The following is a 54,554-nucleotide window of genomic DNA, read 5'->3' on the forward strand; positions in this document are numbered from 1 at the left end:
CAGTGGCAGGGGAAGCCGAGGAGGTGGCGGCCGTCATGGACCCACTCGTGCACGGCCTCGCCGGAGAAGACCGCGGTGGCTCCCTGCTCCGCTCCGACGAAGTACAGCAGGACGAGCATGAGGATGCCGAAGAAGGCGGCCCAGGGTGCGATGGCCTTCGCCGAGATGGGGGTGATGACCGGTGCGACGGTGGTGGGGGCGGCAGAGTGTGCCATGGCAGAACCTCCTGTGGGAACACGCGTCCCTGTCGTGGTGCCTGAGACGAAGGTGCCGGGTCTGACTCCCCGCGGCGATGCGGGTACACAGTGGCGCGACCGTGCCGGATTCTCACCGGACTTCCGTCACACCCTCGTCATGGGTGCCGCGACCATACCGCCTACGGTCAGGCCTCCGCCATGGTGCGAACGCCCCGGCAACGGCGGGCGGGCCGGGCCGTGTTCCCATGGAGCGCCTGCGCAGAAGGCTCCGGTCCAGGAAGTGGAGGCAGAAGATGACGGTACGGGTGATGTTGATCTCACCGGCCATGAACCCGGCACTGCGGGAAGCCCGCTTCGAGGCCCACGCCCCCTTGGACGAGACCGGCGCGCGCAGCGCCGCGGCTGCCGCTGCCGCCGGTGAGGTACCTGCCGCCGATCACCGCGTGTACGGACCCTCCCTCCCCTGCCGGCAGACCGCCGAGGCACTGGGGCTCGCCGCCCCCGCCGGACCCACCGGGCCCGCCCTCCCCGAAACCGCCCTCCGTGACTGGGACATGGGGCGCTGGCGCGGCCGGCGGCTCTCCGACGTGAGCTCCACCGAGCCGGACTCGGTGTCGGCCTGGCTGACCGATCCCTCGGCCGCTCCGCACGGCGGCGAGTCACTGCTGGACCTGACCACCCGGGTGGGCACGCTGCTGGAGTCCCCGGCCTGGAGCAGCGGGCGGCTGCTGGCCGTCGTCGAGCCGGCGGTCGTGCGCGCCGCGATGGTCCACGCCCTGGGGCTGCCGACGGAGACCTTCTGGCGGCTGGACATCGCCCCGCTGACCCTGACCGAGCTCAGCGGCCGTGCGGGCCGCTGGAACCTGCGGTGCGGCCGGCCACTGGGCCAGGAAGCGCCCCCACGCCACCGAGCTCTCACGCCCGAGGAGCGCGGCCCGGCCGGCCCGGGAGCAGGCCCTCGCGGTGCCCTCACCCGTGGGGAAGCGCGATCGCGGTGACGGCGAAGCCGTCGTCGACCAGCCACCTGCCCTCGTACGACGGCGGCATCCCGGGCACCGTGCGTCTCAGCTCCGCCGTGAACGTGCCTTCGGTGGCCACCTCGGCGCTCCGGTGGAAGGTGATGTCTGCCTCGTCGAAGTCGAGTTCGATCCGGGTGAGCGGGAACCACGTCTTGAACACGCTCTCTTTGGCGCTGAAGAGGAGCCGGTCCCAGTGCGGCATCGCGCCACTCGCCTGGGGAGAACCCCCCGCCGCGACCTCCGGAGAGGCTCCTGGGGAGATCCGCCGCCGCTCCGAGGGCAGCGATACCGCCTCCCACACCTCGGGCGGCAACGGCTCGTTCGGCTCGGCGTCGATGCCGAGCGCACGGACCTCGGACACACGGGCCAGCACGGCCGCACGGTAGCCGTCGCAGTGCGTCATGCTGCCGACGATCCCGGCAGGCCACAGCGGCACACCGCGGTGGCCGCGCAGCACCGGCCGGGGCGGCAGCCCGAGGGTCGCCATGGCCCGCCTCGCGCAGGCGCGTACGGCCGCGAACTCGTGCCTGCGCCGGTCCACACTCCGGGCGACCAGTTGTGCCTCCTCCGGGTAGAGGGTTCCCGCCGGAGCCTCCGTCTCGTACGTGTCCGCGCATGCCACGTACGCCGGAAGCAGCCGCTCGATCACGACGCGGCTCCCGCGTTCCCCGAAGATCCCGGACCGGCCTCGGCCTGCTCCCCCTCGTACGGGAGGATCTGCCGCAGCAGCCCGCGCGGATGCCCGCGTTCGCGCCACTCCCTCGGGTATCCGATCGAGACCTCCTCGAACCGCACACCGTCGTACCAGGTCGTACGGGGGATGTGCAGGTGGCCGTAGACGACGGCCGCGACGTTGAAGCGGCGGTGCCAGTCGGCGGTGAGTTCCGTGCCGCACCACTGGGCGAACTCCGGGTACCACATGACCGACGTGGGTTCGCGCACCAGCGGCCAGTGGCCGGCGATCACGAGCGGAACCTCCGGGTCCTGCGCGGCCAGCCGCTCCTCGGTCAGCGCCACCCGCGCCCGGCACCAGTCGTCCCGGGTCGGGTACGGATCCGGGTGCAGGAGGTATTCGTCGGTGCAGACGACCCCGGCCTCGTGGGCCCGGGCCAGGGACTCCTCCTTGGTGGCCGTGCCCGGGGCCCTGAACGTGTAGTCGTACAGGCAGAACACCGGGGCCACGGCCACGGGTCCGTCCGGTCCCCGCCACAGCGGGTACGGGTCCTCGGGGCTGGTCACACCGAGCTCCGCGCACACCCGGACGAGGTGCTCGTAGCGCGCCCGGCCGCGCAGTTTCACGGGGTCCCTGTCCACGGTCCACAACTCGTGGTTGCCCGGGGTCCAGACCACACGGGCGAATCGCCCGGCCAGGGTTTCCAGGGCGCGCTCGACCTCTTCGGCCTGTTCCGCCACATCGCCCGCGACGATGAGCCAGTCCTCGTCGGACGACGGGTGCAACTGGTCGGCGACGGGGCGGTTGTCGGCGATCCCGACGTGAAGATCGCTCACTGCGAGGAGCCTGCCCTGTCCCCTCGGCGGTTGCGGGGTGGGGCCACTGGGTGAACTCATTGTTCGAATTTATCGTCTCGCCGGTCCTGTTGGGGCGAGGTGCGTGTCGTGGCCCGGCCGGCCGTACGCGTCCGGGCGCTCCTTCCCCGGCTCCTCCCGGCTCCTGTGGCCCGCCTTCCGCTCGGCAAGGCGTTCGGAGCCTTCGCGACCGGAGCCCGCACCCCTGGAGGACCGGCGCGCTGAGCCACGTGGGGCACCCACGGTCCGTGGGTGCCCCACGCCGTCGGAGGAGCTTGCGACGGCCGAACCTCAGCTCAGCGGTTCGATCCGGATGTCGCGGAACCGCACCTTGTTCCCGTGGTCCTGGAGACGGATCGCTCCGGCCGACGGGCCCTCCGGCAGACCCGCGCCGGTCGGTCCGTCGATCGCGATGTCGTCGTGGACCTTCTGTCCGTTCCACACCACCGTCACCCGTGCGTCGGCGGTCTTGCGGCCGCTGTCGTCGAAACGCGCCGCGCGGAACGTGATGTCGTACGTCTGCCACGTCTCCGGAGCCGTGGCCGCGTTGATGTCCGGCGCCTTCTTCTGGTAGATCGCCCCGGCCTCGTTCGTGTCGAGGGTGGTGTCGCCGTACGAATCGAGGATCTGGAGCTCGTAGCGGTCCTGGAGGTAGACGCCGCTGTTGCCGCGGTCCTGGCCGGTCACCTCGTCCGGCAGCAGCGGCACCCGGAACTCCATGTGCAGCTTGAAGTCCTGATAGGCGTCCTTGGTGCGGATGTCGCCGCAGCACACCTCCATCGAGCGCTCGGCGGCCAGCGGCCATTCGACGCGTCCGCCGTCCGTGTGCTGCCACTGCTCCTGGGAGGCGGTGGTGCCGTCGAAGAGGGGGACGGGGTCCCCGTGCGGAAGCACGGTGATCAGGTCGAGGTTGACATGTCCGGTGTCACCGGGGTCGAAACGGTACGAGAGGGTGCTGGGCCCCGCCGGCAGGCGGATCCGCTCGGTCTGCGTCGACCAGGCGTCCCAGGTGCCGGTCGAGGCGAGCGTCGTCTGTCTCAGCTTCTTTCCGTTGACGTACAGGGAGAGGGACTTGGTGCCTTGGAAGGGGTTGGGGCCGTTGGAGTAGCGCAGGTTCACGTCGTGGTCACCGGCCTCGGGGACGGTCACATCGAAGGTCGTGGCCGCTTTGCCCTCCGTGTCGTAGCGGTCGACGAAGCCGCTGCCCGAGTACCCGGTGTGGTCGGTGTCGACGCCGGCCGTTCCGGTGAGCCGCGCCTCCTCCGCCTCGTACAGCGTGGCGGGCGGAGGCTGCTTGCCCGGCACGGCGTTGAGCGTGTACCAGGCCTCCGTGCTCCACAGCGCCTCGCCGGACGCGGAGGCGAAGGGGCGCGGCGAGCGGAGGTGTACGACCCGGCCGGGCTCGAGCCCGTCGAGCCGCAGCCGCACGGTGCGGCTGTCGTCGGCGATGGTCGCCGAACGCACGGCGAGCCGCTCCTCGGCGACCTTCGGCCCGCCGTAGTCGGACGTCGGGGTGTAGCGCCACTGCTCTGCCTGGTAGCGGGACGTCAGCTCCTGTGCGGTGGCCTGGGACAACGGTTGGGTGTATTCGAGGTCGAAGCCCCCGGGAACGGCGCGCATCTCCTTGATGTCGAAGGTGTTGCCGCCGTTCGGTGTGAGCTTCTGCAGGCCGAACTTCAGCTTCCCCTCCTGGCCCCAGTTGCCGTCGGCACCGAGACCGCCGGTGTATATCGCACCGTCGGGCCCCATGGTGATGCGGTTGACGCCTGCTTCGAGCCCCTGCGTGTAACGGAAGACGGCCCCCTGGTACTGCCCCTTCACCTTTTCCAGGTAGGCGCGTTGGAGTCCGCCGTAGGTGACGTCGCCGACCAGCATCTGGCCGGCGAACCGGCCTTCCGTCAGGTGGAGCGGAGTGCTGGGTGAGTTGGCGATCTCGTTCTGGGGCAGCCAGAGCACCGGCTCGGTGACGGGACGGTCGTCGAACGGACCGGACGGCTCGGTGTAGTGGTTGAAGAAGCGGTCCTGCTTGATCTGGACGAGCTTCGACGCGGGCAGCCACCCACCCTGGTTGTCCGTGGTGAAGATGCTGCCGCCGGGGCCCCAGCCGATCCCGTTCGGGGTCCGCAGGCCGCCCGCGACCGGTTGGATCCTGCCCGTCTTCTTGCTGACCTTGTATGTCGTGCCGCGGCCGGGAGCGGGCTGCGGAGTGGTCGTCGCACCTCCGTAGTTGATGGCGACGGACAGGTTCACGTAGAAGTGGCCGTCACGGTAGAGCAGTCCGAAGGCGAACTCGTGGAAGTTCCCGCCGTACGGCCAGGTGGCGACCGTGCGGTACTCGTCGGTGACGAAATCCTGGTCGCTGTCGACGAGTTGCGTCAGCTCGTGCTTCTGCGAGACATACAGCGAACCGTCCACATAGGTGATGCCCATCGGCTCGCGCAGGCCCTGGGCGATCTTCTTCACCGTCACCTTGTCGCGGCTGGTGTCACCCGTGACGTGGTCGAGGAGGTACACCTCGCCGGTCCGGCTCTCGGAGCCACCCCAGGTGGACAGCGCCAGACGTCCGTCGGGCAGCCAGTCCATTCCGGTGACCTGAGGTTCGAAACCGTCCGGGCGCAGGTCGGTGAGATCGAGGTCGGGGCGCACTCCGGCGAGCGGCAGGCCGTCGCCGGGGCTGTCCGCTCCGGATGCGCACTCCTTGCGGCCGGGTGCGGTGACCCGGACGACGCCGGCGTCGGTGCTCAGGGACTCGCGCGGTATGACAGCGAAGTCATCCGTGCCCGGCGGCTTCCACGCGAGCGTCAGCTGCTGGTCGCCGCCTCGCTCGAAGTAGTCGACGCGGAACGGATGTAAACCTGAGGTGAGTTGGGCGGATCCGTCCTTGGGCTCGGCGCCGTGCAGACCGTCGTGGTCGATGACCTCCCGCTCGTCGATGACGAGCCGCGAGCCGTCGTCACTGGTGAGGCGGAAGGCGTACGTCCCGTCGGCGGGAACCGACAGGTATCCGGAGACCTCGGCCACGAAGTTGTCGGCGTGGCCCCCGAATTCGTCGACCGTGGACCAGTCCACGCCGGCCATCAGCTTGTCGTGGTTGGGTGTCTGGCCCGGCTTGAGCGTACAGAGCCTGCTGAGTGGCACCTGGGTGTCGAAGACGCGCAGGGTGACGCCCGGTTCCTGGGGCGGGATGTCGTCGGGGGCGGCGGCCGCCGGGGGTCCGGCCCAGACGCCTCCCGCGAGGAAGCCTCCGACGAGCAGGGTGCCGAGCTGTCTTCGGGCACGTGGGAACAGCCGTGGATGCATCGGTCCTCCAGGATGGGGGGTCGCACTCCGGTCGGGCTGTACGGATTCGCTGAGGAGCACTACGCCTACGGTTGCGCCCGCCAGGCTAGGAGACTTCTGCCGAGGAAGTCCATACTTTGTCATCTGTGAGTTCAAAGTTCGGCACATGCCTCTGCGGCCCGATCGACAGCTGCGAAGCCGCCGATCGGCACCACGGCGAACTCACGGACGAAGCAGGGCTGTCCCCGGTGCGGCCACCGCAACGACGGGAGGCTTCATGACGGAGTGCCGGCACCACTCGGCGACGCAGCGGCTTCCGGCTCCTGCCGCGGAACGCTGAGCTGCTCGCGCAGATAGTTCCAGACCACCGCGATCAGCGCGGCAACGGGTACGGCGAGCAGGCTGCCCACGATGCCGGCCAGGCTGCCGCCCAGCGTCACCGCCAGCAGGACCACCGCAGCGTGCAGACCGAGTCCACGACTCTGGATCATGGGCTGGAACACGTTCCCCTCGAGCTGCTGCACCACGATGATGATCGCCAACACGATGAGCGCGTCCGTCAGCCCGTTGGACACCAGGGCGATGAGAACGGCGACGAAGCCGGCGAACAGGGCACCCACGATCGGTACGAACGCTGACACGAAGGTCAGCACCGCCAGCGGCAGCACCAACGGCACTCCCACGATCCACAGGCCCAGCCCGATGAGGACGGCGTCGAGCAGGCCGACGTACGCCTGGGAACGCACGAACCCGCCCAGTGTCTCCCAGCCACGCGACGCCACGGTGGGAACATCGGTGGCGAGCCGGCCGGGCAGCTGACGCGCCAGCCACGGAAGGAACCGGGGCCCGTCCTTGAGCATGAAGAACATCAGGAAGACCGCGAGGACGGCGGTGACCACGCCGTTGACGACCGTGCTCACCCCGGTGACGACCGTGGTGACCATGCTGCCGACACTGTCCTGGATGCGGGTGGTAGCGGAATCGAACGCACCGGTGATCTGATCGTCACCGATGTTGAGCGGCGGCCCGGAGGCCCACTCGCGCAGCTGCTGGATGCCCTCGACCACACCGTCGGCCAGCTCACCGGACTGGGAGGCCACCGGCACCGCGATCAACGCGACGACCCCCGCGGCGACCAGGAGGAACAGCACCGTCACCACGGAGGCCGCGAGGGCCGGAGGCCACCCGCGTCGGCGCAGGTAGCGCACTACGGGCCACGTCAGAGTGGTGAGCAGCAAGCCGACTATGAGCGGCCATATGACCGACCACATGCGACCCAGCACCCACAGCGCCGCCGCGGCCATGACCAGGATGAGAAGCAACTCGCCTGAGACACGTGCCGAAACGCGGAGGGCGGCGCGGGTCTTGGTGGAGCTCAACGTGACAGACATGGGGGTCACCCTATGGGCCGCCGGCCCCTCTCCTGATCACGCCCGCCGGGCCCCGGCCGGCAGAGGGCGTCGGCCGACCCGCCGCCCGCCACCACGCTCCCGCCGCCGGGCCCGGGAGCGGAAGCCGAGCCGGCCACCGGGAGACCTCAGCCTCTGCAGGACTCCAGCAGCCGCCGTAAATGCTGGACGCTACGAGGCCGGGCGCGCTGGATCAACCGAATCGGAACGGGCTGCCCGTCTCGGTCCGGGCCAGGATCCGGACCGACACCCGGAGCCGCGCCGCCGACCAGCCCCACCGGGACCCCGAGCCCACTTGTGCTCCTCTCGTCCCACGGGTAGCGGCGGCCGCTGTGCTGTGGGTCACGTTCGCGCGCGGCGGGGTGTGCCCCTGCTGTGAAGGTCGGGCATTCTCTCTCGGCGGCCGTGCGAAGGGGTACGGCCCGGTGACCGGCTGGGGGAGAGATGTCGCGACACGCGGACAGGGAGCAGGAGCGGGGAACGGACCGCGGGAGGGGCGTGATCGAGGGGGCGTTCGCGCTCCTGGATGCGTTGCGCAGGTGCGGCGGGGAGGCAGGGCTCACCGAGATCGCCGCGGCCTGCGCCCTGCCCAAGGGGAGCGCGCACCGGCTGCTGGAGCAATTGCTGCTGGTGGGCGCGGTGGAGCGGCGTGGCAGCCGCTACCGCGTCGGCTCGCAGCTCTACCGTCTCGGGCAGGCGTGGGAGCCGCACCCGGGCTTACGGGTGGCGGCCCGTCACCCGCTGCACCGGCTGCGGGCGGCCACCGGGGCGAGCGCCCTGCTGACCGTCCTGCATGACGGCCAGGCGCTCACCGTGGCATCCGTGCCGGGCGAGGTGGAGCCGCTGGTGCCGGTGCGGAACGGGATGAGCTTCCTGCTGGACACGGCGGCCGGCCAGGTGCTGAGCGATCGGGGCCGGGCCGGCTCCGGGGGTCGGCTGCCGGGGGCGGTGCTGGAGTGCGCGGAGGTGATGGACGGGGTGTGCTGCGCGGCGCTGCCGGTGCGGGGACGCGACGACCGGACCGTCGCCGCGATCGCCGTCATGACGTTGTCCGCGCAGGGGCTGCAGCGGGCCGCCCAGGAGGCGGCGCGGGCGGCCGCGGCCGTCACCGCGGCCCTCGTCCGGGCCGGCGCCTCGCCCCGTCTGCCTCCCGTCCTGCACTACTGACGTATCGTCAGATATGGCGTTCTTGACGTGACCGGCCCTTCTCCGCGCGCCGGTTCCGCTCAGCGGAACGCGCGTAGAACGGCGGACAGCGGTCCGGCAGTCTGTTCTTCGAGCCGGTCGGGGGACCGGCGAAAACCTGAGACTACGGGGGACAAGATGACCGTCCGACGACTGACCACCTTCGCCCTGGCGGGCGCGCTGGGCCTCACCTCGTTGGTGGGCGCAGCCGGCGCCGCGCAGGCCGATCCGGTCGACTACGTGCAGATCCAGCTCGTCGACCTGTACTGCGGCGACGAGAGCGAGGGCGACCACGACGAGGCCTACCTGAACATCGCGGCGAACGGCGGCAAGGCCGTGAAGCTCTGGCCCGCCAACGCGTCGTACCAGACCATGGGCACCGGCTACCGCCGCGCCCTGGACGAGAGCAACGGCAACGCGCTGCTGGTCCTCGGCAAGACCGAGTCCCGCACGCTCTCGCTGTGGGACTACGACAGCACCAGCAGCGACGACCGGCTCGGCTCGGTGACCGTCACGGGCAACGAGGTCGGCGCGCAGACGCAGTACCGGGTGCTGGAAGGCTCCGGTGGCGTTTACACCATCGCCTACCGGGTCGTCGACATCTGATCCGCCGTTCCGGCCGGGCCCGACCGGTCCGGCCGGACCGCGGCAGGAGCACGGACGCAGTACCGCCCGGCGGGGACGCGGGTGAGCTGGGCGTACGTCCCCTCCTGGACGAGGCGTCTGTCCTTGACGGCGGCTCCTACCCCCGGAACGACTCCAGCAGCCGCAGCCAGACCTCGCTGATCGTCGGGTAGGCCGGAACCGCGTGCCACAGCCTCTCGATCGGCACCTCACCCGCGACCGCGACCGTCGCGGAGTGCAGCAGTTCACCGATGCCCGGCCCGACGAAGGTGGCACCGAGCACGACCTCGCGGTCCAGGTCGACGACCATCCGGGCCCGCCCCCTGTACCCCTGCGCGTACAGGCCCGAACCGGCAACGGATGCCAGGTCGTGGTCGACCGCCCGTACGCGGTGGCCGGCGGCCTCCGCCTCCGCGAGCGTGAGGCCGACCGAGGCGGCCTCCGGGTCCGTGAAGACGACCTGGGGCACGGCGGCGTGGTCGGCGGTGGCCGCGTGGGCGCCCCAGCGGTCCGTCTCCAGGAGGGGCGTGTCCTGGGCGCGGGCGGCGATCGCGGCCCCGGCGATACGGGCCTGGTACTTGCCCTGGTGGGTCAGGAGCGCACGGTGGTTGACGTCGCCGACCGCGTACAGCCAGTCGCTGTCCTCGACGCGGCAGCTGTCGTCCACGACGAGCCAGGAGCCGGGCTTCAGCCCCACCGTGCCGAGACCGAGGTCGTCGGTGCGCGGGGCCCGGCCGGTGGCGAAGAGGATCTCGTCGGCCTCCAGCCTCTGTCCGTCGTTCAGTTCGACGGTGACCGGTCCGTCGTTCCCCGCCCTGCGCATGGCGGTGGCCGACACCCGGGTGCGGATCGTCACCCCGGCCTCGGTCAGGGCCTCGGCGACCAGCTCGCCGGCGAACGGCTCCATCTTGGGCAGGAGCCCCTTGCCCCGGATCAGCATCGTCACCTCGGCGCCGAGACCCTGCCAGACGGTGGCCATCTCCACACCGACCACTCCCCCGCCCACCACGACGAGGCGGCCCGGCACCTCCTTGGCACTGGTCGCCTCGCGGCTGGTCCAGGGACGTACGCCCTCGATCCCGGGCAGGGCGGGGACGACGGCCCGGCTTCCGGTGCAGACGGCCACCGCGTGGCGGGCCGTGAGGTGCCGCTCCGACCCGTCGGGGCCGGTGACGGACACCTGTCGGACGCCGGTGAGCCGGCCCTTGCCGCGGTAGACGTCCGCGCCGATGCTGTCCAGCCAGCCGACCTGGCCGTCGTCCTTCCAATGGGAGGTCTGCTCGTCGCGGTGGGCGAGGACGGCGTCCGCGTCGAGCGGTCCCCGCACGGCTCCGCTCAGCCCCGGGACCCGTCGCGCGTCGGCACGCGCCACGACCGGACGGAGCAGCGCCTTGCTGGGCATGCACGCCCAGTACGAGCATTCGCCCCCGATGAGTTCGGACTCCACCACGGCGGTGCTCAGCCCGGCGGCCCTGGTCCGGTCGGCCACGTTCTCCCCCACGGGGCCCGCACCGATCACCACGACGTCGTAGTGCTCGCTCTTCACAGCATCAGCGTCAGTCATGGGAACAGTGTGGTGGTGGGTATGCGCAGCGGCCACACGGGCAGGCGGAATAGGACGGCCGGCGTCGCCGTTGTGCGGGGACAGGTCCGAACGGTCCCAGGGAGAGGTAACAGAGTATGAGCACCGTAGAGCTCACCAAGGAGAACTTCGACCAGGTCGTGAGCGAGAACGACTTCCTGCTGATCGACTTCTGGGCTTCCTGGTGCGGCCCGTGTCGGCAGTTCGCTCCGGTCTACGACTCGGCGTCCGACCGCCACCCCGACCTGGTCTTCGCCAAGGTCGACACGGAGGCGCAGCAGGAGCTGGCAGCGGCCTTCGAGATCCGGTCCATTCCGACGCTGATGATCGTCCGTGACAACGTGGCGGTCTTCTCGCAGCCCGGGGCGCTCCCCGAGGCGGCGCTCGAGGATGTCATCGGGCAGGCGCGGAGGCTGGACATGGACGAGGTGCGCAAGTCGGTCGAGGAACAGAAGCAGGCGCAGGCTCAGGGACAGCAGTAGTACCTGGGTGCGGCGGGCGCGGTGCGAGGGCCCGGCCGGCGCGTGGCCGGGCCGTTCGGCCCGCTCAGCGGGTTTCCCCGGTCGGCTCCCGCTCCCCGGTGCCGTTCTCGTCCTCCGCACCGCTCGGCACACCGGTGCCGTTCGGCGCCTGGGCACCGCTCGGCTCCGGCGTGCCGCCGATGTGCTCGGCGATCCTGACCGTGAGCCCGTAGTCCAGCTCCGCACCGTCCACCAGCAGGGCCTCCACGGTGTGCGTCGACGGGTCGATGTCCGCCACCATGCCGCCCCCCGTGTAGCGCGGGTAGCCCGACGTGCCCGTGTCCCCGGTGGCCGCCACGACCGCCGAGCGGATGGCAGTTCCGGGCGCGGGAGCGGCACCGGTGGCGGCGGTCTCCCCGAATTCCGGGAACACCAGGATCTCGTAGCTCTGCGGATGGCTCATGCCGACGACGCTAGACACGCGCCGTCGGCGGCGCATGTCGTGGCCCCCGGCCGGTCAGCCGGATTCGCGGGCCACGGCCCTGGCCCGCAGCAGGTAGTGGCGCTCCGGCGCGCCGCCCGGCTGCTGCACCAGCCGGTCGATCATCTCCGCCAGGGGCTGTGCGGTGGCCAGCTCCATCCTGACGCTGCTGAGCCGGGGCCGCAGCAGTCGTCCCAGCATCAGGTCGTCGGCGCCCATGACGGCCGCCTCGGCGGGCACCTCGACCCCGGCGTCCTGCATGGCTCTCATCAGCAGCATCGCGTATTCGTCGTTGTACGCGAACACGGCGTCCAGGCCCAGACTCCGCCACCGTGAGGCGAGGTCCTCGGCCGACGCCTCCTCGTACCGCAGCGGCAGCGGCTGGATCCGGGCGTCCACGCCCGACTCGTCGGCGGCGCGGCGGGCGCCGGCCAGACGTGGTTCGGAGAACAGGGCGAGGCCGGGTTCCTGGGGCATGACCACCCCGATCCGGCGGTGGCCGCCGGACAGCAGGTGGTGGACCGCGCAGCTGCCGACCTCGCGCTGGTCCATGACGAGGGCGTGCGCGCCCTCCACCGGCTGCGGCCCGAGTGTGATCACCGCCTTGGCGCCCGAGCGGGTGAGGACGCCTATGCCGACGGCCGTAAGGGCCATCCCGACGGGCGACACGACGGCGACCGGGCGGAGTTCGGCCCAGGATCTGGCGGCCTCGTCGGGATCGAGGCCGCCGCTGCCGTACTGGACGACCGTGTAGTCGAGACGGCGCAGATCCGACTGGAGGTCGATGAAGAAGCGCGCCTGGAGAGGTCCGGCCGGGACGTGTGCGGCGGGCAGCAGCACCGTTCTGGTGTGCCCGGCGCGCAGGCTGCGGGCCGCCGCGTGCGGGACGTAGCCGAGATCGGAGGCGGCTTCCCTGACCCGGCGGCGGGTGGGTTCACTGATCCGCACAGTCGTGTTGTTGTTCAGAACATAGGACACGGTGGCCCGGGAGACTCCGGCGAGTCGCGCCACATCGGCGCTGGTCGGTACGGACGTGTCGGCGGGCTGCTCGGGTAACTGGCTCATGGCGTCGGGCAGTCTTCCAGACCCTGCGGCGCCGCCCGTGGGCCGGGGCACCGGTCTCCGGAGCGGGGCGTGGGCTACCGGCGGGTACCGGCCAGACCTGCGGGTACTTCAAGTCGAGGGCCTTCGGCACGGCCCGGGTGAGGCCGTGCTTGCGGAGCACCGGCAGACGGCCGGCGACCCAGCGGTGTCCCGGTGGCGGAGCTCCGTGCCGTCGTCGTAGGTGAAGACGCGCGACCGCGGGGGCGGGACAGGCGTGCGGTGGCGGCGCAGGTGATCATGAGGTCGAGCCTGGGGCCCCGTTTCGCGGACCCGCTCCACGGATCGGGCCGTCCAGGTTCTACGGTGTTGCGATGACGTTGCAGCACACCGATCACAGCAGTAACAGCTCATCCGATTTCCCCGGCCGCTCGGGACCGGCCGCCACGACGGAGGCCGACCCCCGCGACGTGGGACCGGTCCGCACCTCGTACGCCCCCGACCGCGACGGTGATCCGGATCCCGGCGAGATCGTCTGGACCTGGGTGCCGTTCGAGGAGAACGACGGGCGTGGCAAGGACCGGCCGGTTCTCGTCGTGGCCCGTGAGGGTGCGGGCACGCTGCTCGCCGTCCAGCTGTCCAGCAAGCAGAAAGACCGGGAGCACGAGTGGGTGGGGCTGGGCGCCGGGCCGTGGGACAGCTCGGGCCGGTCGTCCTGGGTGGATCTGGACCGGGTCCTGCGGGTGCACGAGGACGGTATGCGGCGTGAGGCCTGTGCGCTGGACCGGGACAGGTTCGACCGCGTCGTGGTGCGGCTGCGGGAGCGCTACGGCTGGAGCTGACCGGCGAGGACCCTGGTGAAGGCGGCCCGCACGGCGGAGTCGGGGCTGCGGTCCAGGATGCCGAAGACGATCTGCTCGAAGTGGCCCGCGAACCGTCCGCCGTCGGCGAGCAGGGCGCGGAAGGCGCCTGCCACCTCGGCCGGGTCGTTCTGGAAGACGCCGCAGCCCCAGGCCCCGAGAACCAGCCTCCGGTAGCCGCAGACGGCCGCCACTTCGAGCACCCGTTCGGCTCGGCTCGCGAGCGCGGCGGGGATGAGGTGCGCCCGGTCCGGTTCCTGTCTGCGGATCACACCGGCGTTCGGGGCGGGCGAGGTGAGGAATCCGGCGGTGAACGGGGCGTCGAGGAGCCGCCCACGGTCATCGCGGAACACCGGCACGCCGGGTGAGTGGATGACCCGGTCGGTGTAGAAGGCGCTGCGTTCGGCGCGGTGGTGGGCGTAATACTCGGGGGCGCGCAGCAGCGTGGCGTACAGCGCGGAGCCGCGGCACAGGGCCTCTTCCTGGGCCTGCGCGCCGTTCAGGTAGCCACCGCCGGGATTGCGGGCGGAGGCGTAGTTCAGCACGGCCACCTCGGCGGCCGATGCGCCCGTCATCCGGCGTGCCGCCTCCAGGCTGCCCTCGCCCGTCACCTCGACGACCGGGGTGCGGTCCGTATCCGGTACGGCGACGGGCACCGGCTCGGGGCCGTACAGCCGGGTCCCGGACAGCGCGGCGGTCAAGGCGCGCTCGATCGTCACCTCGCGCCCGTCCGGCGTCCGGTAATGCCCGGCCTCGACGATGGCCTCGGTCTCTCGCGCGATGCCGCGCAGTCGTGCGCTCATGGGCGCTCCCCCGTGTGGTGCATACGGGGCATGCTGGACGTCCAGCGGCATGGATGCAACTTGTTTTCCGTCCCGCGGCGGCACCCTTGTGCGAACTCACGGTAAGGGTTTGGGTGGTGAGGAAGCACCCGAAGAGGAGGCCCAGCATGCCCCCGGACACTCCCGGCGCTCATGGCTCGACCGTTGACACGGAACCCCTCGGCGAGGACGAGGCGGAGGATCTGCTACGCGGCATATGCTTCAAGACGGGACCGCCCCGGACGGTGGGTGTGGAACTCGAATGGCTCATCCACGACCGTGAGCATCCCTGGATCGCCGTCTCCCCCGAGCGCCTCCGCGCCGCCGCCGACGCCCTGCGCGCGACCCCGCTCGACGCGTCCCTGACCTTCGAACCGGGCGGTCAGCTGGAGCTCAGCTCCCGGCCGGCCGATTCCCTGATGGCGTGCGTCGACGCCACAGCCGCCGATCTGGCCGCCGTACGCGACACCCTCGGACGGGCCGGACTCGTGCCGGCCGGCCTCGGTGTCGATCCGTGGCATCCTCCCCGCCGTCTGCTCCAGGAGCCCCGCTACGCGGCCATGGAGGCCGCGCTCGACCGTTCCGGGACCGCAGGCCGCGCCATGATGTGCACCTCCGCCTCCGTCCAGGTGTGCCTGGACGCCGGTGAGGAGGAACCGGGAACGCTGGGTTACGGGCGGCGCTGGCAGCTCGGCCATCTGCTGGGCGCGGTCCTCGTGGCGGCGTTCGCCAATTCGCCGTTCCGGCAGGGGCGGCGGACGGGCTGGCGCTCGACCCGGCAGGCCCTGTGGACCGATCTCGATCCGACGAGGTCGCTGGCCCCGCCGGGCCGTCTCGCGCCCCGGGACGCCTGGGCCTCGCACGTGCTCGACACATCCGTGATGTGCGTCCGGGACGACGACGGTCCCTGGGCCGTGCCGGAGGGGCTGTCGCTCAGGGACTGGATCCGCGGCGGCGGGCCGCGGCCGGCCGTGCGCGCGGATCTCGACTACCACATCACGACGCTGTTCCCGCCGGTGCGCCCGCGCGGGCATCTGGAGCTGCGCATGATCGACGCCCAGTCAGGCACCGACGGCTGGCTGGTGCCGCTGGCCGTGACCACCGCGATGTTCGACGACCCGGAGGCAGCGGAAACCGTGTACCGCACCGTGAAACCCCTGGCCGAGACGGCGGGCCTGCCGGCCGCGCCCCGCAACCCGCTCTGGACGGCTGCCGCCCGTGACGGGCTGAGCGACCCGGAGCTGGCGTCGGCCGCGGCCGCCTGCTTCGCGGCGGCGCTGGACGCGCTGCCCAGGATCGGCGCGAGCGACCACGTGCGGAACACCGTCGCGGCCTTCCACGACCGGTACGTGGCCAGGGGCCGGTGCCCGGCCGACGATCTGCCCGACCCGCGGGCCTGGCGGCCGGCCGCCGCACCGCGGCACGGAAGGAGCACGAGCCGATGACCGGCACACCCGTTCCCCCCGGAGCCGGGGATCCCGACCTCGACACGGAGGCGCTGCGCAAGCGCGCCCTGGCCGCGCTCCTCACCGCCCGCGAGCGCACCGCCCTGCTCACCGACAGTGTCGACGACCACGACCTCACCGCCCAGCATTCCCCCCTGATGTCGCCCCTGGTCTGGGATCTGGCGCACATCGGGAACCAGGAGGAGCTCTGGCTGCTGCGCGCCGTGGGCGGGCGGGCGGCGCTGCGTCCCGAGATCGACGAACTGTACGACGCCTTCGAGCATCCCCGTGCGAGCCGCCCCTCGCTGCCGCTGCTGGCGCCCGCCGAGGCGCGGACCTATGCCGCCGACGTACGCGGCCGGGCCCTGGACATCCTCGACGGCGCCCCGCTGCACGGCGCGGGGCGGCCGCTGGAACAGGCGGGCTTCGCCTTCGGCATGGTCGCCCAGCACGAACAGCAGCACGACGAGACGATGCTGATCACCCATCAGTTGCGCTCCGGACCGGCCGTACTCAGCGCGCCGGAACCCCCGGGTGCGACTGACGTCGCCGCGCTGCCGGCCGAAGTCCTGGTCCCGGCAGGCCCCTTCACCATGGGTACCTCCACCGAGCCCTGGGCGCTGGACAACGAGCGGCCCGCGCACCGGCGGGAGGTGGCGGCGTTCTACGTCGACACCGCTCCGGTCACCTGCGGCTCCTACCGACGGTTCATCGACGACGGCGGGTACACCGACGCCCGCTGGTGGGCGGCGGAGGGCTGGGCCATGGTCCGCGCGCACGGGCTGACCGCGCCCTTGTTCTGGCACAAGGACGCCGGCCAGTGGCTGCGGCGCCGTTTCGGCGTGACCGAGCCCGTGCCCGAGGACGAGCCGGTGCTCCACGTCAGCTGGTACGAGGCGGACGCGTACGCGCGCTGGGCGGGCCGGCGGCTGCCGAGCGAGCCCGAGTGGGAGAAGGCGGCCCGCCACGATCCCGCCTCCGGGCGGTCGCTGCGCTACCCCTGGGGCGACGAGGACCCGACGCCCGAGCGGGCCAATCTGGGCCAGCGCCATCTGCGCCCCGCCGCTGCGGGGGCGTACGCGGCGGGCCGGTCCCCGGCGGGCGCCGGTCAGCTGATCGGTGACGTGTGGGAGTGGACGTCGAGCGACTTCCTGCCCTATCCGGGCTTCGCCGCCTTCCCGTACCGCGAGTACTCCGAGGTGTTCTTCGGCCCGGAGCACAAGGTGCTGCGCGGCGGTTCGTTCGCCGTGGACCCGGTGGCCTGCCGGGGCACGTTCCGCAACTGGGACCTTCCCGTGCGGCGCCAGATCTTCTCCGGCTTCCGCACCGCGAGGAACGCCTGATGTGCCGTCACATCGCCTACCTGGGGCCTCCCGTGGCGCTGGGCGACCTACTCGTCTCGCCCCCGCACGCGCTCGTACGCCAGTCCTGGGAGCCGCGGCACCAGAGGAACGGCACGGTCAACGCGGACGGTTTCGGGGTCGGCTGGTACGCGGAGGGCGATCCCGCGCCGGGTCGCTACCGCCGCTCCGGGCCGGTGTGGGGCGACGAGACCTTCGCCGACCTGGCCCGTGTGGTGCGCAGCACGGCGCTGCTCGCCGCGGTCCGTGACGCGACGTGGGCGGGCGCGGACGGGGAGGCCGCCGCCGCGCCGTTCGCCGAGGGACCACTGCTGTTCAGCCACAACGGGGCCGTGCACGGCTGGCCCGGTTCCCTGGCGCCGCTGGCCGGCACCCTGCCGCCCGGGGCGCTGCTCTCCCTTGCGGCGCGGAGCGACTCGGCACTGATCTGGGCGTTCGTGCTGCACCGGATCACCATGGGCGACGACATATCCCGGGCGGTCGCCGACACCGTGCTCGACATCGCGGCGGCCGCCCCCGGTTCACGGCTCAATCTGCTGCTCACCGACGGCTCGGCGGTCGTGGCGAGCGCCTGGGGCGACTCGCTCTGGTATCTCGACAAGCCTGGCGGCCGCACGGTGGTGGCCTCGGAACCGTACGACGACGATCCGTACTGGCGCGAGGTCCCGGACCGCACACTACTGGCCGCGACCCGCACCGATGTTCTACTGACCCCGCTCAAGGAGCCCACTGCGTGAGTCCCTTCCTGCTGACCCGCACCCTGCCGGTGGACGCGACCGACGCGGCGCTGCGCGCCGATGTGCTGAGCGGTCTGACCCGGCACCCGAAGACGCTGCCGCCCAAGTGGTTCTACGACGCGCACGGCAGCGACCTGTTCGAGGAGATCACCCGGCTGGACGAGTACTACCCGACCCGTTCGGAACGGGAGATCCTGATCGCCCGCGCCGGTGAGATCGCCGCGGCGTCCGGCGCCCGGACCCTGATCGAGCTGGGGTCGGGTTCCTCGGAGAAGACCAGGCATCTGCTCGACGCGCTGCCGGGGCTCCACACGTACGTGCCGGTCGACGTCAGCGAGAGCGCCCTCACGGGTGCGGCCGAGGCGCTGCTGGCCGAGCGTCCCGGGCTCTCCGTGCACGCGCTCATCGCCGACTTCACGCACGTCCTGGAGCTGCCGGACAGCCCCGGGCCCCGGCTGGTGGCCTTCCTGGGCGGCACGCTGGGCAATCTACTGCCCCTGGAGCGCGCGGAGTTCCTGCGGTCCGTCCGGGCGCGGCTCGCACCCGGTGACGGGCTGTTGCTCGGTACGGACCTGGTCAAGGACGAGTCGACGCTGGTCGCGGCGTACGACGACGCGGCCGGGGTGACGGCCGCCTTCAACAAGAACGTCCTGACGGTGGTGGACCGCGCGCTGGGGGCGGACTTCCAGCTCGACGACTTCGACCACGTGGCCGTGTGGGACCCGCACCACGAGTGGATCGAGATGCGGCTGCGGGCGCGCCGGGCGCTGACCGTGAAGATCCGGGAGCTGGACCTGGTGGTGCCGTTCGAGGAGGGAGAGGATCTCCGTACGGAGATCTCGGCGAAGTTCCGCAGGGAAGGGGTGCGGGACGAACTGGCGGCGGCGGGGCTTCGGCTGGATCAGTGGTGGACGGATTCCGGAGGCCGGTTCGCGCTGTCGCTGGCGACGGCCGACTGAGCGGCGCGGGCCAGCGCGCGCCGGTCGGGCTCACTCCCCGCGGGGATCGGCGGGAGGACGCGGATCTCCGCGGTGAGCCCGGCGGCCGTCACCACCCGCCAGAGCGAGGCGACGAGCGGGTCCTCCCCGACGAAGGCGGCGGCGCCCGCGGGGTGCCGTTCCGCGGTCCGGTACCGGATGCGGACCGGCCGGACCGCGGCCCCCGCGTCCACCGCCGCCTGGAAGGCGGCGTGCCGGAAGCGGCCGCCGGCGCTCCGGCCGCACCAGGTGCTGCCCTGCGGGAACACAGCCACCCGTGATCCGGAGGCCAGCGCCCCGGCGAGGGCACGCACCGCGCCGGGCAGAGCACGCAGCCGGTCCCGCTCGATGAACAGGGTGCCGCCGAGTGCGGCGAGCGGTCCGAGCAGCGGCCAGGTCCGGATCTCGCTCTTGGCGAGCATCCTGGCCGGGAACACGGTGGCGACGAGCGGGATGTCCAGCCACGAGACGTGATTGGCGACCACGAGCTCGCCGACCGGAGGACGGACCGGCCCCGCCCCGGAGCGGACCCGGTCCGCCGATGGGCCGGTGACCCGTATGCGTACGCCGAAGGCCCGCACCACCGCGTACGCCCACCCGCGGATCAGCCGGTCGCGGTACGCGGGCCCGAGGAGCAGCACGGCCGGCACGCACACCACCCCGAGCAGCGTGAGCGTGCACCCCGCGGTCAGCAGGACGGCGGCGGGCAGCGGCGCTCGCCGCTCGCCCCGGTGCCCGGCGCAGGCGCGCGGGGTGCACGGGGCGGAGGGCAGCCAGGCGCTCATCGCAGCGGGGCGAGCGAGAGGAAGTGGCGGAGGTAGCGCGGGTCGGCACGGCGCATCGAGAGCAGGACGTAGAGGTCGGCGACGTCGAAGTCCGGGTCGTGGGCCGGGGCTCCGCAGACCCAGGCGCCGAGGCGCAGATAGCCGCGCAGCAGGGGCGGCAGCCCCGCCCGGCCGCCCGCGCCACCGCCGGGGTGCCCCGTGGTGTCCCAGAGCCGGTGGGGGTTGACCCAGTACTCCTCGGGCGCCAGATTGTGGGTGCGTACGGTGTCCCAGCTCCTGGCCGCCAGGGCGCCCCCGTCGGCGAGGGGTACGGAGCAGCAGCCGGCCAGCCAGTTGTGGCCGGTGCGCTCCATGTAGCGGGCGAGTCCGGCCCATATCAGGGCGATGACGGCGCCGTCGCGGTGGGCGGGGTGGACGCAGGAGCGGCCGACCTCGACGAGGTCGTCGCGGATCGGTGCCAGCCGTGCGAGGTCGAACTCGCCCTCGGCGTAGAGCCCGCCGGCGCGCCTGGCGCCCTCGGGCGGCAGCAGCCGGTAGGTGGCGACCACCTCTCCGGTGGCGGCCTCACGCACCAGCAGGTGGTCGCAGAACGCGTCGAAGGCATCGCTGTCCAGGCCCGGTTCGAGGCTGTCGAGCCGGGCGCCGAGCTCTCCGGCGAACACCTGGTGGCGCAGGCGCTGAGCGGCGCGTACGTCGTCCCTGCCGGTGGCCAGCGACACCCGGTAGCCGGAGGGGGCGGCCGGTGCGGGCACACGGGCCTGCGGGACGTGGGCGGCGGGAGGGACGAGGGGCAGCACGGTCATGGCAGTCTCCGGGGACGGATCAGCGTGGGCGGCTGCCGGGCCGTCGCGGGAGTGCGTCGGCCCGGCCCCTTACTTCTTCCGTCACCGGCTGGATTTGACATGACCGTTGCGGAGAGCGGGGATGTGCGCCTGCTGAATCCCCAGGTGGCTTCACCCTGTGCGGGGGAACGGAGCCCACCCGTCCCGAAACGGCGGGCCGCAGCCCGCGGGCACTCCGTCAGCCGGTGATGAGTTTCGCCGTGATGCGCTCCGACGCCCTCTTCGCCTCTTCCGCGGGGTCGCCGCCCTGCAGCACCGCCGTCATGTACGGCTTGATCGGGTTGTCGGCCTCGACGGCCGCCCAATGCGGCGAATTGGGCGTGGCCCGTCCCTCGGCAGCGCCCACGGCCATCGCGGCCGTCCCTTCCTGGCCCTCGACGGCACGGGCGAGGGCGGGCTTGTTGGGCACGTAGCTCATGGCCCTGGCCAGCTCTGTCTGCCACTTCTCGCCCGCCAGTTCCTTGACGACCTCGATGCCCTCCCCGCGCTGGTCGGCGCCCTCCGGCACGATCAGGTCCGAACCGCCGGTGAAGACGGCTCCCGGCTTGTCCGCGCTCTTGCCGGGGATGGGGAAGTAGCCGAGCTTCCCCTCGAGGTCCGGGTTCGCCTGCTCGATGAGCGCGGTGCTGCCCGGCACGGCGATGATCTGGGCGACGTCGCCCCGGGCGAACACGTCGGTCTCCGGGGGCGTCTGCTCGTCGGCGTCCGTGGGGCCACCGCCGAGTGCCTGGAGCTGTTTGTAGAAGTCCATGCCCTTGAGCGCCGCGGGCGAGTCCAGGGCCCCCTGGAAGTCGCCGCCGCTGTCCTCGGCCAGTTCGCCGCCCTCGTCCCAGATGAATCCGGCCAGGACGTACCAGTTCTGCCCCGCGAGGTAGATGCCCTGCTGATCCGGGCCGTTCAGCTTCTCGGTGATCTCGACCCATTCCTTGCGGGTCGTGGGAGGAGTGGTGATGCCCGCCTGTGCGAAGAGGTCCTTGTTGTAGATCACGACGCGATTGGCCGCGTACCAGGGGATCCCGTACTGCCCGCCGTTGATGCTGCCCGGCTCCGCGAGGCCCGGCAGCCAGTCCTCCCCGCCCAGGTCACGCATCGCCTCCAGGGTGAGGTCGCGCAGCTTCCCGCTGTCCGCGTACCGGGCGACCTGGGTGTTGCCGACCTCGATGACGTCCGGGGCGTCGTCCCCTTCCAGTGCCTTCATGACCTTGGGGCCGATGCCACCCCAGTCCTGGATCACGAACTCCAGTTCGACAAAAGGGTGCTCTTCCTCGTACGACCGAGTGAAGCGGTCCAGGAAGTCCGGGGACACGCTGCCCTTCATCAGCCACACCGTGACGGTGCGGTCGCCGGCGCCCGAGCCGGGGAGGAAGCCGCAGCCGCCCAAGGTGACGGAGGAAGCGAGCGCGAGGGCTCCGGCCAGTGTGCGGATCTTCACGGGGGTCACCTTCTGCGAAACGGCACGACGGAATGACAGGACCCGGATGGGGGGACTGCGGGCGGCGCTCGCACGGGCGTATGGAGCGGAGTTTGGTATGGACCAATCCGCAGGTCAAGCCCCGCCACCCGATGGATCACCCGCCGCGGTGCCTCGCGCGCCGGCGGGCGGTGAGGCACCGTGGAACCAGAAAGGAGACATGAGATGTCTAATCACACCTATCGGGTCACCGAGATCGTAGGTACCTCCGAGGAGGGCCTGGACGAGGCGATCCGTAACGGCGTCGCAAGGGCTTCCGAAACGTTGCGCAATCTCGACTGGTTCGAGATGACACAGGTGCGTGGCCATATCGAGGACGGCCGCATCGCCCACTACCAGGTGGGCCTGAAAGTCGGCTTCCGGCTCGACGAGAACACCTGACCGGGCTCGGGACCCATGGCCGGATCAGGTACGGCCCTCACGCTCCTGCGCGTCCTTGAGTGAGGACGACGGGACGGCCCAGCGGGCACGCAGCACCGTGAATCCGGCCAGCTCGGCCGCGTCGCAGACCAGTTCGTCGTCATCGACGAGGACCCGCACCTCACGCTCCCGGCCCAGCCGCTCCAGGATCTCCAGCTTGGTGTGGCGGGCCGGCCGCCGGTCGTCGTTGCGGCGCATGTGGACCCGGCCCCGCGGCAGTCCCTGCCGCTCCAGCCAGGCCGACGTGTCCCGGCGGCAACGCTCCGGGCGGCCCGTCAGATACACGACCTCGCACTCCTCGGCGCTCGCGAGCGCCAGGCTCACGCCCTCCTCCAGCGGAGGGTCGTCGACCGCGGCGGAGAAGAACCCGGCCCAGTCGCGTCGCGCGCCCTCCAGGAAGTGCTGCCGGTGGCGGCTGTCGGCGAGCGTTCCGTCCAGATCGAATACGGCCAGCGGCCGGGTTGCCTCTCTCACGCCCCCCAGCCTAGAAGATATGACGAAAGGACAGCGATATGACGGGCACCGACCTCGACGGACGCCGCGTACTGGCGATCGTGACCAACTACGGCGTCGAGCAGGACGAACTCGTGGTGCCGCTGAGGCACCTGCGGGACCGCGGTGCCACAGTGGACGTGGCCGCGGTCACGACAAGCCCCGTCCGGACTCTCGTCGGGGAGAAGGACCCGGGGGAGGCCGTGCGGCCCTCCCTCACCATGGCCGAGGTCGACCCGGCCGGCTACGACCTGCTGCTCGTGCCCGGAGGCACCCTCAACGCCGACTCGCTGCGGCTGCAGGAGACCGCCGTCGGCATCGTCCGCTCGTTCACGTCGGCCGGACGGCCCGTGGCGGCCATCTGCCACGGACCGTGGGTACTCGTCGAGGCAGGCGTCGTCACGGACAAGACCCTCACCTCGTACGCGTCGCTCAGGACGGACATCCGCAACGCGGGTGGCAACTGGGTGGACGAGGCCGTCGTCAGCGACGACACCGGCGGCTGGCTCCTGATCACCTCGCGTACACCGGACGATCTGGAGGACTTCCTCCACGAGGTCGGCAAGGAACTCACAGCGACAGGTTCCTGAAGCGGCGTTCACGCCTGGCAGGCGGACCGGCCGGCATGGCACCTCTCCTCGCCGTCGGGCGCGAGACCCGAACGGAGCACCCGGCCGGCTGCGCCGATCGCGGTGCGTGGTCGTTCGAGATGCGTGTTCGCCCCTCCGCTGATTCGCTGATCTGGTCCGCTCCCCACCGATCCAGGAGTGATCATGAGCGTTGCAGGTGAGTCCGGCGGCCGTGCGCGGCAGCTGAAGGCCAAGGCGCAGGAACTGAAGGAAGCCGCAGACCGCGCCACGGACCCGGAACAGCGCCGGCGGCTCCAGGACAAGGCCCGCCGCCTGCGGGAGCAGAGCGAGCAGGAGAGCAGCATGCGCGACCGGGGCATGGACCCCATGGTGTAGGCCCCGCGCCCGCACTCTGCCGGTGGGACTCCCGCGTGCGGCGCGTGCGGGAGGATCACCGGCAGAGCCGTGTCCGCCCCGTCGATCCGTACACCCTGTATCTGCCGGACGAGCCGACGGCGGGGCCGCATCCGGCCGATGTGGAGGTGCTGACGCGGCAGTTGCACGGGCCGGTGGACGCGGGCCGTACGGTGGTGGACGTGGAGCACGACACGGCGGTGGGCGGGCGCCGGCCATGTGATCGATCTGTGCCCGGGCGGCGGCGACCGGGGCGCCCGGACCGTTGCCACCGGCTCCCCTCGGGAGGTCGCGCGGGCGACGGGGAGCCGCACGGCCGCGTACCTGGCCGAGGCACGGCCGCCGGTCTGACTCCCCGCCCTGGCCCCAGGTGCGGTCAGCGGCGCACCTTGCGGGTGGCCCGCAGCCACTCCTTGTTCATCGCGGCGATCGAGGGCAGCGGGATGCCCTTCGGGCACGCCGTGGCGCACTCGCCGGTCAGGGTGCAGCCGCCGAAGCCCTCCTCGTCCATCGTGGCGACCATGTCGAGCACGCGTGTCTCACGCTCCGGTGCGCCCTGCGGGAGGACGTTGAGGTGGTTGATCTTCGCCGAGGTGAAGAGCATCGCGGAGCCGTTGGGGCAGGCCGCGACACAGGCGCCGCAGCCGATGCACTCGGCGTGCTCGAAGGCGAAGTCGGCGTCCGGCTTGGGTACCGGGGTGGCGTGCGCGTCCGGTGCCGTGCCGGTGGGTGCGGAGATGTAGCCGCCGGACCGGATGATCCGGTCGAAGGCCGAACGGTCGACGACGAGGTCCTTGACGACCGGGAAGGCGGAGGCGCGCCAGGGCTCGACGTCGATCGTGTCGCCGTCCTGGAAGGACCGCATGTGGAGCTGGCACGTGGTGGTGCGCTCCGGGCCGTGGGCGTCGCCGTTGATGACGAGGCTGCACGCGCCGCAGATGCCTTCGCGGCAGTCGTGGTCGAAGGCGACGGGCTCCTCCCCGCCGAGGATGAGCTCCTCGTTGAGGGTGTCGAGCATCTCCAGGAACGACATGTCCTGCGAGATGCCGTCGACTTCGTAGGTGGCCATGGCGCCGGGCGCCTCGGCGTTCTGCTGGCGCCAGACGCGCAGGGTGAGCTTCATGCGTAGCTCCGCTGGGTGGGGTGGACGTACTCGAAGACGAGGTCTTCCTTGTGCAGGACGGGGGCGTCGCCGGCGGAGCTGAACTCCCAGGCGGCGGCGTAGGAGAACTCCTCGTCCCGGCGGGCGGCTTCGCCGTCCGGGGTCTGTGACTCCTCGCGGAAGTGGCCTCCGCAGGATTCGGCGCGGTGCAGGGCGTCGAGGCACATGAGCTCGGCGAGCTCCAGGTAGTCGACGATCCGGTTGGCCTTCTCCAGCGACTGGTTGAACTGTTCGCCGGTACCGGGCACCTTGATGCGGCGCCAGAACTCCTCGCGGATACGCGGGATCCGGTCCAGCGCCTCGTGCAGCCCTTCCGCGGTACGGGCCATTCCGCAGAACTCCCACATGAGTTCGCCGATCTCCCGGTGGAAGGAATCCGGGGTCCGGTCGCCGTCGACGGCGAGGAGCAGCTCGAGCCGGTCCTCGGTCTCGGCGACGGCCTCGGCGACCGCCGGATGGCCGGCGTCGACGGCCTCGGTGTGCGGGTTGCGGGCCAGGTAGTCGTTGATGGTGGACGGCAGTACGAAGTAGCCGTCGGCCAGGCCCTGCATCAGTGCGGAGGCGCCGAGCCGGTTGGCGCCGTGGTCGGAGAAGTTGGCCTCGCCGATCGCGAAGAGGCCCGGGATCGTGGTCTGGAGGTCGTAGTCGACCCAGAGCCCGCCCATCGTGTAGTGCACGGCGGGGTAGATCCGCATGGGTGTCTCGTACGGATTCTCCGCGGTGATCTGCGCGTACATGTCGAAGAGGTTGCCGTACTTCTCCTCGATCTTGTCCCGGCCCATGCGCTGGATCGCGTCGGCGAAGTCGAGGTAGACGCCCTGCCCGCCGGGTCCGACCCCGCGGCCCTCGTCGCAGACCTTCTTCGCGGCGCGGGAGGCGATGTCGCGGGGCACGAGGTTGCCGAAGGCCGGGTAGACGCGCTCCAGGTAGTAGTCGCGCTCGTCCTCCGGGATCCGGTTGGCCGGACGGTCGTCGCCCTTGGCCTTCGGGACCCAGATGCGTCCGTCGTTGCGCAGCGATTCACTCATCAGCGTCAGCTTGGACTGGTGCTCGCCGGTGCGCGGGATGCAGGTGGGGTGGATCTGGGTGAAGCAGGGGTTGGCGAAGTAGGCGCCCCGCCGGTGGGCACGCCAGACGGCGGTGGCGTTGGAGTTCATCGCGTTCGTCGACAGGTGGAAGACGTTCCCGTAGCCGCCGCTGGCCAGGACGACCGCGTCGGCGAAGTACGTGTCGATCTTCCCGGTGATCAGGTCCCGGGCGACGATCCCGCGGGCTTTCCCGTCGACGACGATCAGGTCGAGCATCTCGGTGCGGGAGTGCAGTTCGACGTTGCCCGCGGCGATCTGGCGGGACAGCGCCTGGTAGGCACCGAGGAGGAGCTGCTGTCCCGTCTGGCCACGGGCGTAGAAGGTGCGGGAGACCTGGACGCCGCCGAAGGAGCGGTTGTCGAGGAGGCCGCCGTACTCGCGGGCGAAGGGCACGCCCTGAGCGACGCACTGGTCGATGATCTGGACGGAGATCTCGGCCAGTCGGTGCACGTTGGACTCGCGGGCGCGGAAGTCGCCGCCCTTGACGGTGTCGTAGAAGAGCCGGTGCACGGAGTCGCCGTCGTTGCGGTAGTTCTTCGCCGCGTTGATCCCGCCCTGCGCGGCGACGGAGTGGGCGCGCCGGGGCGAGTCCTGGAAGCAGAACTGGACGACGTGGTAGCCCTGTTCGGCGAGCGTCGCGCCGGCCGATCCGCCGGCCAGGCCGGTGCCGACCACGATGACGGTGTGCTTGCGGCGGTTGGCCGGGTTGACCAGCTTCGCCTGGAAGCGGCGGGTGTCCCAGCGGTCGGCGACGGGGCCCTGGGGTGCCTTGGTGTCGACGACGGGCGCGCCCGTGGCGTAGTTCGTGTAGTCGCTCATGTCAGTTCACCACTCCGGTCATGACGGCCACGGGCACGGAGACGAAGCCCACCGTCAGCACCGCTGCCAGGACGTTGGCGAGTGCCTTCAGCACCCGGTCACGGGTCGCGTTGCCCACGCCGAGGGTCTGCGCGGCGCTCCAGAACCCGTGCTGGACGTGCAGGCCCACGGCGAGCACCGCGACGATGTAGATGACGTTGCCGTACCAGGTGGAGAAGGTGTCGAGCACGTTCTGGTAGGGGTGCCCGGACTGGAATCCGCCGGTGTGCACGGTGCCGGTCGTCAGGTCGAGGATGTGCCAGACGATGAACAGCGCCAGGATGATGCCGCCCCAGCGCATGGTGCGGGTGGCGTAGCTCGCGCGCGCCTTCTTGTGCACGTACGCGTCCGGGCGCGCCCTGAGGCCGCGGCGGCTCAGCTGGTACGCGGAGACGGCGTGCAGGACGACGGCCGCGACGAGCACCACGCGGACGATCCACAGGGCCCACTCGTAGTGCAGGAGGGGCTCGCCGAGGGTCCGGAGCCAGTGGGCGTAGTGGTTGAACTCGTCTGATCCGAAGAAGATCTTCAGGTTGCCCAGCATGTGGACGACCAGGTAGCCGAGCATGATCAGGCCGCTCACGGCCATGATCGTCTTCTTGCCGACGGACGAGTCCCAGAGCGTACGCGTCATGGACGGCCGTCGGTCCGTCCGCGTTGCCAATGCCATGGACACGACGCTAGGGCCGAAGGGCACCATCGGTCCAAGACATGAAGTGATTCATATCCATAGGCATTGCCTATGCATCCCGCTATCGTCGGCTTCATGCACTTCCAGCAGCTCACCTATTTCGTGGCCGTCGCCGAGGCGAGGCACTTCACCCGGGCCGCCGAGGAGGTGCACGTCTCGCAGCCGTCGCTCTCGCAGCAGATCAAGGCGCTGGAGAACGAGCTGGGTGCCGAGCTGTTCAGCCGGGCGCGGGGCAACATCGCGCTCACCGACGCGGGCGAGGCGCTGCTGCCGCTGGCCCGTCGGATCCTGGCGGACGCGGACACCGCACGGCACGAGGTGCAGGAGCTGGTGCAGCTGCGCCGGGGGCGGATCAGGCTCGGCGCCACACCCAGCGTGTGCACGGGCCTGCTGCCCGACGTGCTGCGCGCCTTCCACGATCTGCATCCGGGCGTCCAGCTCCTGATCGAGGAGGGCGGCTCCCACGACCTCGTACGGGAGCTGGCCAGGGGGGCGCTGGACCTCGCGCTGCTCGTGCTGCCGCTGCCCGCCGCGTCGCCCGCGCTGACCACGGTGGAGCTGCTGAGGGAGGACCTGGTGGTGCTGTCGTCGCCCGCCCGGCCGGCACCCGGCCACGAGGGGACCGTCCGCATCGCGGATCTCGCGGGCGAGCCGATGGTGATGTTCCGGCACGGCTACGACCTGCGGGAGCTGACCGTCGCAGCCTGCCGCGCGCAGGGCTTCGAACCGTCGTTCACGGTGGAGGGCGGCGAGATGGACGCCGTTCTGGGCTTCGTACGGGCGGGCCTGGGGGTCGCCGTGGTGCCCCGCATGGTCGCCGTACGGGCCGGCCAGGATCTGCGGTCGTCGCCCCTGGCGTCACCCGGTCTGCGGCGCACGATCGCACTCGCGCACCGCAGCGACGTGGCGCCGCCGCGGGCGGCACGCGAGCTGCAGCGGATGCTCCTCGCGAGCGGGCCGGACGGGCCCTGCCGGACCTAGCCGTACGCCGCCGCGCCCCGGCCGCACCCGGTGTCCTCGGCCGCCGGACAAACGCGCCCGACGGTCGCGGGGACCCATGCCTCTCAGACCGCGTCCGCCAGCAGCAGTGCGTGGATCCGGTCCGGCGCCCCCGGACGGGCGTAGTACCAGCCCTGGGCCGTGTCGCAGCCGAGCTGCTTCAACTGCTCGGCCTGTGCCCCGGTCTCCACGCCCTCCACCGTGACCGCGAGGTCCAGGCTGTGGGCGAGCGAGACGATGCCCTCGACGATCTTCATGTCGACCGGGTCGGCAGGGTGGTGCTGCATTCCCTGGGTGAAGGAACGATCCAGCTTGAGCACGCTCACCGGAAGGCGGCGCAGGTTCGCCAGGTTCGAGTAGCCGGTCCCGAAGTCGTCCAGGGCGATGTCCACGCCCATCTCCGCCAGCTGACGCAGCGGCTTGAGCAGATCGTCGTCGGCGCCGATCAGCGCGGACTCGGTGACCTCCAGACAGAGCGCCCCCGGTTCGAGCCCGGAGCGTTCCAGCACGTCGACGGTCTCGGCGACCAGCCGCGGGTGGTGCAGCTGGGTGGGTGACAGGTTGACGTTGATCCGCAGCGGGCCGCCGTCGGTGTGCCGCTCCTGCCAGTGGTTGGCCTGCCGGACCGACTCCTCCAGCACCCAGCGCCCGAGCGGCACGATCAGCCCGGTGTGCTCGGCGAGCGGGATGAACCGGTCGGGTCCGAGCACCCCGTGCTGCGGGTGGCACCAGCGCACCAGCGCCTCCGCACCGTGCACGCTGCCGTCGCCCAGGTGCACCAGCGGCTGGTACTCGATGAAGAACTCACCCCGGTCGAGCGCCGTGGGCAGCGCCGTCGTCAGCCCGTGCCGGGTGATGGCACGGGCGTCCGCCTCGGCGTCGGCGAGCGCGAAGCGGTTGCCGCCCGCCGCCTTGGCCCGGTACATCGTGATGTCGGCGCTGCGCAGCACCTCCGCGGCGGTGCGTTCCCCTGACGGCCCTTCGACGACGCCGATGGATCCGCGTACGGTCAGCTCCCGGCCGTCGAGACGGATGGGTGTGGCGAGCGCCGAGAGGATGCGGCCGGCCAGTTCGTCGACCTCCTCCTCTGTACGCGGCCCGGTCGTGAGGGCCACGAACTCGTCACCGCCGAGCCGGGCGACCATCTCGCCGCGTGCGGTCGCACAGCTCTGCAGCCGGTCGGCGACCTCGACCAGGAGGCGGTCGCCCGCCGCGTGCCCCAGGCTGTCGTTGATCGCCTTGAAGCCGTCGAGGTCGAGGTAGCAGAGCCCGAAGCGCGTGCCCTCCTTGTGGGCGAGGGCCTTCTCCAGACGTTCGAAGAAGAGGGTCCGGTTGGGCAGTCCGGTGAGCGCGTCGTGCGTGGCCTCGTAGCGCAGCCGCAGGTTGAGCAGCCGCCGCTCGGTGGTGTCCTCCAGGAGTGCGAGCTGGTATTCCGGCCGGCCCTCCGGGTCACGCAGCAGCGAGACCGTGAGGTTGGTCCACAGCACGGTGCCGTCGTTGCGGTAGTACGGCTTCTCCACGCTGTAGTGCTCGCGCTCGCCGCGCACCAGCTCGTTGTAGTACTTCCATACGTGCGGCGAGTCCTCGGGATGGACCCACTCGTGCACCTTGTGGCTGCGGACGTGGTTCTCGAGTCCGCCGAACATCCGGGTGAGGGTGTCGTTGATCTCCAGGATGTTGCCGTCGAGGTCGGCGATGCCGATCCCGATGGCGGCGTCCTTGAACACCGCACGGAACCGTGCCTCGGTCGCGTGCAGCGCCTGCTCCGCGTGCGAGCGGGCGGTGAGCGCCGACCGGGCGATGGCCTCCTGCTCGGCGAGTGTCCGCTCGCGCAGCGCCTGGGTGAATCCACCGGCGAGCGCGTGCTGGATGCGCGCGCAGCGGGCCCGGCTGTCCTCGGTCGACAGCTCCACCGGTCCGTTGCCGCCGCAGTACAGCACCAGGTACGAGTCGACGACACCGAGCGTGGAGCTGAGGGCTTCGGGATCGGTGCAGTGCGCCTCGACGAGCGCGGCGCCCACCCGCTGGGCCGACGCCGCGTCGAAGGGCCATGCATGAAGGATTCCGCTGAGCTCCCTGGCCATCGGCAGCAGATGCTGCTCGAACTCCGGACGGGTCATCGATGTGGCCGTGGACGGGAAGATCGCCCGGCTCCAGATGGTGGCGAATCTCCGGAGCCGGCCCTCCGGCCCGTCCGGTTCCGCGTCCGGCGCGCCGGACGCCTGGGCGGGAATGCTCACGCCTTGCGTCCAACCCCGGCGATGCCCGAGAAGGCGAACGGGTCTTCCTGTGCCCGCGACCCGGGAGACTCCGGACGCCAGTCGGGCATGAAGACGAGTCCGGGCTCGACGAGGTCGAAGCCGGTGAAGAAGCGGCTGATCTCCTCCCGCGACCTCATGACGAGTGGATTGCGGATGTTGCGGTAGACGCCGACGGTGCCGCCCGCCTCCTCCTGGGAAAGCGGAATGCCCTCGTACGAGGCGTGGGTGAGGACGAGCAGGCTGCCGGGGGCCAGCGCCTCGTGCAGCGTGGCTACCGCCCCGTACGGGTCATCGGTGTCCTCGATGAAGTGGAGCACCGCCACGAGCAGCAGGGCCACCGGCTTGTCCAGGTCGATGAGTGCGCGGATCTCCGGATTCTCCAGGATTGCCTCGGGCTTGCGCAGATCCGCCGCGGCGACCACCGCCCGCTCGTTGCCCTCCAGCACGGCCTGACTGTGCGCGACCGCGACCGGGTCGTGGTCGACGTACGCGATCCGGGCCTCCGGGTCGTCCGCCTGGGCGACCTCATGGACATTGCCGAACGTCGGTATGCCGGATCCGATGTCCAGGAACTGACTGATTCCCGAAGCGGTGGCGTAGTGCACGGCCCGTCTCATAAAAGCCCGATTCGCCTGCATGATCTTGGGAAGCCCCGGCATGAACTCCATGGCCTTGCGGGCCGCTTCCCGGTCCACCTCGAAATTGTGCGAACCGCCCAGATAGAAGTCGTACATGCGAGACACACTCGGCACCGAGATGTCTATGCCCTGCGGTGCCCAGGAGGGACGCTCCATCGATGTCTCCAACAAGTCGCCACGGTGATCCGGCCATGTTCATGGCCAGCGTGGACCAGAGGCTACTGATGGACCGCCAAGAGAGCGAGTGGAAACGGCAATGAGAGATCCGTTATTGGTCACACACCAGTGGCATGTGCACCGGTACGTCGCTGCGCGTGAACACTCGGCGACGGACCGATACGGCGAACCTCCCCGGAGTGCCACGTGCAGGTTCCGACCAGCTGTGCGTCGGGCGACGCCGCGTACCATGTGCCCCCGAACCCTTGGCCGTTGGTGTCTTTGGGCTCGGCGTCGCCGGAGAAGGTGCGGATCGGCCAGCAGTCGACCGACTGCTGCTCGATACCGTCCGGGCGGTCCGAGGTGGTGAATCCCTCGGTGTGACACCCTCGACATCATTCTTCTGCGGGGGACTGACGACGGGCCACTTCTTGAGGCAGTCGCCGGTGTACGCCGACTTCGTCGGCCAGGCCGAGGTCCTTCGTGAAGTGGTAAACCGTCATGCCTCTCTCGTCGACGACGATGTCTCCGAGTTCCGGGTCCTTGGGGACCGAAAGTCCGGCGAGGTCAGCCGGTGCGGCACCCGGGTTCCTGGCCGCCTTTTCCCGTCCGGGGCCGAGGCGAACCACCTGCCTCCGAGACCCCGCCCGTTGACGTCCGCCGGCCCCGTGTCCTTGGCGTACCGGTACATGACCACCCGCCACGGTCAGTTGCCTGGTCCCGTAGGCCCGGGTGACCTCGCCCGACAGTGCGGCGTCGGTGCCCGCGGCGGCCGCGGCGTCGTCGGCCGGCACCACCGGCCGGGCCTTCGCACAGTCGCCCCCTTTCGTGGCCCTGGGTACGGACGCCCGTCGGCCCCTTGATCCATACGGCACCGAGAAAGCTTCTCCGGCCGCAAACGCGCGGGGCCGAATATCCCACCATCAGGCGAATCGGGCCCCCGCCGGGCGTGTCCTTGGTCGCCGGGGAACATGCTCCCCGGCGTGTACGGATCACGCCTGGCGCGGCTCACGGCCGCCGCCGCTCTGTTCTGGCTCTTCGCCCTGCCGGCGCCGGCGACCGGTGACGACTGCGCGGTCGCCTCCGTCGGACAGGGGGACGGCGGCTCGTCCGTCGCCGTGTCGGGCCCGGGCGGGTGCAAGGCCGTCATCACCGAGCCGCAGCCCTCTCCGCCTCCGCCACCGGCCCCACCGAAGCCCGAGCCACCATCACCCCCTCCTGCACCACCCCCGCCCCCGCCTCCCCCGCCCCCGCTTCCCCTCTCCGTACCGCCCGAACCGGAACCCGAACCGGAGCCGGAACCCGAACCCGCGCCGCCACTGCCCGAGCCGCGTGTCACCCCGCCCACGCCCGCACGCGTGGCGCTCCCCGCCTACCGGAAGCCGCCCCGCAAAGCACCCGCGGCCGGCCCCTCGTTGGTCTCGCTCACCCTGCTCGTCACCGCACCGGCCGTGTTCGCCGTAGCCGTGCTGCGGCCCCGCTCGTCCCGCTGAGCACCGAAGGGAACACATGTCGGAATGGCTTGTTCTGACCATCGCGATGGCCTCGGCCTGTGCCGTCGTCCTCACGATCGCCGTCCTCAACAACCGTCGCATCGGGGAGGACGACGATCCCTCCGAGACACCCGACGTCATCGAGTACATGACGATGATGATCGGCGTGGTGTATGCGATCGTGCTCGGTCTCGCCATCGCGGGCGTCTGGGAGGGCCGTAGCGCCGCCCAGGAGTCCGTACGCCTGGAGGCTCAGGCCCTGCACGAGGTGAGCGCGCGGTCCGCCGTCTACCCGACGGAGGTCCGCGACCGCATCCGCAGCGATGTGGACGCGTACGTGGCGCATGTCGTGAACGACGAGTGGAAGGCCATGACGGAGACCGGCCGCCTCACCGCGGAGGGCACCAGGCTCCTCGACCGGCTGCGGGCGGACGTCACGGGGTACCGGCCGCGGACGGACCACGAGGGCCAGGCGTACCAGCCGCTGGTGGACCAGGTGGCCGCCGTCGACGACGCGCGGGGCTCACGGGGGCAGAACGCGGGCGCGACCATGCCGGGAGTCGTCTGGTTCGGCCTGATCACCGGAGCGCTGGTCACGGTCGGGCTGATCTTCACGCTCCAGATCCGCAGAACGTTCCGTGAGCTGCTGCTGGCAGGCCTCTTCAGCGTCCTGATCGCCTTCCTGCTCTTCCTGATCTGGGACTTCGACGCCCCCTTCGGCCGGGGCATCTCGGCGACCACCGCACCCTTCGACGATCTGTTCCCGCACGCCACAGGTGGCTAGGGTCCTTCATCCGGATCCGGCCGGAACCCGCGAGCCCGGCGTGATCCGTCCGGGAGACGCTCACCCCCCGGCCGGTGCGCCGGCCGGGGGACAAGGCTGCCCCATTCGCCGGACCCCGATCGCGGGTGATATGAGGCACTTCTAGCGTTTCGGGCATCGAGGTGCATTTCTCACGCTTTGCGGAAATCCGTTCCGCAGCTGCTCCTCGGGACCCGGAGGATTCACCATGCGCGCGATACGTGTCGCACCCGCCGCCCTGCTGGGCGCCGCCGCCTGTGTCCTGATGGCTCCGGCCGCATCGGCCCATGTGCTCACCGGCGGCACGTCCGACTTCACGCCGACCATCACCCCGTCGACGGTCGCGCCGGGAGGTCAGGTCACCCTCGGCGCCATGGGGTGCACGAGCGACGCGACCGCTTTCTCGGGCGTGTTCGACACGACCACCATCCCGAGGGGGAGGTCGGCCACCGCCACGGTCGACTGGGATGCCAAGCGGGGTTCCGTCTACGAGGTGACCTTCCGCTGCGGCACCACCACGCGGACGGCGGACCTGTCCATCACGAGCGGGGCCACCGCCTCCCCCACGACCCCTCCCACCACAGCCCCCACCACCAGCTCCACCGCGTCTCCCAGCGGAGTGCTGGGAGGACTCGGCGGCAGTGTCGACACCATGGCCCCCGGAGAGATCGCCACCGGTTCCGCCCTGGTGACGGCTGCCGCGGCCGGCGCCTTCTACTTCCTGCGCAAGCGGCGCACCGGCCGTCAGCACTGACAGTCCGGCACGCCCGCACGACGGTCGCCCCGGGTCCTGATCCAGGACTCGGGGCGACGGGCGTATCGGGCCGGGCGGGAGGTCGGACGCGTCAGACAGCCGCATCGGTCATCCGGCGACGGACGATGAAGACGGCACCGCCGACGGCGGCCGCGGCGACGAGGCCACCTCCGATCTGCATCTCGACGGAACTCGGGCCCATCGAGCCGCCGAGACCGCCCTGCGCACCCCGGCTGGGGAGCACGGTGAACCGGGCCGTCGCGACCGAGTCGGCCTCGTCACCGCGGTTGCCGCGGTCACCGCCGTTGCCTCCGTTGCCGCCGTCACCCCCGTTGCCGCCACCGAAGTTGTTGCCGCTCTCGTTGCACTTCACGGACAGGCTGTACTGACCGGGCGTCGCGTTGTCCCGGATGCGGGCCGTGGCGTACCCGACCCGGCCCGGCGAGAGGTTCACCGTCGGGAACGCGTTCGACCAGACCTTGCCGCCGGCGCGGCCGCAGCCCTCGGCACTGACCTGCAGGGTGGCGCCCTGGTGCACCGAGGACGGGTTGACGGTGACGTTGGTGGGAGCGGTGCTCGGGTTGCCCGGGCCACCGCCCGCGGCGGCCATCGGGGCGGCGAGACCGACCGCCGCGAATGCGGTCGCGGTCACCGCGAGAGCGCGTGAAGCACGCATCTTCGAACCTCCAGCGGGAAGCGCCCCGGAGTCTTGTTCCCCGGGATCAGTCGACGAGAACGCGTCCCATGACGAACCCTCACCGGATGGATCGGATGTCGCACTTCGGCACTGCTCCACGCTGGTGAGGCGACACGCCGGTCGGTGGCTCCTGAAGCTGACGGAGCCGCAGGTCACGGACCGTCAGAACTTTTATCCGCTCATTACTCCGAAGAGAAGGCAGTTCCGCGGCCGCCACCCGTTCGCCCTTCTCTGATCGCCCCCGCACCATCCCCCACCTAGCGTGGGCGACGTCGCGACGAAGGGAGAACCATGGGCCGGCACCAGTGGGGCACCGAGCGGGGCAGACGCACACCGTGGGGCGCGATCGCCCTGGTGATGCTCACCGGACTCGCTCTCATGCGCAATGGCGTGGAGACCTCCCCCGGACCGCCGCAGCCCGCCGCCGCCGCCTCGGTGAGCGGCCCCCGGGACGCGGCGGAGGCCGAGCCGGTCGCGGGCGAGCCGGTCCAGCCACTCGCGTACGCTCCCGTCGCCCGCGTACAGATTCCCTCGATCCAGGTCGACGCACCCGTGATCGATGTGAACCTGGATCCGGCCGGCTGGATCGAGGCGCCTCCCGCTCAGGACCCGAACCTCGCGGGCTGGTACCAGAACGGCATCTCCCCGGGCCAGCGCGGAACCGCGGTCGTGGTCGGCCACGTCGACAATCTGTCCGGTCCCGCGGTCTTCTACGGCCTGGGCTCCCTCCAGAAGGGGCAGCGCGTCGAGGTCTCCCGCTACGACGACCGGGTCGCGGTGTTCGAGATCTACGGGGTCGAGGTGTTCTCCAAGAACGACTTCCCCGGTGCCCGGGTGTACGGCGACACCGGGTACTCCGAGCTCCGGGTCATCACCTGCGGCGGCGGCTATTCGAAGGCCGACGGCTACGACGGGAACGTCGTCGTCTTCGCCCGGCTCGTCGAGACGCGCTAGTGCCGCGGCAGGCAACGTTTGCCTGTCGAGGAGCGGCGTCGGGTGCGTGCTCTCGGCGTGCCGGCCGGAAGTCCTCGTACTGGACGTACTCGGGCTTTCGGCCGGTGCGGCGAGAGTGCGTGCCGGGCGTCGCGACGGGGCGAACGTCGCCTGTTGCGGCGCTAGCCGGTACGGACGCTTCCGGCGCCGGCGAGCCCGGTGCGCGCGAGTCGCGCACGGGCACGTCGGGTCCTGCCGTCAGCCGCGGTGCGGGACCGTCGGACGGTAGCCGTCCGCGATCAGTGCGGGCAGATACCGCCGCAGGGCCGCCACGCTCTGGGACCGGTTGCCGCCCGCGTCGTGCGAGAGCACCACGACGCCGGGTGCCGCACCTCGCTCGACCCGGCGGACGATGAAGTCGGTGCCCGGTGTCGTCCAGTCCAGGGTGTCGACGGTCCAGGCCATCGGTTCCATACCCATCGCGGCGCCGATCTCGAAGGAGTTGCGGTTCCAGGCACCGTACGGAGCCCGGTACCAGAGCGGCGGGGCCCCGAGCGTCCTCTCGATCACCTCGCTGGTGCTGCCCAGTTCGTCGCGGATCCCGCTCCTGGAGAGCTTCGGGATCAGCGGGTGCGACCAGGAGTGATTGCCGACCACGTGCCCGTCGTCCGCCATCTCGCGCAGCAGGTCCCGGTTGCCCGCCGCCATCTCGCCGCAGACGAAGAACATCGCCCGCACCCCGTACCGGCGCAGCGTCGCCAGGATGTCCGGCGTGTAGCGCGGGTCGGGGCCGTCGTCGAAGCTGAGCACCATGGCGTCGGCCCCCAGCTCGGGCATCTCCTCGAACGGCCGGGTGCGGACCGGTGGCGCGGCGGGACGGAAACGGGGCGGGGTGCCCCCGGTCATCGGCCGCAGCCGGTAGGCGGCGGGAGCCGTCCTCCCCGGCGACGGGGGGCCGGAGGCCGGCCCGAGCGGCTCGCCGCCGGGGCGGGCGGGCGTACCGGCCGGGTCCGCGGCGATCATGCGTACGGCGGTGGCGGCTCCCAGCGTGAGGGCGAGGCGCAGCAGCGTACGGCGTTCCGCGGGAATCTGATCATTTTTCATGGCCAACTGCTCGCACGGGCTTCCGCCCGGATCCGGCCACGACACCGGACGCGCGGTGATCTGCACCCGATGGGCGGAGTGCGGAGCCCGCTGCCGCTGGGAACGCCGCCCGGGACGGCCGGCCCCGGGTCGGAGCGGCTAACCTCGTGGCCGTGACAGACCAGCGACACGACCGGTTCGAGCGCGGCACCGACGGCCCCAAAGTGATCGTCGCGGGCATCGACGGCTCCGACTCCTCGATGCGGGCGGCGGCGTACGCGGCGGGCCTGGCCCGCCGGCAGAACGCCATGCTCGCCCTTGTCTACGTCCAGCCGGTGATGCCGGCCGGCGCCGCACTCGGGGTGCCGGTCGCCGACACGACCGGCGAGGTGGCCGAGGAGCTGGTGAACGAGATCAGGACGGCGACCGAGCGCCTGAAGGACATATGGAATGTCCGCTGGGAGTTCCACACGTTCCGCGGTGACCCGTACAACGGACTCGTGACGGCGGCCGACGAACTGACGGCGGACGCCGTGGTGGTGGGCGCCTCGGAGTCCGCCGGGCACCGCTTCATCGGGTCGGTGGCGGTCCGGCTGGTGAAGGCCGGACGCTGGCCGGTCACCGTCGTGCCGTAGCGCGGCCGCGTATGCGCGCGCCATGGCACGATGGCGCCGCCCGCGCCGTCGTGCCGGCCGGTCACTTACCCATGACGAGACCGGCCTGGGCGGCGCCGCGGCTGAGGACGACCCCGCGGATCCTGTCGCGGACCTCCCGCAGGCGCTGGGCGGGTGCGCCGAGAGGGACCACACGCCCGGCCTCGGTGTCGAACCACTGGGGGATGAACTCGGCCTTGCTCACGGTCCAGCGCTGCCCCTGGCTCCTGGGCGGTGCGAAGGTGAAGCGGCCCATCGAGCTCTCGTTGCCCCGCGGGTCCTGGGCGCCCTCGTGATTGACCATGGCGCCGGCGATCTGGTCGCCCATGCCGTAGACGATCCAGGTGCCGTTGACCTTCTCGTACGCCTGCGGGACATGGGCGTGCGTGCCGAGGATCAGGTCGATGTCGGGGCGGTCCCCGGTGACGGAGGCCGTGAGCTCGCGGCCGAGTCCGAGCTGGACGTCGTCGGGCGCCTCCTGCCATTCCGTTCCCCAGTGCAGGGACAGGACGACCACGTCGGCGCCCGCGCGGCGGGCCGCCCGGGCGTCCGCCACGATGCGGTCCTTGTCGATGAGGTTGACCGCCCACGGCTGATCGAGGGGCACCGGGTTGTCGTTGGTGCCGTAGGTGTACGCGAGGTGGGCGACCTTCGCCGCCTTCTTGCCCGTCCCCGCCCTGAGCAGGGTGGGGCGGCCCGCCTCGGCTGCCGAGCGGGCGGATCCGGCGTGGGCGACGCCCGCCCGGTCCAGGGCGTCGAGCGTGCGGCCGATGCCCGGGACACCGTCGTCCAGGCTGTGGTTGGACGCGGTGGAGCAGGAGTCGAAGCCGGTGGCGTGCAGGGCCGTCGCCACCTCGGGCGGTGACTTGAAGGACGGATAGCCCGTGTAGGGGCCTCCCTTCTGCCCGTACACCGTCTCCATGTGGCAGATGGCCAGATCCGCACCGGAGACGAGCGGTGCGGCGCCCTTGAGCATCGGCCGGAAGTCGTACCCCTTGCCGCCCGCGTCGGCCGCGGCCCGGTCGATGACCGAGGAGTGGGGCAGGACGTCGCCCGAGGCCAGCAGCGTGAAGGGGCGTGCGGTATCCGCTCCCCCGCCGCCCGCCCCGCTCGCGCCGTGCTCGGCGGACAGGTGCCGCCCGGCGAATCCGGGTGGCGTGGACTGCTGGCCGGTACAGGCCGTTGCGGCGGCGAGGAGGCCCGCGACGGCGATCACCGTGCCTTGTCGGATGCGTTTCGCCATCTGCGCGACTCCCAGTTCGGATGATTTCGGCCATCCGAATACACATATATTCATATTGCCGAGTCAAGGACAAAACTCGTGAAGTACCTGAATCGGCCGTATCGCCGCCCCGTGACCGTTCACCGCACCACTCGCCGCTCCGAGCGACCGCTCGGCGCACACCTCGGTGCACCGCCTGTTCCCCCGCGCCCCGATGCGTTCGTATACGCCAGGCGGGAGCGAGGCGGCAGGGGCCTCTTCGGGAAAGGACGTTCACGATGACCACGGCGACAACCGATGAGCGCGCCCTCGCGGAGCTGCAGCGGGAACACGGGCCGGCACTGCTCCACTTCCTGCTGGGACTGACGTTCGGCGACCGGCAGCGGGCGGAGGACCTCTCGCAGGAGACGCTGCTGCGTGCCTGGCAGCACCCGGAGGCGTTCGACGCGCCCTACGACTCGATGCGGCCCTGGCTCTTCACCGTGGCCCGGCGCCTGGCCATCGACGCCCGCAGGTCCCGTCAGGCCCGGCCGACCGAGGTCAGCGACGTCGTCCTGGAGAGCGCGCCCGCCCGGGAGAACACCGCGGACTCGGCGGTCCGCGCGCTCGATGTGCGTGAGGCCGTCAGGACGCTCAGCCCCGAGCACCGGGCGGTGCTGGTGCAGATCTACTTCCGCGGACTGAGCGTGGGCGAGACGGCTCAGGTCCTCGGCATACCGGCAGGCACGGTCAAGTCCCGTTCGTACTACGCGCTGCGGCTGCTGTCCCGCAATCTGCCGGGCTATTCCAGCAGGTCCTCCTCGTCGAGCAGCGCAAGCAGGGACACGGCGTCGGCGACCTCCACATAGGCCGCGGCGCACGCGTCGCACCGCTGGAGGTGCCGGGCGACGGGGCCCGTCTCCTCGGCGGACAGGGCGTCGAGCACGTAGGCACCCAGCAGGTGCCGCACATGCGGGGCGTCGCCGCGGTCGGCGGTCATCTCACCTCGTATCTCCCGACGGATCCTGCCCTTCTGCCCACGCGGGGCGACCGCCCCCGGTTCAATGCTGCGGGAAGCCCGGTACCGAGTCGGAGAGGGAGGCGATACGGGATGCGTCCCGAACATCACGACGGAACCAGCGGGGGCGGGCTGATGGTCCCGACGGCCTGGATGTACGCCGAGCACATCGCGGACCAGCTGCTGGTCACCGGGGACCTGATGGAACCGGCCACGCCGGAGTACCGCGCGGGACGTGAGGCGCTCGCCCTGACGCTCTTCCTCTCCGGCGGAACGGTGGCCGGTGCGCTGTCCGCGGCCCGGGTGGACGAGCTGCGGCTGCTCACCGCGTACGGGACGTCATGGAGGCGTTGGGTGTGCGAGCGGCTGGACGTCCTGGAGCGGCCGGGGCAACCGGATCCGGACCTGGCATCGGCGCGGGCGGCCTGGCGCTGGCTGGAGGAGACGGAGCTGCCGGCCGCCGACCTCGACGCGCTCGGGCCGCCGCCGTGGGAGCCGGCGGGCGGCGACGGGGACGAGGAGTGCGGGGAGACGCGGGTGTGGACCCCCGCATGGCGGCTGGGGCTGCCGCTGGGGCATCTGGCGATTCATCTCTACTGAGCGCCGGGCTGGTCCGTTCGTCATGAACCGTGCACTCCCGCACGGTATTTGGGCAGCCGAAGCGTGATCTTCATACCCGCGCCGACGCCCGTCTCGATGACCAGCCCGTAGTCGTCGCCGTAGACCTGCCGCAGTCGCTCGTCCACGTTCAGCAGTCCGATTCCGGTGGAGGTGCCGCCCTCGCCGCGCAGGATCCGCCGAAGCCGCTCCGGCTCCATGCCGGTGCCGTCGTCCTCGATGACGACCTCCGCCTCGGCGCCGGCGTCCAGGGCGCTGATGGTGATGCGGCTCCGGGTGACGGCACCCTCCAGGCCGTGCTTGACGGCGTTCTCCACGAGGGGCTGGAGACAGAGGAACGGCAGGGCGACGGGAAGGACTTCCGGGGCGACCTGGAGGGTGACCGAGAGCCGCTCGCCGAAGCGGGCCCGCACCAGCGCCAGGTACTGGTCGATGGAGTGCAGCTCGTCGGCCAGGGTGGTGTATTCGCCGTGCCTGCGGAAGGAGTAGCGGGTGAAGTCGGCGAACTCCAGCAGCAGCTCGCGCGCCTGCTCGGGGTCGGTGCGGACGAAGGAAGCGATGGCGGCCAGCGAGTTGAAGATGAAGTGCGGCGAGATCTGGGCCCGCAGTGCCTTGATCTCGGCCTCGATCAGCTGCGTACGGGAGCGGTCGAGCTCGGCGAGCTCCAGCTGGACGCAGACCCAGCGGGCCACCTCCCCCGCCGCCCTGGCCAGTACGGCCGATTCGCGCGGGGCATAGGCGACGAGCGCGCCGAGCACCCGGTGGTCGACCGTCAGCGGGACGGCGACGGCCCAGCGCAGCGGGCAGTCGAGGTCGCCGCAGTCGCTGTGGAAGGCGATGTCCCGGCCACCGGCGAGGAGCTCCCGGACGTGGTGCATGACATCCCTGCCGTGGTGGTCCCCTTCGCCGTCCCAGACGAGCACCCGGTCCCGGTCGGTGAGGCAGAGGGCATCGGTGCCGAGCAGGGAGCGCAGCCGGCGGGCCGACCTGCGGGCGCTCTCCTCGGTGAGTCCGGCGCGCAGCGGCGGCGCGGCGAGGGAGGCGGTGTGCAGGGTCTCGAACGTGGCGTGCTCGACGGGTGTGCCCACATCACTGATGCGCACGGGACGGGCCGTGCGGCCCAGGAGGAAGCCCGTGCCCAGGAGCAGCAGGGCCAGCAGGGCGATGACGGTGATCCCCGCCCCGGTCATCGGCCCCTCCCCGCGATCAGGGCTTCGGGGAGGTGGAAGCGGGTCATGGCGGCGTTGGTGCCCGGCGGTATCCGTCCGGGTGTGGCGAGGGAGACGAGGATCATCGCGAGGAAGCCGACCGGCACGGACCAGACCGCGGGCCAGGCGAGCAGTGCGTGCGGCCAGCCCGGCGGGCGTACCGCGCCGCTGACGGTGATGGCCACGGACAGCAGGGCCGAGCCGCCGCCGAGCAGCAGCCCCGCGATCGCGCCGGGCGGGGTGAGCCGCCGCCACCAGATGCCGAGGACGAGCAGCGGGCAGAAGGAAGAGGCGGAGACCGCGAACGCCATGCCCACGGCGTCGGCCACCGGTACCCGGCTGACCAGCAGCGAACCGGCCAGCGGCACGGCGATGGCGAGGACGGTGGCGAGCCGGAAGTGCCGTACGCCGCGCGAGGGCAGGACGTCCTGGGTGATCACTCCGGCGACGGCCATGGTGAGGCCCGAGGCCGTGGACAGGAACGCGGCGAACGCGCCGCCGGCGACGAGCGCGCCGAGCAGGTCGCCGCCGAGGCCGCCGATCACACGGGCGGGCAGCAGCAGGACGGCGGCGTCGGCGTCACCGCCGTGGATGAGTTCGGGGGCGTACAGCCGCCCCAGGGCCCCGTACACCGGCGGCAGCAGGTAGAACACGCCGACCAGGGCGAGCACGGCGATCGTGGTGCGGCGGGCGTCGCGGCCGTTGGGGCTGGTGTAGAAGCGGACCACGACATGGGGCAGGCCCATCGTGCCGAGGAAGGTCGCCACGATCAGTCCGTACGTCGCGTAGAGCGGGTGGTCGGCGCGGAAGACGGAGATCTGCTCGTCGAAGCTGACACGGGGCCCTCCGTCGCCCTGCCAGGCCAGCACCAGGAAGATCGCCGGGACGAGGAGGGCGGTGAGCTTCAGCCAGTACTGGAAGACCTGCACGAAGGTGATCGAGCGCATGCCTCCGGCCGCGACGGCGAGCACCACGACGGAGGCGACGAGCACGTCGCCGAGCCAGCCCGGGGCACCGGTGAGGATCTTCAGCGTGAGGCCGGCGCCCTGCAGCTGCGGTACGAGGTACAGCCAGCCCGCACCGACGACGAACACGCTCACCAGCCTGCGCACCTGCCGTGACTCCAGGCGCCCCTCGGCGAAGTCGGGCAGGGTGTACGCCCCCGAGCGGCGCAGCGGCGCGGCGACGAAGATCAGCAGCACCAGGTATCCGGCGGTGTAGCCGACCGGGTACCAGAGCATGTCGGGCCCGTGCACCAGGACCAGGCCCGCGATGCCGAGGAAGGAGGCGGCGGAGAGGTACTCACCGCTGATCGCCGCGGCGTTGAGCCGCGGCCGTACGGTGCGCGAGGCGACGTAGAAGTCGGAGGTGGTCCGCGAGATCCGCAGTCCGAAGCCGCCGACCAGCACGGTGGCCAGGACGACCAGGGCGACCGCCACCACCGATGCCGGGTGGCCGGGTGCGCTCACGGTGCGGGACGGCCTTCCACGAGCCGGGCGAAGTCGCGCTCGTTGCGCTCGGCCCGCCGTACGTACCACCAGGCGGCGAGGGTGAGCGGCGGACAGGTGGCGAAGCCGAGCACCGCCCAGACGACGGTGTCGCTGCGCAGGGCCTCGAAGACGAGCGGCAGGGTTCCGGCGACCAGGGCGAGCACGGCGAAGACGGTCAGCCCGGCGCGGAGCTGGCCGCGCATCAGCGAGCGGACGTAGGCACCGCCGAGCGCGGTCTGCTCGTCGATCTCCGACTGGGCACGGTAGCGGGGCAGCGGCCGGACCCGCCGGGGTTCCCCGGTGACCACCTCGCGCCGGGGTGTGCTCTCTGCGGACATGGGCTCGGAGTGTAGGCGGCACGGAGGCGGCTGGGAAGGGTCGCAGCCGGGTAGGCCCAGGTCAGCGGCCGGTCTGGCGCATGAGGAGATCGCGCAGGGCGCGGGTGTGACGCCGGCTGACCGCGAGCTCCGCGTCGCCGATGCGCACGCTCATGCTCCCCGCGTCGAGGCGGAGTTCGTCGATGCGGCCCAGCGCCACGAGATGGCGGCGGTGGATGCGTACGAAGCCCCGGGACCGCCAGCGCTCCTCGAGGGTGGTGAGCGGGATCCTGACGAGATGGCTGCCGGTGGCGGTGTGCAGCCGGGCGTAGTCGCCCTGCGCCTCGGCGTACGCGATGTCGTCCACGGGGACGAAGCGGATCACCCCGCCCAGTTCGACCGCGATCTGGTCGGCCGCGGCATCGTGGACGGGCGCGGAGCGTTCGCCCACGTGCTCGGCGACGCGTCGCACGGCTTCGGCCAGCCGCTCGCGGCGCACGGGCTTGAGCACGTAGTCGACGGCCTTGAGGTCGAAGGCGTGGACGGCGAAGCCTTCGTGGGCGGTGACGAACACGATGAGCGGGGGTGCGGCGAAACCGGCCAGGAGCTGGGCCACGTCGAGTCCGGTGAGGCCTGCCATGTGGATGTCCAGGAAGACGACGTCGATGGCCGAGGGGTCCTCGGGCCCGGCGTCGACCGCGCCGCCGATGCGGCGCAGCGCCTCGGTGGCCCCGGTGGCTCCCTCGGCGCTCCGGATGCGGGGGTCGGCGCGCAGGAGGTACAGGAGTTCCTCCAGGGCGGGTTCTTCGTCGTCGACGGCTAGTACGCGCAGCATGAGGCCGGAGTGTAGGTGGTGCCCGGGCGATGCGGGGTGACGGCCGAACCGGCCGCGTACCCGCGCCGGAGGGTGACGCGGTGACGGGCCTACTTCAGCAGGCGGGACAGCCGCCGGTCGGCCAGGGGCCTGCCGCCGGTCTGGCAGGTGGGGCAGTACTGGAGCGAGGAATCGCTGAACGACACCTCCAGGACGGTGTCGCCGCATACGGGGCAGGGCTGTCCGGTACGGCCGTGGACGCGCATGCTGCTCTTCTTCTCGGCCTTGAGCCTTCCGGCCGCGACGCCGCGGGAGCGTTCGACGGCCTCCTGGAGCGTGGTGCGCATCGCCGTGTGGAGGTGGGTGATGTCGTCGTCGCCGAGGCTGGTGGTGAGCTTGAACGGGGACATCTTCGCGGCGTGCAGGATCTCGTCGCTGTAGGCGTTGCCGATGCCGGCGATCAGCGACTGGTCGCGCAGGGCTCCCTTGATCTGCCGCCGTTCCCCGACGAGCAGCCGGGCGAAGGCGTCCCGGTCGAAGGAGTCGGCCAGCGGGTCGGGCCCGAGGCGTGCGACGCCCGGTACGTCGGCGGGGTCGTGGACCAGGTGCACCGCGAGGCGTTTGGTGGTGCCCGTCTCGGTCAGGTCGAAGCCGTCGCCGCCGGTGAGGACCGTACGCAGGGCCAGCGGCCCCTTGCCCGGGCGTGGCGGGGTCGCGGGGAAGCTGTCCTTCCACCGGAGCCAGCCCGCGCGTGCCAGGTGGGTGAGCAGATGGAGCGGTCCCGCCGTGATGTCCAGGAACTTGCCGTGGCGGGTGACGGAGGTGACGGTGGCGCCCTCCAGTGCGCTGAGCGGCGGGTCGTACGTCTTGAGGACGTTGACGGCCAGCGGCAGGACGCGGGCGATCTCCCGGCCGACCAGGTGGTCGTCGAGGAAGTCCCGCAGGGCTTCGACTTCCGGCAGTTCGGGCATGACTCCAGCCTGCCGCAGCGGCCCGGCGGATGCCTCCCCTGACGGTCAGGAGGTCGTGCTCAGGCCGTAGACGCGGCGCGCGGTCGCCGAGAAGACGGCCTGCTGTCCGTCCTGGCCGAGACCGGCGGTGAGCCTGCGCGCCGTGTCGACGACGTCGGCGTAGGACGCGGCGAGCCGGCACACCGGCCAGTCGGACCCGAACATCAGCCGCTCGGGGCCGAAGGCGTCGATGACGGTGTCCGCGTACGGGCGCAGGTCCTCGACGGTCCAGGTCCGGGGGTCGGCCTCGGTGACCAGACCGGAGAGTTTGCAGACGGTGTTGGGCAGCGCGGCGAGTGCCCGCAGCCCGTCGGCCCACGGCTGCGTACGCCCCGTCGCCACCGGCGGCTTGCCCGCGTGATCGAGTACGAAGGTGAGTCCGGGCACCATGGCGGCGGCCCGGACGGCGGCGGGCAACTGGTGCGGCAGGACGATCAGGTCGTACGTGAGGCCGGCGGCGGCGACGGCCTCCAGCCCGCGCAGGACGTCGGGGCGCAGCAGCCACCGGGGGTCCGCTTCGCCCTGGACCTGGTGGCGGATCCCCACCAGCCTGTCCCCGCCCGGCAGGCCGCGCAGCGCGGCGAGGGTGCCTGCGACGTCCGGCGCGGTGAGGTCGGTCCAGCCGACGACGCCGGCGACGAGGCCGCTGCCCGCGGCGAGCGCGAGGAACTCCGGGGTCTCCTCGGCGACGGTGACGGTCTGGACGAGGACGGTCGCGCCGACCCCGGCGGCACGGGCCTCCGGCTCCAGGTCGGCGAGCGCGAAGCTGCGGCGGAGCGGGGCGAGGTCCTCGCCGGTGATCCAGTCCTGGTCGCGTACGGACAGGTCCCACACGTGGTGGTGGGCGTCGATGCGCATCGGCTGCGTCATGTCTCGGTCAGCTCCGTGGGACTTCGCGGTGTGCGGCCGCGTACCCGCCCCCGGTCCTCGCCGAGGAGCCCTTCGGCGCGCAGGTCTTCCCAGAGCGCGGCCGGGACCGGGGTGCGCAGCAGCGCGGCGGCGTCCCGCACCTCGTGCGGGGAGCGGAATCCGACGAGCACGCCGGCGACGGCCGGGTGGCCCAGCGGGTGGTGCAGCGCCGCGGCGCGCAGCGGGACACCGTGCCGCTCGGCGACGGCCTTGAGGCGCAGCGCCCGGTCGACGAGGGGTGCGGATGCCGAGGCGTAGTCGTACGTCGTGCCGGGGCGCGGGTCGGCGAGGAGCCCGGAGTTGAAGACTCCGCCGACGACGACGCTGCGGCCCCGGGCGGCGGCTTCCGGCAGGAGTGCGTCGAGGGCGCTCCGGTCGAGGAGGGTGAAGCGGCCGGCGCAGAGGACGGCGTCGACATCGGTCTCGCGTACGAAGCGGGTGAGCATGGCGGTCTGGTTCATCCCGGCGCCGATGGCGCCGACCATCCCTTCGGCGCGCAGCTTCTCCAGGGCCGGGTAGCCCTCGCGGAAGGCCGCTTCCTCGTGGTCGTCGGGGTCGTGGAGGTAGACGATGTCGATGCGGTCGAGGCCGAGACGTCCGAGGCTGTCCTCGATGCTCCGGCGGATGCCGTCGGCGCTGAAGTCCCAGCGGCGCCGATGGGTGTGCGGCACGGCGAACCCGTCCGACAGCCCCTCTGCGGCGGCCGTTTCCGCGGCGGGCAGCGGTTCGAGCAGCCGGCCGGCCTTGGTGGACACCGTGTACGCGCCGCGGGGGCGGGCCCGCAGGGCCTCGCCGAGGCGGCGCTCCGAGAGGCCGAGGCCGTAGTGCGGCGCGGTGTCGAAGTGGCGGACGCCCTCGTCCCAGGCGGCGTCCACGGCCGCGGCGGCCTGCTCGGGGGCCACCTCGGTGAAGAGGTTGCCGATGGCCGCCGCTCCGAAGGAGAGCTCGGTGATCTCGACAGCACTGCTCCCGAGCCTGATGCGCCGCATGCCCGTGCCGCCCCCTCCGATGATCACCTATGGTCCGCACAGCGAATATTCATCGGACCACTGGGATGCGTCAACACCTGTGACCGCCCCGAAGTGGCGAATGCCCGGCTATCTGTCCGATCTATGGGGCCGGCGGGCGCTACGCGGGGGCGGGCACCCTGGGGACGAGGGCCCGCAGTTCCAGGAGCTCGTCCCCGACGGCCGCCGACAGACGGTCCAGGTCGGGCAGCGCCTTGCCGTCGGCCACCAGTCCGACCTGCACCCGCCCGCCGTACGTGGACAGGGCGACGGCCAGCGACTGTCCGCGGGCCAGCGGCGCCATCGGGTAGACGGCACGCAGCGGGCAGCCGCCGAGCGAGAGCGCGGAACGCGGGAGGGGCACGCTGGTGACCAGGATGTCGAAGAGCATCCGGGCCGCGTTCCCCGCCAGCGGCGCCCCGAACCGGTGGGCCAGAGCGGGCAGCTGATCGGCCAGTACGGCGACGGCGCCCGCGCCGCGCATCGGCCCTGCGGCCTTGTTGCGGTCCATGCCCGTACGCACCAGGCGCAGCCGCTCCCGCGCGTCGGGTTCGCCGACCGGGAGGCCGAGGAGGTAGGCGGAGAGCCTGTTGGCACTGGCCGCACCGCCGGGTCTGCGCCGGGAGACGGGAACCAGCGCGCGGGGGTCGGCGCCGGGCAGCGCATCGCCCCGCTCCGTCATCCAGCGCCGCAGCGCACCCGCGACCACGGCGAGCAGCACGTCGTTGGCCGTGCCGCCCTCGGCCCGGCGGATCCACCGAACCGTTTCGGCGTCCAGCTCGGCGGTGGCCAGACGGCGGGTGCCGCTGGAGCTCGCGGTCAGGGCGGTCGACCCGCGCAGGTCGAGGCGGCTGGCCCGTACGACGGAGGCGCCGACCCCCAGCGCCCGGCCGACGTCACCGATCCGGTCGAGTGCCATGCCCGCCGCCTCGTACGGGCCGGGCAGCCAGGAGCGCGGCGGCACCGGTGTGCGGCGGCGCACCGCGCCCCGGCCGGCACCGGCGGAGGCGATCTGGTCGAAGATGCCGGCCCCGATGGCCACGGCCCGCATCCCGTCGGCCAGCGCGTGGTGCAGCTTCACCAGGACGGCGAAGGTGCCGCCACCGCCGCCGTGGAGGAGGTACATCTGCCACGGCGGCAGCCCTCTCCTCAGGGGCTGTTCCATGAGTTCGCCGGCGAGGCGGGTGGCTCCCGCCATGAAGTCGCCCTCGGGAAGCACCACCTGCCTGACGTGCCGGTGCACGTCGAAGTCCTTGTCGGTGAACCAGGCGGCACCACCCACCGGCAGCAGGACGTCCCGCACCCGCATCCGCAGCCGGGGAATCGCCGCGGCGCGGGCGCCGAGCAGTTCGAGCAGCTGCTGCGGCGAGACCCCCGGCGCCGTGGTGAAGACCGCGAGCGCGCCGAGGTGCATCGGGTGGGCATCGGTTTCGAGGTGCCAGAAAGCCAGATCAAGAGGTGCCAGTAGCTCGGTACTCAACGGGGCCTCGCGTCATCTGCAGCAGAACTACGGGATCGCAGTCAATCCCTGATGGCCAGTTACGGTCAAGCATCGTCATGCTACGTACTGTCACAGTCTCGCGCCGCCGGGACTCCGCGCTATCGGCGCTCCGGGACGATGAACTCGCACCACACGCATTTGCCGTTGCCGCGCGCCTCCACGCCCCAGTCGTCGGCCAGCCGGTCCACCAGCATCAGCCCGCGGCCGGAGACCCCCGACACCCCCGCGTCCCTGCGGCGCGGCAGGGCGCTGGAGCGGTCCTCCACGTCGACCCTCAGCCGCCGCTCGGGGCCGGTGAGCACCCGGATGGTGACGATCGCGCCGCCGTCGGTGTGCATGAGCGCGTTGGTGATCAGCTCGTCGGCCGCCAGCTCGACCTCGTCCGCCCGGTCCTTGGCGCCCCAGGCCCGCACCGCCGCGCGGATCATGTGCCGGGAGGAGCTCAGCGCCTCGGGATCGTTCTGCGCGACGTGCTGCTGGAGCCGGCCGCCGGGGTGCGGTGCGTGGGCGGCGTTGCGGCGCAGCAGGAGCACCGCCACGTCGTCCTCGCCGCAGCGCTCGTCGACGACCTCGCAGAGCCGGTCGGCGAGCTGCTGGAGGTCCTGCGGTCCGTCGCGCACCATCGAGGTCAGCAGCCTCATGCCCTCGTCGAGGTCGATGCCGGGCAGCTCCACCAGGCCGTCGGTGTACAGGACCATCGTCTGGCCGGGGTCAAGGTCGATGGTGCTGACCGGGTAGTCCAGCTGTCCGAACTCCGCCGAGAGCCCGAGCGGCAGACCGCCTTCGGCGGGCAGCTTGCGGCAGCTCCCGTCGACTTCCCGCACGAGAGGGTCCATGTGCCCCGCCCGTACCAGCTGCACCACGCCGGTGGTCAGGTCGGCCTCGGCGTACGAGCAGGTGGCGAAGCGGTCGGTGTCCAGTTCGTGGAGGAAGACGGAGGCCCGGGCCATGACCGTGGCCGGGCGGTGGCCTTCGGCGGCGTAGGCGCGCAGCACGATCCGGAGCTGCCCCATGACCGCGGCGGCGTGCGTGTCATGGCCCTGCACGTCGCCGATGACGGCACCGACCCGGCCGCCGGGCAGCGGGATGATGTCGTACCAGTCGCCGCCGATGTCCCGGCCGCGTCGTGCGGAGCGGTAGCGGACGGCGACCTGGGCGCCGGGCACGGCGGGGATCCGGCGGGGCAGCATCGCCTGCTGCAGGCCTTCGGCGAGGTCGTGCTCCTGCTCGTAGAGCATGGCCCGCTGGAGGCTCTGGGCGATCGAGCTGCCGAGGGCCACCAGCAGGTTCCGCTCGTCGCCGGTGAAGCCCGCCTTGTTGCCGTAGAGAAGACCGAGAGCGCCGATGGGCCGGGCCTGGGCGATGAGGGGCAGATAGGCCGCGGCGGTGATGCCGAGGTGGCTGATGTGCGGCCACAGGATCGGGTACGAGGTCGCGAAGTCCTCGGAGGACTCGATGAACCGGGGGGTGAGCGTGCGGATCACCTCGCTCATCGGGTAGGGCTCGTCCGTCCGGGTGTAGCGGGTGCCCGGTACGTACGCCCCGTCGGGGCCGTCGGCCACCAGGTGGATGCGCCCCGACTCCAGCAGGCCCATGACGAGGCTGGTGGCGCCGAGGTTCGCCAGGCCCTGGGAGTTCTTCAGTACGTCGGTGACGTCCTTGACGGTCCGGGCATGGGCCAGCGCCGCCGTGGTCCCCTCGACCAGGCTGGTGCGGCGCCGCCGCTCCTCGTCCACCGAACGGCGGGCGGTCGAGTCCGCGAGCTCCTGGGTGGCGTCGCGGATGATCCCGATGATCCGGCGGGGCCGTCCGGTGCCGTCCCGGCGGATGAAGCCCTGGGTGTGGGTCCAGCGCAAGGAACCGTCGCGCCGCGTCCTTCGGAAGTAGGCGCCGTAGTTGCTGCGGCCGCTCTTGAGAGCCTGCGAAACCATGCCGTCGAGCCGGATCGCCTCGTCGGAGGGAACGCGCGGGGCGAGGGACGCGGGCCGGTCGTCGTACTCGTCGGGGCGCAGATCGAACACGTCAAGGGCGGGCTGGTCCATGTGCATGAGCCCGCTGTCCAGATCCCAGTCGAAGCTGCCCATTCGGTTCAGGGCGAGGCTGAGGTCCGGGTGGGCGGGCCAGTCGTCCGGGAGTGACAGGGCACCCGCTACCCGATCATCCATGTGCGACACTCTGCCATTATTCGTCCGATTCCTCGACCGAGAAATTCGCCTTGAACGCGTTCAAGAAAACCTCTACGCTCGGCGCGACACCGACTGAACTCGTTCAAGTCCGAGGGTGGCGTCCTGTCCGAGCCGGTCGGCCCGACGGTGACACCCCCATGTCGCGCCGCGCGAGGGGCGCCGCATCCAGGACCGCACCCACCCGGAGGACAGGACCGCATGAACGCCCTGACGTACCCCGAGGTCGGAGCCACCCGCCGGGGACCGCTCCCCGCGGGCTACCACCACCTGCACCACCGGACCGCCGTCGGCCGGGGCCGGGCCGACTTCGAGGCGGCGGGCGCCGCCGTCACCGAATGGCGGATGCACCGTGCGGCCGGAACCCGCGTGAACGCCTCAGCCGAGCGGGCGGCCGTCGGGGACGACGTCGAGATGTCGCTGGGCATGGGGCCGCTCCGCCTGGCCGCTCACTGCGAGGTCGTCTGGACCGCGTACGAGGACGGGCGCATCGGCTTCGGCTACGGCACCACGGCCCGGCATCCGGAACTGGGCGAGGAGTGCTTCGTGGTGGAGCTGGCGGACGACGGGACGGTGTGGTTCACCGTCATGGCCTTCTCGCGCCCCGCCTCCTGGTACACCCGGCTCGCCGGACCTCTCGTGCCGGTGCTCCAGCGGTGCTACGCGCGCAGGCTGGGCAACACGCTGCGCCGCGGAGTGCCCGGAGGCCGGTGAGCGGATACTGGAAGAGATGGAGTGGTTCACCGCAGACGGGTACTGGCTCAGCCGGCTGATATTCCAGCGGGCCCTCGCTGCCGTCTATCTGGTCGCGTTCCTCTCCGCCGCACTCCAGTTCCGGGCGCTGATCGGGGAACGGGGCATGCTCCCCGTGCCCGAGCTGCTGCGCCGCACTCCCTGGCGCGCCGCTCCAGGCCTGTTCCGGCTCCACTACTCCGACCGCTTCTTCGCCGTCGTCGCCTGGACGGGCTGCGCGGTCTCGCTCGCCCTCCTGGCGGGCCTGGACGGGTACGTCCCGCTGTGGGCGGCCCTGGTGCTGTGGGCGGTGCCCTGGGTGCTGTACCTGTCGATCGTCCAGGTCGGCCAGGTCTGGTACGGCTTCGGCTGGGAGTCGCTCCTGCTGGAGACGGGCTTCCTCGCCGTGTTCCTCGGCAACGCGGACACCGCGGCCCCGGTCCTGGTGCTGTGGCTGCTGCGCTGGCTGCTCTTCCGGGTGGAATTCGGCGCCGGACTCATCAAGATCCGCGGAGACGCGTGCTGGCGACGGCTGACCTGCCTGGACTTCCACCACGAGACCCAGCCGATGCCGGGCCCGCTGAGCTGGTTCTTCCACCACCTCCCGAAGCCGGTCCACCGGGTGGAGACGGCCGCCAACCACGTGACCCAGCTCCTGGTGCCCTTCCTGCTGTTCGCCCCGCAGCCGGTGGCGAGTGCCGCGGCGGCGCTGATGGCCGTCACCCAGCTGTGGCTGGTCCTGTCGGGCAACTTCGCCTGGCTGAACTGGCTGACCATCACCCTGGCCCTCGCCGTGATCGACTGGTCCCCCCTCGCCGGTCCGCCACCGGCACGGTCCGCGCCACCCCTCTGGTACGAGGTGCTGGTCATCGCCGTCACCGCGCTCGTCCTGGTCCTCAGCTACCGCCCGGCGCGCAACCTCGTCTCCCGCCGCCAGGTGATGAACCGGTCCTACGACCCGCTGCACCTGGTCAATACGTACGGGGCGTTCGGCAGCATCAGCCGGGTGCGTCTCGAGGTCGTGGTGGAGGGCACCGACGAACAGGTGATCCACGAGGGGACCCGGTGGCGCGAGTACGGCTTCCGCGGCAAGCCGGGCGATCCGCGCAGGATGCCGCGCCAGTTCGCCCCGTACCACCTGCGACTGGACTGGATGATGTGGTTCGCCGCGCTCTCCCCCGCGTACGCCCGCTCCTGGTTCGGGCCGTTCGTCGAACGGCTGCTGCGGGGCGACCGGGACACCCTGCGGCTGCTGCGCCACAATCCGTTCCCCGACGCGCCGCCGGCCCATGTCCGGGCCAGGGTCTTCCACTACCGGTACACGGACCCGCGGGAGCTGCGGGCCACCGGACGGTGGTGGCACCGGACCTGCGTACGGGACTTCATGCGGCCTGTGGCACGGCCCATACCGCTGCGGCCCCGGGGGCGGACATGAGAATGCTCCGGCCCCGTGGTGTGCGGGGGCCGGAGCTCAGCTCTGCGCGCGGGGGTGCGAGCGGTCAGTCGATGCCGGGCAGGATGTGCGGCTCGGCGAGATCGTCCTCGTAGCCGGCCAGCCGGATCGGCGCCGACCTGGCCCAGACCTCGATGTTGCGGAGCTTCTCGGGCCCATGGGTCAGCGCTCCGGTCCGTTCGGCCGGATGCTGCTCGCTCTTCGTCATTTCAGGTGTCACCGCGGACTCCTTTGCGTCGCGTAACCCCGGGCGGTGGCGACGCCACGGCTGTCGGAACCGTGTATCGACCGCCCTCTGCGGGGCAGGGGCAGAAACAGTTCGGTCGCGGTGGCGCCGGTATACGGGGCGGGACGGCGGTCCGCTTACAGACCTGTCCCAGGACGGCCGAGGAATTTTCGTGGATCCCTTGGTGGCGTCCGTTCGCTTCAGAGTAACCAAATGAGCGCGATCCCGCTCGACAGAACGTGTGGCCTGAGTCACTTTCAGCCAACGGAATTCACCACGCGTTCCCCAGGAATCACACCCCCGGACGAAAAAGCGGCAACCCATGGGCACCGGGCCGCCGCCGTTTCGCTGTCGGTGAGGTCACCAGCCCGCGGGCGCGTAGTCCTTCAGGAAGCAGCCGTACAGCTCCTCGCCCTCTTCACCGCGCACGATCGGGTCGTAGACCCGGGCGGCGCCGTCGATGAGGTCGAGCGGGGCGTGGAAGCCCTCCTCGGCGAGACGGATCTTGTCAGGATGCGGCCGCTCGTCGGTGATCCAGCCGGTGTCGACGGCCGTCATGAGAATGCCGTCCTTCTCGAACATCTCTTGGGCGCTGGTGCG

Annotated in this window: 55 protein-coding genes and 2 pseudogenes (2 of these 57 cut by a window edge); 23 read left to right on the plus strand and 34 right to left on the minus strand. The window is 71.6% G+C overall.

The annotated features are described in order from the left end of the window. Positions 1 to 215 carry the 5' portion of a CbtB-domain containing protein gene (locus tag AB0F38_RS21420; protein ID WP_361895583.1) on the minus strand. 1 nt of this gene lie to the left of the window's left edge, so only the first 215 of its 216 coding nucleotides appear in the window; its start codon is at positions 213 to 215; only part of the stop codon is in view: it crosses the left edge, with 2 bases visible at positions 1 to 2. Between the two features lie 290 nt (positions 216 to 505). On the opposite strand from AB0F38_RS21420, the gene AB0F38_RS21425 reads away from it, so the two are divergent. Beyond that, positions 506 to 1,195, plus strand: a complete 690-nt coding sequence (locus AB0F38_RS21425) for a histidine phosphatase family protein (protein WP_361895586.1) — start codon at positions 506 to 508, stop codon at positions 1,193 to 1,195. On the opposite strand, the gene AB0F38_RS21430 is transcribed toward AB0F38_RS21425, so the two are convergent. The 4 genes from AB0F38_RS21430 to AB0F38_RS21445 all read right to left on the minus strand — a co-directional run bounded on the left by AB0F38_RS21430 (position 1,167) and on the right by AB0F38_RS21445 (position 7,413). Next, on the minus strand, positions 1,167 to 1,865 hold the full coding sequence (locus AB0F38_RS21430; protein WP_361895589.1) for a 4'-phosphopantetheinyl transferase superfamily protein: 699 nt from the start codon (positions 1,863 to 1,865) through the stop codon (positions 1,167 to 1,169). The two genes, AB0F38_RS21425 and AB0F38_RS21430, sit on opposite strands and share 29 nt — an antisense overlap. Further along, positions 1,862 to 2,785, minus strand: coding sequence for a metallophosphoesterase (locus AB0F38_RS21435; RefSeq protein WP_361895592.1), 924 nt, complete (start codon positions 2,783 to 2,785; stop codon positions 1,862 to 1,864). Before AB0F38_RS21435 ends, AB0F38_RS21430 begins: the two co-directional genes overlap by 4 nt. Positions 2,786 to 3,034: 249 nt before the next feature. Further along, a complete protein-coding gene (locus tag AB0F38_RS21440) occupies positions 3,035 to 6,043 on the minus strand; it encodes a family 16 glycoside hydrolase (protein WP_361895595.1) in 3,009 nt (1,002 codons plus the stop codon). Positions 6,044 to 6,297: 254 nt separating this feature from the next. Then, positions 6,298 to 7,413 (minus strand): AI-2E family transporter, encoded by a 1,116-nt coding sequence (locus AB0F38_RS21445; RefSeq protein ID WP_361895598.1) that lies wholly within the window; start codon positions 7,411 to 7,413, stop codon positions 6,298 to 6,300. 462 nt (positions 7,414 to 7,875) lie between these two features. Here AB0F38_RS21445 and AB0F38_RS21450 point away from each other — a divergent pair, with 462 nt between their 5' ends. Further along, positions 7,876 to 8,598 carry a helix-turn-helix domain-containing protein gene (locus AB0F38_RS21450; protein WP_361895600.1) on the plus strand — a complete coding sequence of 241 codons (723 nt, stop codon included), beginning with the start codon at positions 7,876 to 7,878 and terminating at the stop codon, positions 8,596 to 8,598. Between the two features lie 156 nt (positions 8,599 to 8,754). Continuing rightward, a complete protein-coding gene (locus AB0F38_RS21455) occupies positions 8,755 to 9,222 on the plus strand; it encodes a hypothetical protein (protein WP_361895602.1) in 468 nt (155 codons plus the stop codon). Between the two features lie 136 nt (positions 9,223 to 9,358). On the opposite strand, the gene AB0F38_RS21460 is transcribed toward AB0F38_RS21455, so the two are convergent. Then, a complete protein-coding gene (locus AB0F38_RS21460) occupies positions 9,359 to 10,804 on the minus strand; it encodes an NAD(P)/FAD-dependent oxidoreductase (RefSeq protein ID WP_361895604.1) in 1,446 nt (481 codons plus the stop codon). A gap of 116 nt (positions 10,805 to 10,920) precedes the next feature. On the opposite strand from AB0F38_RS21460, the gene trxA reads away from it, so the two are divergent. After that, positions 10,921 to 11,304, plus strand: a complete 384-nt coding sequence (trxA, locus tag AB0F38_RS21465; RefSeq protein ID WP_361895606.1) for a thioredoxin — start codon at positions 10,921 to 10,923, stop codon at positions 11,302 to 11,304. 64 nt (positions 11,305 to 11,368) lie between these two features. Here the strand turns inward: trxA and AB0F38_RS21470 are convergent, their stop codons facing one another. Then, the gene (locus tag AB0F38_RS21470; protein WP_361895609.1) at positions 11,369 to 11,746 is read right to left on the minus strand and encodes a hypothetical protein; all 378 of its coding nucleotides are present in this window, start codon (positions 11,744 to 11,746) and stop codon (positions 11,369 to 11,371) included. 54 nt (positions 11,747 to 11,800) lie between these two features. Then, the gene (locus tag AB0F38_RS21475; RefSeq protein ID WP_361895612.1) at positions 11,801 to 12,829 is read right to left on the minus strand and encodes a LacI family DNA-binding transcriptional regulator; all 1,029 of its coding nucleotides are present in this window, start codon (positions 12,827 to 12,829) and stop codon (positions 11,801 to 11,803) included. Between the two features lie 350 nt (positions 12,830 to 13,179). On the opposite strand from AB0F38_RS21475, the gene AB0F38_RS21480 reads away from it, so the two are divergent. Next, entirely contained in the window at positions 13,180 to 13,647 is a 468-nt protein-coding gene (locus tag AB0F38_RS21480; protein ID WP_361895614.1) for a type II toxin-antitoxin system PemK/MazF family toxin, read from the plus strand. Here AB0F38_RS21480 and AB0F38_RS21485 read toward each other — a convergent pair. Then, positions 13,632 to 14,468 carry a TIGR02452 family protein gene (locus AB0F38_RS21485; protein WP_361895617.1) on the minus strand — a complete coding sequence of 279 codons (837 nt, stop codon included), beginning with the start codon at positions 14,466 to 14,468 and terminating at the stop codon, positions 13,632 to 13,634. The two genes, AB0F38_RS21480 and AB0F38_RS21485, sit on opposite strands and share 16 nt — an antisense overlap. 146 nt (positions 14,469 to 14,614) lie before the next feature. Here AB0F38_RS21485 and egtA point away from each other — a divergent pair, with 146 nt between their 5' ends. From egtA to egtD, 4 genes are read left to right on the plus strand one after another with little or no spacing between them, the layout of a single operon-like run. Beyond that, positions 14,615 to 15,931 (plus strand): ergothioneine biosynthesis glutamate--cysteine ligase EgtA, encoded by a 1,317-nt coding sequence (gene egtA, locus AB0F38_RS21490; protein ID WP_361895620.1) that lies wholly within the window; start codon positions 14,615 to 14,617, stop codon positions 15,929 to 15,931. Then, positions 15,928 to 17,274 (plus strand): ergothioneine biosynthesis protein EgtB, encoded by a 1,347-nt coding sequence (egtB, locus tag AB0F38_RS21495; protein ID WP_361895623.1) that lies wholly within the window; start codon positions 15,928 to 15,930, stop codon positions 17,272 to 17,274. Before egtA ends, egtB begins: the two co-directional genes overlap by 4 nt. After that, positions 17,274 to 18,029 (plus strand): ergothioneine biosynthesis protein EgtC, encoded by a 756-nt coding sequence (gene egtC / locus AB0F38_RS21500; RefSeq protein ID WP_361895625.1) that lies wholly within the window; start codon positions 17,274 to 17,276, stop codon positions 18,027 to 18,029. Before egtB ends, egtC begins: the two co-directional genes overlap by 1 nt. Next, positions 18,026 to 18,988 (plus strand): L-histidine N(alpha)-methyltransferase, encoded by a 963-nt coding sequence (gene egtD / locus AB0F38_RS21505; protein WP_361895628.1) that lies wholly within the window; start codon positions 18,026 to 18,028, stop codon positions 18,986 to 18,988. Before egtC ends, egtD begins: the two co-directional genes overlap by 4 nt. Here egtD and AB0F38_RS21510 read toward each other — a convergent pair. The 3 genes from AB0F38_RS21510 to AB0F38_RS21520 form a co-directional block, all read right to left on the minus strand. Further along, a complete protein-coding gene (locus AB0F38_RS21510) occupies positions 18,931 to 19,791 on the minus strand; it encodes a lysophospholipid acyltransferase family protein (RefSeq protein WP_361895631.1) in 861 nt (286 codons plus the stop codon). The two genes, egtD and AB0F38_RS21510, sit on opposite strands and share 58 nt — an antisense overlap. Next, the gene (locus AB0F38_RS21515; RefSeq protein ID WP_361895634.1) at positions 19,788 to 20,594 is read right to left on the minus strand and encodes a GNAT family N-acyltransferase; all 807 of its coding nucleotides are present in this window, start codon (positions 20,592 to 20,594) and stop codon (positions 19,788 to 19,790) included. The genes AB0F38_RS21510 and AB0F38_RS21515 overlap by 4 nt, the downstream gene beginning before the upstream one ends. Before the next feature lie 217 nt (positions 20,595 to 20,811). Then, the gene (locus AB0F38_RS21520; protein ID WP_361895637.1) at positions 20,812 to 22,065 is read right to left on the minus strand and encodes an extracellular solute-binding protein; all 1,254 of its coding nucleotides are present in this window, start codon (positions 22,063 to 22,065) and stop codon (positions 20,812 to 20,814) included. Between the two features lie 204 nt (positions 22,066 to 22,269). On the opposite strand from AB0F38_RS21520, the gene AB0F38_RS21525 reads away from it, so the two are divergent. Beyond that, a complete protein-coding gene (locus AB0F38_RS21525) occupies positions 22,270 to 22,485 on the plus strand; it encodes a dodecin (RefSeq protein ID WP_361895640.1) in 216 nt (71 codons plus the stop codon). A 24-nt stretch (positions 22,486 to 22,509) separates the two neighbouring features. Here AB0F38_RS21525 and AB0F38_RS21530 read toward each other — a convergent pair whose 3' ends face one another. Beyond that, entirely contained in the window at positions 22,510 to 22,998 is a 489-nt protein-coding gene (locus AB0F38_RS21530) for a hypothetical protein (protein WP_361895643.1), read from the minus strand. A gap of 38 nt (positions 22,999 to 23,036) precedes the next feature. Here AB0F38_RS21530 and AB0F38_RS21535 point away from each other — a divergent pair, with 38 nt between their 5' ends. The 3 genes and pseudogenes from AB0F38_RS21535 to AB0F38_RS21545 all read left to right on the plus strand — a co-directional run. Then, positions 23,037 to 23,606, plus strand: a complete 570-nt coding sequence (locus AB0F38_RS21535; protein ID WP_361895646.1) for a type 1 glutamine amidotransferase domain-containing protein — start codon at positions 23,037 to 23,039, stop codon at positions 23,604 to 23,606. A gap of 183 nt (positions 23,607 to 23,789) precedes the next feature. Continuing rightward, positions 23,790 to 23,981: a DUF6381 family protein gene (locus AB0F38_RS21540; protein WP_361895649.1), complete on the plus strand. Its 192-nt coding sequence runs from the start codon at positions 23,790 to 23,792 to the stop codon at positions 23,979 to 23,981. Between the two features lie 89 nt (positions 23,982 to 24,070). Then, positions 24,071 to 24,350, plus strand: a pseudogene (locus tag AB0F38_RS21545) (ABC transporter); the annotation flags it as partial. A gap of 25 nt (positions 24,351 to 24,375) precedes the next feature. Here the strand turns inward: AB0F38_RS21545 and AB0F38_RS21550 are convergent. The 3 genes from AB0F38_RS21550 to AB0F38_RS21560 are packed head-to-tail and all read right to left on the minus strand — an operon-like array spanning position 24,376 to position 27,777. Then, positions 24,376 to 25,122 carry a succinate dehydrogenase/fumarate reductase iron-sulfur subunit gene (locus AB0F38_RS21550; protein ID WP_361895652.1) on the minus strand — a complete coding sequence of 249 codons (747 nt, stop codon included), beginning with the start codon at positions 25,120 to 25,122 and terminating at the stop codon, positions 24,376 to 24,378. Continuing rightward, a complete protein-coding gene (locus AB0F38_RS21555; RefSeq protein WP_361895654.1) occupies positions 25,119 to 27,068 on the minus strand; it encodes a fumarate reductase/succinate dehydrogenase flavoprotein subunit in 1,950 nt (649 codons plus the stop codon). Before AB0F38_RS21555 ends, AB0F38_RS21550 begins: the two co-directional genes overlap by 4 nt. A gap of 1 nt (position 27,069) precedes the next feature. Next, the gene (locus tag AB0F38_RS21560) at positions 27,070 to 27,777 is read right to left on the minus strand and encodes a succinate dehydrogenase (protein ID WP_361895657.1); all 708 of its coding nucleotides are present in this window, start codon (positions 27,775 to 27,777) and stop codon (positions 27,070 to 27,072) included. A gap of 96 nt (positions 27,778 to 27,873) precedes the next feature. Between AB0F38_RS21560 and AB0F38_RS21565 the strand changes: the two genes are divergently transcribed. Next, entirely contained in the window at positions 27,874 to 28,779 is a 906-nt protein-coding gene (locus tag AB0F38_RS21565; protein WP_361895973.1) for a LysR substrate-binding domain-containing protein, read from the plus strand. A gap of 83 nt (positions 28,780 to 28,862) precedes the next feature. Here the strand turns inward: AB0F38_RS21565 and AB0F38_RS21570 are convergent, their stop codons facing one another. From AB0F38_RS21570 to AB0F38_RS21580, 3 genes and pseudogenes are all read right to left on the minus strand, one after another. Continuing rightward, the gene (locus tag AB0F38_RS21570; RefSeq protein WP_361895659.1) at positions 28,863 to 31,037 is read right to left on the minus strand and encodes an EAL domain-containing protein; all 2,175 of its coding nucleotides are present in this window, start codon (positions 31,035 to 31,037) and stop codon (positions 28,863 to 28,865) included. After that, a complete protein-coding gene (locus AB0F38_RS21575) occupies positions 31,034 to 31,852 on the minus strand; it encodes an SAM-dependent methyltransferase (RefSeq protein WP_361895661.1) in 819 nt (272 codons plus the stop codon). Before AB0F38_RS21575 ends, AB0F38_RS21570 begins: the two co-directional genes overlap by 4 nt. Positions 31,853 to 32,067: 215 nt before the next feature. After that, positions 32,068 to 32,691 (minus strand): annotated as a pseudogene (locus AB0F38_RS21580) (SCO0930 family lipoprotein); the annotation flags it as partial. 144 nt (positions 32,692 to 32,835) lie between these two features. On the opposite strand from AB0F38_RS21580, the gene AB0F38_RS21585 reads away from it, so the two are divergent. From AB0F38_RS21585 to AB0F38_RS21595, 3 genes are all read left to right on the plus strand, one after another. Further along, positions 32,836 to 33,345 carry a hypothetical protein gene (locus AB0F38_RS21585; RefSeq protein WP_361895984.1) on the plus strand — a complete coding sequence of 170 codons (510 nt, stop codon included), beginning with the start codon at positions 32,836 to 32,838 and terminating at the stop codon, positions 33,343 to 33,345. A gap of 16 nt (positions 33,346 to 33,361) precedes the next feature. Next, positions 33,362 to 34,129 carry a hypothetical protein gene (locus tag AB0F38_RS21590; RefSeq protein ID WP_361895664.1) on the plus strand — a complete coding sequence of 256 codons (768 nt, stop codon included), beginning with the start codon at positions 33,362 to 33,364 and terminating at the stop codon, positions 34,127 to 34,129. A gap of 226 nt (positions 34,130 to 34,355) precedes the next feature. Continuing rightward, positions 34,356 to 34,901: a hypothetical protein gene (locus AB0F38_RS21595; protein WP_361895667.1), complete on the plus strand. Its 546-nt coding sequence runs from the start codon at positions 34,356 to 34,358 to the stop codon at positions 34,899 to 34,901. A 91-nt stretch (positions 34,902 to 34,992) separates the two neighbouring features. On the opposite strand, the gene AB0F38_RS21600 is transcribed toward AB0F38_RS21595, so the two are convergent. Next, positions 34,993 to 35,577 (minus strand): hypothetical protein, encoded by a 585-nt coding sequence (locus tag AB0F38_RS21600; protein WP_361895669.1) that lies wholly within the window; start codon positions 35,575 to 35,577, stop codon positions 34,993 to 34,995. Between the two features lie 312 nt (positions 35,578 to 35,889). Between AB0F38_RS21600 and AB0F38_RS21605 the strand changes: the two genes are divergently transcribed. Continuing rightward, positions 35,890 to 36,552: a class F sortase gene (locus tag AB0F38_RS21605; protein ID WP_361895672.1), complete on the plus strand. Its 663-nt coding sequence runs from the start codon at positions 35,890 to 35,892 to the stop codon at positions 36,550 to 36,552. A 237-nt stretch (positions 36,553 to 36,789) separates the two neighbouring features. Here the strand turns inward: AB0F38_RS21605 and AB0F38_RS21610 are convergent, their stop codons facing one another. Then, entirely contained in the window at positions 36,790 to 37,635 is an 846-nt protein-coding gene (locus AB0F38_RS21610; RefSeq protein ID WP_361895675.1) for a polysaccharide deacetylase family protein, read from the minus strand. A 152-nt stretch (positions 37,636 to 37,787) separates the two neighbouring features. On the opposite strand from AB0F38_RS21610, the gene AB0F38_RS21615 reads away from it, so the two are divergent. Continuing rightward, positions 37,788 to 38,249 (plus strand): universal stress protein, encoded by a 462-nt coding sequence (locus tag AB0F38_RS21615; protein WP_361895678.1) that lies wholly within the window; start codon positions 37,788 to 37,790, stop codon positions 38,247 to 38,249. 61 nt (positions 38,250 to 38,310) lie between these two features. Here the strand turns inward: AB0F38_RS21615 and AB0F38_RS21620 are convergent, their stop codons facing one another. After that, a complete protein-coding gene (locus AB0F38_RS21620) occupies positions 38,311 to 39,510 on the minus strand; it encodes a CapA family protein (RefSeq protein WP_361895681.1) in 1,200 nt (399 codons plus the stop codon). A 257-nt stretch (positions 39,511 to 39,767) separates the two neighbouring features. Here AB0F38_RS21620 and AB0F38_RS21625 point away from each other — a divergent pair, with 257 nt between their 5' ends. Further along, positions 39,768 to 40,337: a sigma-70 family RNA polymerase sigma factor gene (locus tag AB0F38_RS21625; RefSeq protein WP_361895684.1), complete on the plus strand. Its 570-nt coding sequence runs from the start codon at positions 39,768 to 39,770 to the stop codon at positions 40,335 to 40,337. Here AB0F38_RS21625 and AB0F38_RS21630 read toward each other — a convergent pair. After that, on the minus strand, positions 40,271 to 40,468 hold the full coding sequence (locus tag AB0F38_RS21630; RefSeq protein ID WP_361895687.1) for a zf-HC2 domain-containing protein: 198 nt from the start codon (positions 40,466 to 40,468) through the stop codon (positions 40,271 to 40,273). The genes AB0F38_RS21625 and AB0F38_RS21630 overlap by 67 nt on opposite strands. Positions 40,469 to 40,579: 111 nt before the next feature. On the opposite strand from AB0F38_RS21630, the gene AB0F38_RS21635 reads away from it, so the two are divergent. Next, entirely contained in the window at positions 40,580 to 41,086 is a 507-nt protein-coding gene (locus AB0F38_RS21635) for a hypothetical protein (RefSeq protein WP_361895690.1), read from the plus strand. Between the two features lie 20 nt (positions 41,087 to 41,106). Here AB0F38_RS21635 and AB0F38_RS21640 read toward each other — a convergent pair whose 3' ends face one another. From AB0F38_RS21640 to AB0F38_RS21680, 9 genes are all read right to left on the minus strand, one after another. Further along, positions 41,107 to 42,294, minus strand: a complete 1,188-nt coding sequence (locus tag AB0F38_RS21640) for a histidine kinase (protein WP_361895693.1) — start codon at positions 42,292 to 42,294, stop codon at positions 41,107 to 41,109. Next, positions 42,291 to 43,781: a cation acetate symporter gene (locus AB0F38_RS21645; RefSeq protein ID WP_361895695.1), complete on the minus strand. Its 1,491-nt coding sequence runs from the start codon at positions 43,779 to 43,781 to the stop codon at positions 42,291 to 42,293. The genes AB0F38_RS21640 and AB0F38_RS21645 overlap by 4 nt, the downstream gene beginning before the upstream one ends. Then, the gene (locus AB0F38_RS21650; protein WP_361895697.1) at positions 43,778 to 44,140 is read right to left on the minus strand and encodes a hypothetical protein; all 363 of its coding nucleotides are present in this window, start codon (positions 44,138 to 44,140) and stop codon (positions 43,778 to 43,780) included. The genes AB0F38_RS21645 and AB0F38_RS21650 overlap by 4 nt, the downstream gene beginning before the upstream one ends. A gap of 61 nt (positions 44,141 to 44,201) precedes the next feature. After that, complete coding sequence (locus tag AB0F38_RS21655; protein WP_361895700.1) at positions 44,202 to 44,954, minus strand: LytTR family DNA-binding domain-containing protein; 753 nt, start codon at positions 44,952 to 44,954, stop codon at positions 44,202 to 44,204. An 89-nt stretch (positions 44,955 to 45,043) separates the two neighbouring features. Next, positions 45,044 to 45,904, minus strand: coding sequence for a DNA-formamidopyrimidine glycosylase family protein (locus AB0F38_RS21660; RefSeq protein ID WP_361895703.1), 861 nt, complete (start codon positions 45,902 to 45,904; stop codon positions 45,044 to 45,046). A 45-nt stretch (positions 45,905 to 45,949) separates the two neighbouring features. Then, a complete protein-coding gene (locus tag AB0F38_RS21665; RefSeq protein WP_361895706.1) occupies positions 45,950 to 46,813 on the minus strand; it encodes an amidohydrolase family protein in 864 nt (287 codons plus the stop codon). After that, entirely contained in the window at positions 46,810 to 47,841 is a 1,032-nt protein-coding gene (locus AB0F38_RS21670; protein ID WP_361895709.1) for an aldo/keto reductase, read from the minus strand. The genes AB0F38_RS21665 and AB0F38_RS21670 overlap by 4 nt, the downstream gene beginning before the upstream one ends. 139 nt (positions 47,842 to 47,980) lie before the next feature. After that, a complete protein-coding gene (locus AB0F38_RS21675) occupies positions 47,981 to 49,339 on the minus strand; it encodes a wax ester/triacylglycerol synthase family O-acyltransferase (RefSeq protein ID WP_361895712.1) in 1,359 nt (452 codons plus the stop codon). Positions 49,340 to 49,458: 119 nt separating this feature from the next. Further along, positions 49,459 to 51,525, minus strand: a complete 2,067-nt coding sequence (locus AB0F38_RS21680; RefSeq protein WP_361895715.1) for a SpoIIE family protein phosphatase — start codon at positions 51,523 to 51,525, stop codon at positions 49,459 to 49,461. 219 nt (positions 51,526 to 51,744) lie between these two features. Here AB0F38_RS21680 and AB0F38_RS21685 point away from each other — a divergent pair, with 219 nt between their 5' ends. Both AB0F38_RS21685 and AB0F38_RS21690 read left to right on the plus strand, forming a co-directional pair. Further along, complete coding sequence (locus AB0F38_RS21685) at positions 51,745 to 52,257, plus strand: DUF1990 domain-containing protein (protein WP_361895718.1); 513 nt, start codon at positions 51,745 to 51,747, stop codon at positions 52,255 to 52,257. 16 nt (positions 52,258 to 52,273) lie between these two features. Next, positions 52,274 to 53,710, plus strand: a complete 1,437-nt coding sequence (locus AB0F38_RS21690; RefSeq protein ID WP_361895721.1) for a lipase maturation factor family protein — start codon at positions 52,274 to 52,276, stop codon at positions 53,708 to 53,710. A 64-nt stretch (positions 53,711 to 53,774) separates the two neighbouring features. On the opposite strand, the gene AB0F38_RS21695 is transcribed toward AB0F38_RS21690, so the two are convergent. After that, positions 53,775 to 53,948, minus strand: a complete 174-nt coding sequence (locus tag AB0F38_RS21695; RefSeq protein WP_361895987.1) for a hypothetical protein — start codon at positions 53,946 to 53,948, stop codon at positions 53,775 to 53,777. A gap of 366 nt (positions 53,949 to 54,314) precedes the next feature. Then, positions 54,315 to 54,554 carry the final stretch of an SDR family NAD(P)-dependent oxidoreductase gene (locus AB0F38_RS21700; RefSeq protein ID WP_361895723.1) on the minus strand. 1,251 nt of this gene lie beyond the right edge of the window, so the window shows 240 of its 1,491 coding nt (coding positions 1,252–1,491); the start codon falls outside the window, past its right edge; it ends in the stop codon at positions 54,315 to 54,317.

The sequence above is a fragment of the Streptomyces sp. NPDC025273 genome, from assembly GCF_040638585.1.
In the GTDB taxonomy this organism is placed as follows: domain Bacteria; phylum Actinomycetota; class Actinomycetes; order Streptomycetales; family Streptomycetaceae; genus Streptomyces; species Streptomyces cinereorectus.

Coding starts and splice junctions, on each gene's coding strand:
- AB0F38_RS21425 (WP_361895586.1), top strand. CDS start 506: ATGTTGATCTCACCGGCCATGAACCCGGCACTGCGGGAAGCCCGCTTC.
- AB0F38_RS21435 (WP_361895592.1), bottom strand. CDS start 2,785: ATGAGTTCACCCAGTGGCCCCACCCCGCAACCGCCGAGGGGACAGGGC.
- AB0F38_RS21440 (WP_361895595.1), bottom strand. CDS start 6,043: ATGCATCCACGGCTGTTCCCACGTGCCCGAAGACAGCTCGGCACCCTG.
- AB0F38_RS21445 (WP_361895598.1), bottom strand. CDS start 7,413: ATGTCTGTCACGTTGAGCTCCACCAAGACCCGCGCCGCCCTCCGCGTT.
- AB0F38_RS21450 (WP_361895600.1), top strand. CDS start 7,876: ATGTCGCGACACGCGGACAGGGAGCAGGAGCGGGGAACGGACCGCGGG.
- AB0F38_RS21455 (WP_361895602.1), top strand. CDS start 8,755: ATGACCGTCCGACGACTGACCACCTTCGCCCTGGCGGGCGCGCTGGGC.
- AB0F38_RS21460 (WP_361895604.1), bottom strand. CDS start 10,804: ATGACTGACGCTGATGCTGTGAAGAGCGAGCACTACGACGTCGTGGTG.
- trxA (WP_361895606.1), top strand. CDS start 10,921: ATGAGCACCGTAGAGCTCACCAAGGAGAACTTCGACCAGGTCGTGAGC.
- AB0F38_RS21470 (WP_361895609.1), bottom strand. CDS start 11,746: ATGAGCCATCCGCAGAGCTACGAGATCCTGGTGTTCCCGGAATTCGGG.
- AB0F38_RS21475 (WP_361895612.1), bottom strand. CDS start 12,829: ATGAGCCAGTTACCCGAGCAGCCCGCCGACACGTCCGTACCGACCAGC.
- AB0F38_RS21480 (WP_361895614.1), top strand. CDS start 13,180: ATGACGTTGCAGCACACCGATCACAGCAGTAACAGCTCATCCGATTTC.
- AB0F38_RS21485 (WP_361895617.1), bottom strand. CDS start 14,468: ATGAGCGCACGACTGCGCGGCATCGCGCGAGAGACCGAGGCCATCGTC.
- egtA (WP_361895620.1), top strand. CDS start 14,615: ATGCCCCCGGACACTCCCGGCGCTCATGGCTCGACCGTTGACACGGAA.
- egtB (WP_361895623.1), top strand. CDS start 15,928: ATGACCGGCACACCCGTTCCCCCCGGAGCCGGGGATCCCGACCTCGAC.
- egtC (WP_361895625.1), top strand. CDS start 17,274: ATGTGCCGTCACATCGCCTACCTGGGGCCTCCCGTGGCGCTGGGCGAC.
- AB0F38_RS21510 (WP_361895631.1), bottom strand. CDS start 19,791: ATGAGCGCCTGGCTGCCCTCCGCCCCGTGCACCCCGCGCGCCTGCGCC.
- AB0F38_RS21515 (WP_361895634.1), bottom strand. CDS start 20,594: ATGACCGTGCTGCCCCTCGTCCCTCCCGCCGCCCACGTCCCGCAGGCC.
- AB0F38_RS21525 (WP_361895640.1), top strand. CDS start 22,270: ATGTCTAATCACACCTATCGGGTCACCGAGATCGTAGGTACCTCCGAG.
- AB0F38_RS21535 (WP_361895646.1), top strand. CDS start 23,037: ATGACGGGCACCGACCTCGACGGACGCCGCGTACTGGCGATCGTGACC.
- AB0F38_RS21540 (WP_361895649.1), top strand. CDS start 23,790: ATGAGCGTTGCAGGTGAGTCCGGCGGCCGTGCGCGGCAGCTGAAGGCC.
- AB0F38_RS21550 (WP_361895652.1), bottom strand. CDS start 25,122: ATGAAGCTCACCCTGCGCGTCTGGCGCCAGCAGAACGCCGAGGCGCCC.
- AB0F38_RS21555 (WP_361895654.1), bottom strand. CDS start 27,068: ATGAGCGACTACACGAACTACGCCACGGGCGCGCCCGTCGTCGACACC.
- AB0F38_RS21560 (WP_361895657.1), bottom strand. CDS start 27,777: ATGGCATTGGCAACGCGGACGGACCGACGGCCGTCCATGACGCGTACG.
- AB0F38_RS21565 (WP_361895973.1), top strand. CDS start 27,874: ATGCACTTCCAGCAGCTCACCTATTTCGTGGCCGTCGCCGAGGCGAGG.
- AB0F38_RS21575 (WP_361895661.1), bottom strand. CDS start 31,852: ATGGAGCGTCCCTCCTGGGCACCGCAGGGCATAGACATCTCGGTGCCG.
- AB0F38_RS21590 (WP_361895664.1), top strand. CDS start 33,362: ATGTCGGAATGGCTTGTTCTGACCATCGCGATGGCCTCGGCCTGTGCC.
- AB0F38_RS21595 (WP_361895667.1), top strand. CDS start 34,356: ATGCGCGCGATACGTGTCGCACCCGCCGCCCTGCTGGGCGCCGCCGCC.
- AB0F38_RS21600 (WP_361895669.1), bottom strand. CDS start 35,577: ATGCGTGCTTCACGCGCTCTCGCGGTGACCGCGACCGCATTCGCGGCG.
- AB0F38_RS21605 (WP_361895672.1), top strand. CDS start 35,890: ATGGGCCGGCACCAGTGGGGCACCGAGCGGGGCAGACGCACACCGTGG.
- AB0F38_RS21610 (WP_361895675.1), bottom strand. CDS start 37,635: ATGAAAAATGATCAGATTCCCGCGGAACGCCGTACGCTGCTGCGCCTC.
- AB0F38_RS21620 (WP_361895681.1), bottom strand. CDS start 39,510: ATGGCGAAACGCATCCGACAAGGCACGGTGATCGCCGTCGCGGGCCTC.
- AB0F38_RS21625 (WP_361895684.1), top strand. CDS start 39,768: ATGACCACGGCGACAACCGATGAGCGCGCCCTCGCGGAGCTGCAGCGG.
- AB0F38_RS21630 (WP_361895687.1), bottom strand. CDS start 40,468: ATGACCGCCGACCGCGGCGACGCCCCGCATGTGCGGCACCTGCTGGGT.
- AB0F38_RS21635 (WP_361895690.1), top strand. CDS start 40,580: ATGCGTCCCGAACATCACGACGGAACCAGCGGGGGCGGGCTGATGGTC.
- AB0F38_RS21640 (WP_361895693.1), bottom strand. CDS start 42,294: ATGACCGGGGCGGGGATCACCGTCATCGCCCTGCTGGCCCTGCTGCTC.
- AB0F38_RS21650 (WP_361895697.1), bottom strand. CDS start 44,140: ATGTCCGCAGAGAGCACACCCCGGCGCGAGGTGGTCACCGGGGAACCC.
- AB0F38_RS21655 (WP_361895700.1), bottom strand. CDS start 44,954: ATGCTGCGCGTACTAGCCGTCGACGACGAAGAACCCGCCCTGGAGGAA.
- AB0F38_RS21660 (WP_361895703.1), bottom strand. CDS start 45,904: ATGCCCGAACTGCCGGAAGTCGAAGCCCTGCGGGACTTCCTCGACGAC.
- AB0F38_RS21665 (WP_361895706.1), bottom strand. CDS start 46,813: ATGACGCAGCCGATGCGCATCGACGCCCACCACCACGTGTGGGACCTG.
- AB0F38_RS21670 (WP_361895709.1), bottom strand. CDS start 47,841: ATGCGGCGCATCAGGCTCGGGAGCAGTGCTGTCGAGATCACCGAGCTC.
- AB0F38_RS21680 (WP_361895715.1), bottom strand. CDS start 51,525: ATGGATGATCGGGTAGCGGGTGCCCTGTCACTCCCGGACGACTGGCCC.
- AB0F38_RS21685 (WP_361895718.1), top strand. CDS start 51,745: ATGAACGCCCTGACGTACCCCGAGGTCGGAGCCACCCGCCGGGGACCG.
- AB0F38_RS21690 (WP_361895721.1), top strand. CDS start 52,274: ATGGAGTGGTTCACCGCAGACGGGTACTGGCTCAGCCGGCTGATATTC.